At 37.2% G+C, this 56433-nt stretch carries 51 protein-coding genes and 1 tRNA gene (1 of these 52 only partly in view); 43 read left to right on the forward strand and 9 right to left on the reverse strand.

All coding sequences use genetic code 11. The features are described 5' to 3' along the window. The 9 genes from BLW74_RS06100 to BLW74_RS06140 all read left to right on the forward strand — a co-directional run. A protein-coding gene (locus BLW74_RS06100; RefSeq protein ID WP_089690525.1) for a PIG-L family deacetylase crosses the window boundary here: on the forward strand, positions 1 to 1197 show its 3' end. It extends 1305 nt beyond the left edge of the window; 1197 of the gene's 2502 nt are visible here — the last part of the coding sequence; the start codon falls outside the window, past its left edge; its stop codon occupies positions 1195 to 1197. A 100-nt stretch (positions 1198 to 1297) separates the two neighbouring features. Next, the gene (locus BLW74_RS06105) at positions 1298 to 2989 is read left to right on the forward strand and encodes a sodium:solute symporter family protein (RefSeq protein WP_089690526.1); all 1692 of its coding nucleotides are present in this window, start codon (positions 1298 to 1300) and stop codon (positions 2987 to 2989) included. A 38-nt stretch (positions 2990 to 3027) separates the two neighbouring features. Further along, complete coding sequence (locus tag BLW74_RS06110; protein WP_089690527.1) at positions 3028 to 3546, forward strand: DUF2911 domain-containing protein; 519 nt, start codon at positions 3028 to 3030, stop codon at positions 3544 to 3546. Positions 3547 to 3866: 320 nt separating this feature from the next. Then, on the forward strand, positions 3867 to 4430 hold the full coding sequence (locus tag BLW74_RS06115) for a Crp/Fnr family transcriptional regulator (RefSeq protein ID WP_089690528.1): 564 nt from the start codon (positions 3867 to 3869) through the stop codon (positions 4428 to 4430). Positions 4431 to 4502: 72 nt separating this feature from the next. Next, the gene (locus tag BLW74_RS06120; protein ID WP_228424790.1) at positions 4503 to 5081 is read left to right on the forward strand and encodes a sugar O-acetyltransferase; all 579 of its coding nucleotides are present in this window, start codon (positions 4503 to 4505) and stop codon (positions 5079 to 5081) included. Positions 5082 to 5134: 53 nt separating this feature from the next. Beyond that, entirely contained in the window at positions 5135 to 6796 is a 1662-nt protein-coding gene (locus BLW74_RS06125; protein ID WP_089690722.1) for a beta-N-acetylhexosaminidase, read from the forward strand. A 291-nt stretch (positions 6797 to 7087) separates the two neighbouring features. Then, positions 7088 to 7984, forward strand: a complete 897-nt coding sequence (locus BLW74_RS06130) for a helix-turn-helix domain-containing protein (protein ID WP_089690529.1) — start codon at positions 7088 to 7090, stop codon at positions 7982 to 7984. A 103-nt stretch (positions 7985 to 8087) separates the two neighbouring features. Then, positions 8088 to 8891 (forward strand): enoyl-CoA hydratase/isomerase family protein, encoded by an 804-nt coding sequence (locus BLW74_RS06135; RefSeq protein ID WP_089690530.1) that lies wholly within the window; start codon positions 8088 to 8090, stop codon positions 8889 to 8891. A gap of 3 nt (positions 8892 to 8894) precedes the next feature. Further along, entirely contained in the window at positions 8895 to 9461 is a 567-nt protein-coding gene (locus tag BLW74_RS06140; protein WP_089690531.1) for an NAD(P)H-dependent oxidoreductase, read from the forward strand. Between the two features lie 165 nt (positions 9462 to 9626). On the opposite strand, the gene BLW74_RS06145 is transcribed toward BLW74_RS06140, so the two are convergent. Further along, positions 9627 to 9703: transfer RNA gene (locus tag BLW74_RS06145), tRNA-Arg, on the reverse strand. Positions 9704 to 9763: 60 nt separating this feature from the next. Here BLW74_RS06145 and BLW74_RS06150 point away from each other — a divergent pair. The 3 genes from BLW74_RS06150 to BLW74_RS06160 are packed head-to-tail and all read left to right on the forward strand — an operon-like array spanning position 9764 to position 13545. Beyond that, on the forward strand, positions 9764 to 10810 hold the full coding sequence (locus BLW74_RS06150) for an ABC transporter substrate-binding protein (protein ID WP_167358377.1): 1047 nt from the start codon (positions 9764 to 9766) through the stop codon (positions 10808 to 10810). 43 nt (positions 10811 to 10853) lie between these two features. After that, complete coding sequence (gene mtgA / locus BLW74_RS06155) at positions 10854 to 11498, forward strand: monofunctional biosynthetic peptidoglycan transglycosylase (protein WP_089690532.1); 645 nt, start codon at positions 10854 to 10856, stop codon at positions 11496 to 11498. 13 nt (positions 11499 to 11511) lie between these two features. After that, a complete protein-coding gene (locus tag BLW74_RS06160) occupies positions 11512 to 13545 on the forward strand; it encodes a recombinase (protein ID WP_089690533.1) in 2034 nt (677 codons plus the stop codon). A 47-nt stretch (positions 13546 to 13592) separates the two neighbouring features. Here the strand turns inward: BLW74_RS06160 and BLW74_RS22345 are convergent, their stop codons facing one another. The 5 genes from BLW74_RS22345 to BLW74_RS06175 form a co-directional block, all read right to left on the reverse strand. After that, positions 13593 to 13760, reverse strand: a complete 168-nt coding sequence (locus tag BLW74_RS22345; RefSeq protein ID WP_157885754.1) for a hypothetical protein — start codon at positions 13758 to 13760, stop codon at positions 13593 to 13595. A gap of 108 nt (positions 13761 to 13868) precedes the next feature. Continuing rightward, on the reverse strand, positions 13869 to 14033 hold the full coding sequence (locus BLW74_RS22350; protein WP_167358378.1) for a hypothetical protein: 165 nt from the start codon (positions 14031 to 14033) through the stop codon (positions 13869 to 13871). A gap of 108 nt (positions 14034 to 14141) precedes the next feature. Next, positions 14142 to 14435, reverse strand: a complete 294-nt coding sequence (locus BLW74_RS06165) for a hypothetical protein (RefSeq protein WP_089690534.1) — start codon at positions 14433 to 14435, stop codon at positions 14142 to 14144. A 125-nt stretch (positions 14436 to 14560) separates the two neighbouring features. Further along, positions 14561 to 15640 carry a DNA replication/repair protein RecF gene (recF, locus tag BLW74_RS06170; RefSeq protein WP_089690535.1) on the reverse strand — a complete coding sequence of 360 codons (1080 nt, stop codon included), beginning with the start codon at positions 15638 to 15640 and terminating at the stop codon, positions 14561 to 14563. 3 nt (positions 15641 to 15643) lie between these two features. Then, positions 15644 to 16399, reverse strand: a complete 756-nt coding sequence (locus BLW74_RS06175) for a UbiA prenyltransferase family protein (RefSeq protein ID WP_089690536.1) — start codon at positions 16397 to 16399, stop codon at positions 15644 to 15646. A gap of 18 nt (positions 16400 to 16417) precedes the next feature. On the opposite strand from BLW74_RS06175, the gene BLW74_RS06180 reads away from it, so the two are divergent. The 21 genes from BLW74_RS06180 (at position 16418) to BLW74_RS06280 (ending at position 39332) form a co-directional block, all read left to right on the forward strand. After that, positions 16418 to 22342, forward strand: coding sequence for an alpha-2-macroglobulin family protein (locus BLW74_RS06180; RefSeq protein WP_089690537.1), 5925 nt, complete (start codon positions 16418 to 16420; stop codon positions 22340 to 22342). A 150-nt stretch (positions 22343 to 22492) separates the two neighbouring features. Then, positions 22493 to 22981 (forward strand): serine protease inhibitor ecotin, encoded by a 489-nt coding sequence (gene eco, locus BLW74_RS06185; RefSeq protein ID WP_089690538.1) that lies wholly within the window; start codon positions 22493 to 22495, stop codon positions 22979 to 22981. A gap of 472 nt (positions 22982 to 23453) precedes the next feature. Further along, positions 23454 to 24872: a TolC family protein gene (locus BLW74_RS06190; RefSeq protein WP_089690539.1), complete on the forward strand. Its 1419-nt coding sequence runs from the start codon at positions 23454 to 23456 to the stop codon at positions 24870 to 24872. An 11-nt stretch (positions 24873 to 24883) separates the two neighbouring features. Then, positions 24884 to 25840 (forward strand): HlyD family secretion protein, encoded by a 957-nt coding sequence (locus BLW74_RS06195; protein ID WP_089690727.1) that lies wholly within the window; start codon positions 24884 to 24886, stop codon positions 25838 to 25840. 67 nt (positions 25841 to 25907) lie between these two features. Beyond that, positions 25908 to 27113, forward strand: coding sequence for an ABC transporter permease (locus BLW74_RS06200; RefSeq protein ID WP_089690540.1), 1206 nt, complete (start codon positions 25908 to 25910; stop codon positions 27111 to 27113). A gap of 425 nt (positions 27114 to 27538) precedes the next feature. After that, a complete protein-coding gene (locus tag BLW74_RS06205; RefSeq protein ID WP_089690541.1) occupies positions 27539 to 27994 on the forward strand; it encodes a DUF1569 domain-containing protein in 456 nt (151 codons plus the stop codon). Between the two features lie 12 nt (positions 27995 to 28006). Beyond that, positions 28007 to 28477: a hypothetical protein gene (locus tag BLW74_RS06210; RefSeq protein WP_089690542.1), complete on the forward strand. Its 471-nt coding sequence runs from the start codon at positions 28007 to 28009 to the stop codon at positions 28475 to 28477. 63 nt (positions 28478 to 28540) lie between these two features. Then, positions 28541 to 28912, forward strand: coding sequence for a VOC family protein (locus tag BLW74_RS06215; protein ID WP_089690543.1), 372 nt, complete (start codon positions 28541 to 28543; stop codon positions 28910 to 28912). A gap of 50 nt (positions 28913 to 28962) precedes the next feature. After that, positions 28963 to 29412, forward strand: a complete 450-nt coding sequence (locus BLW74_RS06220) for a VOC family protein (RefSeq protein WP_089690544.1) — start codon at positions 28963 to 28965, stop codon at positions 29410 to 29412. 154 nt (positions 29413 to 29566) lie between these two features. Continuing rightward, positions 29567 to 29959: a DUF1398 domain-containing protein gene (locus BLW74_RS06225; RefSeq protein WP_089690545.1), complete on the forward strand. Its 393-nt coding sequence runs from the start codon at positions 29567 to 29569 to the stop codon at positions 29957 to 29959. Positions 29960 to 30069: 110 nt separating this feature from the next. Continuing rightward, positions 30070 to 30747 carry a DUF2490 domain-containing protein gene (locus BLW74_RS06230; RefSeq protein WP_089690546.1) on the forward strand — a complete coding sequence of 226 codons (678 nt, stop codon included), beginning with the start codon at positions 30070 to 30072 and terminating at the stop codon, positions 30745 to 30747. 79 nt (positions 30748 to 30826) lie between these two features. Further along, positions 30827 to 31831 carry a bestrophin family protein gene (locus BLW74_RS06235; protein ID WP_089690547.1) on the forward strand — a complete coding sequence of 335 codons (1005 nt, stop codon included), beginning with the start codon at positions 30827 to 30829 and terminating at the stop codon, positions 31829 to 31831. 128 nt (positions 31832 to 31959) lie between these two features. After that, complete coding sequence (locus tag BLW74_RS06240) at positions 31960 to 33573, forward strand: Na+/H+ antiporter (protein ID WP_089690548.1); 1614 nt, start codon at positions 31960 to 31962, stop codon at positions 33571 to 33573. 57 nt (positions 33574 to 33630) lie between these two features. Further along, positions 33631 to 34056: an SRPBCC family protein gene (locus BLW74_RS06245; RefSeq protein ID WP_089690549.1), complete on the forward strand. Its 426-nt coding sequence runs from the start codon at positions 33631 to 33633 to the stop codon at positions 34054 to 34056. A gap of 1 nt (position 34057) precedes the next feature. Then, a complete protein-coding gene (locus tag BLW74_RS06250) occupies positions 34058 to 34564 on the forward strand; it encodes a GNAT family N-acetyltransferase (RefSeq protein ID WP_089690550.1) in 507 nt (168 codons plus the stop codon). Further along, positions 34561 to 34944 carry a VOC family protein gene (locus BLW74_RS06255; protein ID WP_089690551.1) on the forward strand — a complete coding sequence of 128 codons (384 nt, stop codon included), beginning with the start codon at positions 34561 to 34563 and terminating at the stop codon, positions 34942 to 34944. Before BLW74_RS06250 ends, BLW74_RS06255 begins: the two co-directional genes overlap by 4 nt. Before the next feature lie 35 nt (positions 34945 to 34979). Further along, entirely contained in the window at positions 34980 to 36002 is a 1023-nt protein-coding gene (locus BLW74_RS06260) for a glutaminyl-peptide cyclotransferase (RefSeq protein ID WP_089690552.1), read from the forward strand. 99 nt (positions 36003 to 36101) lie between these two features. Next, complete coding sequence (locus BLW74_RS06265) at positions 36102 to 37127, forward strand: glutaminyl-peptide cyclotransferase (protein WP_394331226.1); 1026 nt, start codon at positions 36102 to 36104, stop codon at positions 37125 to 37127. Between the two features lie 162 nt (positions 37128 to 37289). After that, positions 37290 to 38252: a hypothetical protein gene (locus tag BLW74_RS06270; protein ID WP_089690556.1), complete on the forward strand. Its 963-nt coding sequence runs from the start codon at positions 37290 to 37292 to the stop codon at positions 38250 to 38252. Positions 38253 to 38280: 28 nt separating this feature from the next. Then, positions 38281 to 38895, forward strand: a complete 615-nt coding sequence (locus BLW74_RS06275; RefSeq protein WP_089690558.1) for a deoxynucleoside kinase — start codon at positions 38281 to 38283, stop codon at positions 38893 to 38895. 86 nt (positions 38896 to 38981) lie between these two features. Further along, positions 38982 to 39332 (forward strand): ArsC/Spx/MgsR family protein, encoded by a 351-nt coding sequence (locus tag BLW74_RS06280; RefSeq protein ID WP_089690560.1) that lies wholly within the window; start codon positions 38982 to 38984, stop codon positions 39330 to 39332. A gap of 53 nt (positions 39333 to 39385) precedes the next feature. Here the strand turns inward: BLW74_RS06280 and BLW74_RS06285 are convergent, their stop codons facing one another. Genes BLW74_RS06285 through BLW74_RS06295 form a run of 3 tightly spaced genes read right to left on the reverse strand, consistent with a single transcriptional unit; the run spans position 39386 to position 40931 of the window. After that, positions 39386 to 39856 (reverse strand): hypothetical protein, encoded by a 471-nt coding sequence (locus BLW74_RS06285; RefSeq protein WP_089690562.1) that lies wholly within the window; start codon positions 39854 to 39856, stop codon positions 39386 to 39388. A gap of 57 nt (positions 39857 to 39913) precedes the next feature. After that, positions 39914 to 40219 (reverse strand): DUF493 family protein, encoded by a 306-nt coding sequence (locus tag BLW74_RS06290; RefSeq protein WP_089690564.1) that lies wholly within the window; start codon positions 40217 to 40219, stop codon positions 39914 to 39916. A gap of 40 nt (positions 40220 to 40259) precedes the next feature. Continuing rightward, on the reverse strand, positions 40260 to 40931 hold the full coding sequence (locus tag BLW74_RS06295; protein WP_089690566.1) for a DUF4197 family protein: 672 nt from the start codon (positions 40929 to 40931) through the stop codon (positions 40260 to 40262). A 365-nt stretch (positions 40932 to 41296) separates the two neighbouring features. Here BLW74_RS06295 and BLW74_RS06300 point away from each other — a divergent pair, with 365 nt between their 5' ends. From BLW74_RS06300 to BLW74_RS06345, 10 genes are all read left to right on the forward strand, one after another. Continuing rightward, entirely contained in the window at positions 41297 to 44122 is a 2826-nt protein-coding gene (locus tag BLW74_RS06300; protein WP_089690567.1) for a SusC/RagA family TonB-linked outer membrane protein, read from the forward strand. Between the two features lie 10 nt (positions 44123 to 44132). After that, on the forward strand, positions 44133 to 45557 hold the full coding sequence (locus BLW74_RS06305; RefSeq protein WP_089690569.1) for a RagB/SusD family nutrient uptake outer membrane protein: 1425 nt from the start codon (positions 44133 to 44135) through the stop codon (positions 45555 to 45557). A gap of 74 nt (positions 45558 to 45631) precedes the next feature. Beyond that, on the forward strand, positions 45632 to 47023 hold the full coding sequence (locus BLW74_RS06310; RefSeq protein WP_089690571.1) for a glucoamylase family protein: 1392 nt from the start codon (positions 45632 to 45634) through the stop codon (positions 47021 to 47023). 72 nt (positions 47024 to 47095) lie between these two features. Then, positions 47096 to 47803, forward strand: a complete 708-nt coding sequence (locus BLW74_RS06315) for a carboxylesterase family protein (RefSeq protein WP_089690729.1) — start codon at positions 47096 to 47098, stop codon at positions 47801 to 47803. Beyond that, positions 47803 to 48189 (forward strand): hypothetical protein, encoded by a 387-nt coding sequence (locus tag BLW74_RS06320; RefSeq protein WP_089690574.1) that lies wholly within the window; start codon positions 47803 to 47805, stop codon positions 48187 to 48189. The genes BLW74_RS06315 and BLW74_RS06320 overlap by 1 nt, the downstream gene beginning before the upstream one ends. Positions 48190 to 48238: 49 nt before the next feature. Next, positions 48239 to 50566 carry a beta-glucosidase BglX gene (gene bglX / locus BLW74_RS06325; protein WP_089690576.1) on the forward strand — a complete coding sequence of 776 codons (2328 nt, stop codon included), beginning with the start codon at positions 48239 to 48241 and terminating at the stop codon, positions 50564 to 50566. 96 nt (positions 50567 to 50662) lie between these two features. After that, entirely contained in the window at positions 50663 to 51061 is a 399-nt protein-coding gene (locus tag BLW74_RS06330) for a hypothetical protein (protein WP_089690578.1), read from the forward strand. A gap of 119 nt (positions 51062 to 51180) precedes the next feature. After that, positions 51181 to 51588 (forward strand): hypothetical protein, encoded by a 408-nt coding sequence (locus BLW74_RS06335; RefSeq protein WP_089690580.1) that lies wholly within the window; start codon positions 51181 to 51183, stop codon positions 51586 to 51588. A gap of 269 nt (positions 51589 to 51857) precedes the next feature. Continuing rightward, positions 51858 to 53495, forward strand: coding sequence for a T9SS type A sorting domain-containing protein (locus BLW74_RS06340; RefSeq protein WP_089690582.1), 1638 nt, complete (start codon positions 51858 to 51860; stop codon positions 53493 to 53495). Continuing rightward, a partial coding sequence (locus BLW74_RS06345) for a hypothetical protein (protein ID WP_089690584.1) occupies positions 53495 to 56433 on the forward strand: 2939 nt, incomplete at its 3' end. The genes BLW74_RS06340 and BLW74_RS06345, both read left to right, overlap by 1 nt.

Genomic DNA, 56433 nt, shown 5'->3' on the forward strand with positions numbered 1-56433 from the left:
TCTGTTCCGAATGATACTTTAATTGGGTTGCCTGAGGCAGAATCGCCACTGAATGTTTTACTTGGATTAAAAATAGGTTCGGAAAAATTTAAAGTTAAACTACCTTTATCTTTCAAGAAATTAGACCCGGTCCGTGGTGATGTAGTCGAAGCGCTGCGAATTGTTCCTGCATTGGAACTGAAATTTACGCAACCTCTTTATTGGGCGAAAGACAATGAAGATTTACATTTGAGTCTAAATATTAAGGTTAATTCTGACAGACCGTACAGTAACGGGAATCTCCATGTGATATACAACGGAGAACAATTGGGTAGTACTACTGTAAGCCCGCTTAAAGGAAAAGATTTTACCGTAGATTATGTTATCCCCAAAAGTAAACTTGCCGCAATACATTCATCCCGATTGCAGTTGGATGCCCGTTTTGTTGCAGATGGAGTAACTTATAATAAAAAGCAGATAGTAATTCAGTATCCGCATTTACCCACTTTACAATATTTTTCACCTGCGGCCGTAACGGTAATGAAAGGTGATATTCAGGCGAAGATTAAAAAAGTGGGCTACATAGAAGGTGCAGGTGATTTTATTCCTGAGTTCCTGCGCATTGCAGGTATTCAGGTAGATGTTTTGAAAGACGGAGATTTTTACGGCAACCCGGATGAATCCGGAAACGGCAGCCAAAACAAACTGTCACAATATGACGCAATTGTATTGGGAGTCCGTGCCAATAATACAGAGAAAAAGCTGGGTCGCTGGATGCCTTTTTTATGGTCTTATGTAAAAGCCGGCGGTAATTTAGTAATGCAGTATAATACCAATCAGGATACTACCGTTGACAAATTGGGAATGTACAATTTTAGTATTGCCAATAAAAGGGTTACCGAAGAAAATGCTGCTGTTACGTTTTTAAATCCTAATCATAAATTACTGAATTTTCCTAACAAAATTACTGCAGATGATTTTAAAGGCTGGTTGCAGGAGCGCGGCGCCTATTTCCCTGTTCAATGGGATGCCGAATACGAACCTCTTTTTGAAATGCACGATACAGATGAAGAGCCGCTGAAAGGATCAACTTTATATGCCAAATACGGGAAGGGCAATTTTATTTATACACCGTTGTCATTTTTCAGACAGCTGCCTGCAGGAAATGTGGGGGCGGCACGTTTATTTTTTAACTTTTTATCTGCGCAGAAGAACTAATGAACAAGCCACTTAAAAATTGGAAGACCTGGTATCTGTTACTGGCAGCTGCATTGGTATTGCAGATCGTATTGTATTATTTGTTTACTAAATTCTGGGCATGAGTAGTATAGATTGGACAGTTCTCATTGTTACACTTGTTGTAGTGGTTGTTTATGGCGTATTCATCGGTCGTGGACAAAAAAGCAACGCAACTTATCTGAAAGCAGATAATAAGATGCCCTGGTACATTGTGCTGATTGGGATTATGGCTACGCAGGCCAGTGCCATTACATTTCTTTCAGCGCCGGGTCAGGCTTATACAGATGGTATGCGTTTCGTTCAGTATTATTTTGGTCTTCCTTTGGCGATGATTGTGATCTGTATCACGTTCATCCCGATTTTTCAGCGTTTAAATGTTTACACGGCCTACGAATATTTAGAAAACCGATTTGATAAAAAAACAAGGGTGCTCACTTCACTGCTTTTTCTTTTTTCCAGAGGGTTGTCCACAGGAATCAGCATTTATGCTCCGAGTATCATCTTATCAAGCGTTTTAAACTGGAATATTTATTTGACCAACATTTTAACAGGCGGTATTCTGTTGATTTACACTTACGTTGGCGGAGCAAAAGCAATCGCCCATACCCAAAAATTACAGTTTCTCATCATTCTGGGAACAATGGCTTTTGCAGGTTATTTGCTTATTCAAAACATGCCGGATGGAATCGGTTTTAACGATGCACTGTATCTGGCAGGGAAATCCGGAAAGCTCAATGTAATCACCACAGAATTTGACTGGAAAGATAAATACAATATTTGGAGCGGCTTAATTGGCGGATTCTTTCTGGCTCTTTCTTACTTTGGTACCGACCAGAGTCAGGTGGGAAGGTATATTACCGCGAAAGATAATACCAATGCAAAAATGGGATTACTGCTGAATGGGTTGGTTAAGATTCCGATGCAGTTTGCTATTCTTCTGATCGGTGCCCTGCTCTTTGCATTCTTTTCTCTAAAGCCGGCTCCTATTTATTTTAATGAACGCTCCTACCAATATTTAAAAGAATCACAGCCTGAGCAGGCTGCGGTATTTGAAAAAGAGCATCAGAATCTGCAAGTAAAATTCAATGCAGAATCAAAAGAAATCTTAAAGCTGAAAGAGACTCATTCTCCGAAGCTTAAAAAAACGATTGAGGACTTTAAAAATACACAGGCACAGGTAAAAGCGCTGCACAGCAGGGTAGAGGAAGCCATTACTAAATCAAGCTACAATGCAGAGAAAACAGATACGAATTACATCTTCCTGTATTTCGTGAAAAATACCTTGCCTGCTGGGATGATCGGTTTATTGTTCGCTGTTATCTTTCTGGCCAGCTGGGGTTCCATTTCGGCAGCGCTGAATTCCCTTGCTGCCTGCTCATTAAAAGATGTTCATTTACTATTTACAAAAGAAATTCCTGATGAAAGAACCGAATTGAGGTACAGCCGTCTGCACACTTTAGCATGGGGTATCTTCTCCATCGGTGTAGCCATGTTTGCTACGCAGATGGGCTCTCTTATTGAAGCGGTTAATGTTTTAGGCTCTCTTTTCTACGGCCCGATCCTGGGAATTTTTCTGGTTGCATTTTACTATAAAAAAATCAATGGTGCGAATGTATTTATTGCTGCTATTTTATCAGAAATTGCTGTGATTGCCGTTTATCAGTTTGATATTGTTTCTTTTCTGTGGCTTAATGTAATCGGCGCCGCGGCAGTTATTATATTTTCGACAATCATATTACTGTTTTATAAGCAGAAAGCAGTAAATTCGTAAACAAACAATAGCAAAACGAACAAACAAATAAAAATTCTATGAAAACCATCATTAAATCTGCTGCCGTACTCGCTGCGACAATGACAATCTCCCTGAATGCCTTTGCACAGGATACTAAAAAACCTGCCAGCCCTCCGGCTACGGCTACGGGAAAAATTAAAGATGCAAATATTACTATAGCCTACAGTAGTCCTTCCGTAAAAGGGCGTACAATCTGGGGCGGTTTAGAAGCTTATGATAAGGTTTGGCGTGCTGGGGCTAATGAAGCAACTACTTTCGAAACGGATAAAGACATTACCGTTCAGGGGAAAAAGCTCCCTGCAGGTAAATACAGCTTTTTCTTAATCCCTAAACAAAGCGGAACCTGGACTGCCATTTTTAATAAGGAGCCAAAACAATGGGGCGCTTATAAATACGAGCAGGCTAAAGATGCTTTACGTGTTGATGTAAAAACAAAAGCGCTACCGGCAACACAGGAAAATTTAGTTTATAAAATACATAGTAATGGTTTCACAATGGATTGGGATAAAATCTCAGTTCCGGTAGAAATCAAATAAATTTAAATACTACAGAATAAAATCCCGTTAATCCGGGATTTTTGTTTTTTATAAGAGATGTTTCAGGATGGAAAAGGAGACAGCTGTTTAAAAGCTTTCTCCGTCAGTGAATTTGCAGGTCAGAGCATCGAATCATTTTTTGAGAATTTAGAAAATGTATTTCATGTATGGGTTTGATCATTGTAATTTGTTGCTTTTATCTCTGCGTTTTTTCGAATATATTTTGATAGATAAGGGCAATAAAGATTAATAATAGTTGTATGAAATTCTAAAGCGGTATTAATTTACTACTTTAGTATGATTTAATTTAATGGATATCTATGAAGGCAATATTACAGTCGATTAAGGATTCATATTGTATAAGTGATAAAAGTCTAAAAAAACTGAGCGACAGACTTCTTCCGATAGAAATCAGAAAAAAGACGATTTTAGTAAGCCCCGAAAAAATTAATAACAATCTTTATTTTATAGAGCGTGGGGTAGCAAGATCTTTTACAATAATGGATGGTAAGGAGATTACCTCCTGGTTCAGTAAAGAAGGAGATCTTATCTATTCTACGAATAGTTTTTATGGTAAAAGAAAAGGATATGAATCCGAAAGGGTTCAGGTGCTGGAAAATTCACTGTTTTATTACATCTCTATCCCTGAAATCCATGACCTTTGTCTTTATGATAATGACATTGCAAACTGGCTGCGCGTACTGCATCAGAATGCCTTCGTGGATCTGGAGAGAAGACTCATTTCGCGGTTATACCTGTCAGCAGAAGAGCGCTATCATGATTTTTTCCTGAATAATAAAGATTTATTCAATAGAGTGAATTTAGGTCATATCGCATCGTATCTGGGAATGTCGCATGTTACACTATGTGCCCTGCGCAAATAATCTGATTTCTTTAAGTACTTAAAAAAGAACCAGGGAATAATAGACTATCTTCGTCATATAAATGTTTTACAAATGACAGAAAAAGAAAAGATGCTGAATGGAGAGCTCTATGACTGTGGAGATAAGGAACTGCTTGAACGTTGGCATATTGCGAAGCGCCTGCAAAAAGAATATAACCAGACCGATACAACTGCAAGTGAATCTCTCGATGAAATTCTGAAAAAGCTGATCGGTTCAAGAGGCAAAAATGTATGGATTGCGGCTCCATTTTTTGTGGATTACGGAGAAAATATTCACATCGGTAATAATGTTGAAATCAATATGAACTGTATTTTTCTTGATGGCAACCGTATCACCATTGGAGACAATTCAGGCATAGGCCCAGGTGTGCATATTTATACAGTTAATCATCCGGTGAGAGGGCTTGAAAGACTTTCTTATGCTAAAGGAACTGAATTTCCGTTCTGGAAATCATTTACAAAGCCTGTTACGATTGGAAATAACGTGTGGATCGGCGGCGGTTCTATTATTCTTCCCGGGGTAACTATTGGTGATCATACTACTATTGGAGCAGGAAGTGTGGTGACAAAAGATATACCGTCGAACTCTATCGCTGTTGGCAATCCATGCAGAGTAATAAAGCAGATGTAAATTTCCTTATAACGAAAACAATCTATCATAAAAATCAAAGCATCATTGATAAAATGAAGAAAATATTATTGTCCACTTTGCTTTTTTGGGGGCCACTGATGCTAAATGCTCAGCTCAGTATCATCCCCGTGCCTGCTCATGCATATATAAGATCGAATCACAAAGGATTCCATATCACCAAAGATACAAAGATTGTAGTGGCTTCTGAGTCTGATAAAAAATCTGCACTTTTCCTGAACCAGTACCTGAAGACCTCTTTTAATATTACACTGGATATTGTAAAGGAAAAGCCTGAGGATAATTATATACTCATGGAGCTCGACAAGAAAGCGAGTACCTTCGAAGATGGATATCGACTGAAAAGTTCAAATAGGGATATTTCAATAGCCGGAGTATCTCATGCCTCCGTTTTTTACGGAATGCAGACTTTATTGCAGCTGCTGCCAACCAGCAATACGCAATCGATTGTAATTCCTTCCGTTGTGATTGATGATTATCCCCGGTTTTCTTATCGTGGTATGCATCTTGATGTTAGCAGGCATTTTTTTGATATCCAATTGATCAAACAGTATATTGATTACTTAGCATTCCATAAATTGAATTATTTTCATTGGCATCTGACTGATGACCATGGCTGGAGGATAGAAATTAAAAAATATCCTAAACTGACTGAAGTGGGTAGTTGGAGAAATGGGACTATTATCGGGCTCTGGCCCGGGATTGGAAATGAAGGTATTAAGTATCAGGTATTTCAGGACAAAATCTCCATCACACCTGAAAATGCTGTTATCAAAACTGATAATGTTCGCTATGGAGGATACTATTCGCAGGAAGAGATCAAAGAAGTTATACAATATGCTGAAGATCGGTATGTTACGGTTATTCCGGAAATAGAGATGCCGGCCCACAGCATGGCTGTGCTTGCGGCCTATCCGGAACTGGGTACTGAACCCAATAAAAAATATTCGGTGGCAGAAACCTGGGGAATGATGAACAAATATAATAATGTTTTGCAGGTTTCAGAGAGAACATTCGGTTTTCTGGAAGATGTTTTAACCGAGGTGATGGAACTATTTCCTTCACGATACATACATATCGGAGGCGATGAAGCTTCAAAAGTGTGGTGGAGACAGTCTCCGGAAACGCAAAATTTCATGAAAGTGAATCAGATAAAGGATGAAGCGGGCTTACAGAGTTATTTTATTCATCGTATCGAAAAATTTGTCAATTCCAAAGGACGGATAATTATCGGATGGGACGAAATATTAGATGGAGGGCTGGCTCCCAATGCTGTTGTTATGAGCTGGCGGGGTGAGAAAGGAGGCATAGCTGCTGCCAGATCTAAACAGAAAGTTATCATGACACCGGAGGATAAGCTCTACTTTAATCACAGTCAATTTATCAAAGATGATAGTCTGACGGCCAATAAATTCCTGCCGTTAAAAGATGTATACCAATATGAGCCCGTACCAAAAGAGATCACTGCAGAGGAGCAGAAGTATATTTGGGGTGCTCAGGGAAATTTATGGTCAGAATATATCTCTAATCCTTCTAAAGTTCAGTATATGCTATTTCCGAGAATAGATGCCTTAAGTGAGGTCGTATGGTCGCCAAAGGAATCGCGAATCTATTCAGATTTTACCCGCAGGCTCAGGGATCAATTCAGGAGGTATGATAAGATGGGAATCCGTTATAGTTCTCACTACGTGAAGTAAAAAGATATGATTAACTATTTTTGAACGGTTGAAATTTGAAAATTAAAACCTAACGATAATTATAAGATACTTATATCTGTCAAACTTAATAGTAATGGATTGGCAGAGAGGATTATTATCAAAAAAAAGAGAGGCAACTATTTAATAGTTGTCTCTTTCAGTGATCAAGAGTGATGTATCTTCAAACACTTTTGTCCATGATTGGTTCGATTGTATTAAATTAGACAAGAATTGTTAATTGCATTTTAAAAATTAATTCACGTTCTAAAACTAATTTGCAACTTTGTAAATATGAAAACATTTAATGATTTATCTGAATATAACAAATATCTGAATCTCTCGGCTCCGCTTCATCCATTGATGGACAGCAGAGTCTGCAAACAGGCAATCCCCAATTTTCCAAAAACCAGCAAAGAAATTCAAGTTAATCTTTTCAAGATATCATTAAAGAAGAATTTCACCGGAGATATTAATTACGGCAACAATAAATATTACACAGAAAATGGTCTAATGCTTTTTAGCGAACCGGGACAGGTCGTTTCCTGGAACAGCCTGACTTTCTGGGATGGATATGCCTTTGTTTTTCATCCTGATCTCATCAGGCAAAATCCGGTTGCTGCCAAAATCCATCAGTATAAATATTTCAGTTATGAGATCAATGATGCCTTGTTTATGATTGCGGAGGAGGAAGAGATTATTACCTGGCTTTTTACAAAAATTCATATGGAATTGGTGGAAAACAAAGCCAATGCCAATATCAATATTATTCTGTCTCTGTTAAATGTCGTTCTTTCTTATGCAGATGTCTTTTATGAAAGACAATTTAAAAACAAAGCAACAAATAACATTTCAGTTTCTTCAAAATTAAAAAGCTTTCTTCAAAATCATTATAAAGATCTCTCCAGACCCGTTCTGAATTTTCCTACTGTCTCGTCTGTTGCCAGAGAACTTAATATGTCATCCAACTACCTTACAGACCTTATCCGTGCAGAGACCGGAAAAAGTACCATCAGCTATATTCAGGAATTTGTAATTGAGCAGGCCGAAATTTTACTTCTTCAGACAGATATGAATATCAGCGATGTGGCTTACCAGTTAGGTTTTACAAATGTTCCCTATTTCTCAAGATTTTTTAAGAAGATTAAAGGTATTTCTCCTACAGAAATCAGAAATCAGAGAAAAAGATAAGATATTCCCCGATTTGTGTTAAAAAATCCAGCATTTGTGCAATTAATTTTGACATACAAAAAAGTTATGTCTCAAAGATGTACATCAATTTAAAATTATTACTATGATTTTTACAACACAAAAAATAACAGAAAGCTATTGGAAAGTAGCCATTAATCATCCTCCGGTCAACGTATTTGACCCCGAATTTTCAGTTCAGTTAAGAGCATTAATGGATGAATTGGAAGCCAGCGAAAATTTAAAAGTAGTGGTTTTTGAAAGTGCCAATCCGGATTTCTACGTTGCTCACGCAGAATTGGTCAATATTTTTGATTTTCCGAAAGGCGAGGGAAAAACCGGGCTTTCAAAATCTTGGCCCGATGTCGCCAAGCGTCTCGAACTGGCTCCGTTTGTAAGCATAGCCTCTATTAGAGGAAGAGCAAGAGGGTTGGGAAGCGAGTTTATTCAGGCTTTCGATATGCGTTTTGCAAGCAGGGAAAAAGCCGTTTTTGCACAACCCGAGATCGGAATTGGCTCTTTTCCCGGCGGAGGTGGATTGGAGCGTCTTCATTTGTTAACAGGAAAAGCAAGAGCCTTGGAAATTATTTTGAGTGGCGATGATTATGATGCACAAACTGCCGCAGATTACGGTTGGATTAATCGGGCATTTCCGGATAATGAATTGGATGCTTTTGTAGAAAATTTAGCCAAAAGAATCGACTCATTTGATTTGAAAATCATCAAAAAAATAAAGGCAACAATGAACGAGAGGGTGATTATTCCCAAAAACGAACATATTATGGAAACACAGATAGCCTTCTTCGCATCATTAGCAGAGCCCGAAGCAAGAACCAGAATTAGAAAACTCTTAGACCAGGGATTGCAAACCTATGGCGATGTAGAACTTAATCTTGGTAAATATTTATAACTAATGAAAGCACTGGTAATCAACGGGCACATCAAATGGCCGCAAATTGCAGAAGGAAACCTTAACAGAACCATTTTTGAGAAAAGTAAAGAGGTTTTTAACCAAAATGGGTATGAGATTCTCGAAACGGTTATAGATAATGGCTACGAGATTTCTCAGGAAATCGAAAAATGGGTAAATGCCGATTTTATTCTGTTTCATTTTCCTGTCAACTGGTTTGGAATGCCCGCAAAAACAAAAGATTATATCGATAAGGTTCTGATGAGCGGCTACGGAAAAATCTATGCCGGAGACGGAAGGAATAGTGGCGGAAACTATGGAACAGGCGGTCTTCTGAAATCTAAAGGAATTATTGTTAATACCTGGAATGCTCCCGAAGAAACTTTTGGAAATGCAGGTCAGCTGCTTGAACGTTTTTCGATGGAAGAATTTACCAGACCTTTCACAGCGACACTTCAGTTTGTGGGCGTTCAGCCATTACCGACGTTCGCTTTTTATGATGTATTCAAAAATCCGAATATCGAACAGGAGCTGGTTTCTTTTGAGGAACATCTTAAGAATCATATATAAAATAATGAAGTGAACAAGCCAAAGACTTTCCGTAATTCTGTGATATTTTTCATCTAAATGATATATGAAAGAAATGGATTAAGGCAAAGGATTATGAGTAGAAATAAGTTTAAATTAAAAATAAAATGACGCCAGCTGACTTCAGTTGGCGCCTTTTGGCTTTTTTGGTGACCTCGACAGGATTCAAACCTGTAACCTTCTGAGCCGTAATCAGATGCGCTATTCAGTTGCGCCACGAGGCCTTGTGTTACCTTGTTGTTTAAAGGTTTGCAAATATAGCACTTTTTTCCGTTCTTTGAAAGATGAAACAAAGAATTTTACTTTTATTTACGGTTTTTGCGCTAACAGCTTGTAAAAGAGAATCAAAAATTTCGTCCTCAGACTGGACGATTCTCTCTTCCCGTACCCAGTTTAAGGAACATGATGGGGTTCTGGAACTGAAATCAGGAAATTTCACTTATAATTTTAAGAAGAATCAAACTCCTTTTAAGAAAATAATTCTTCTTAATGCAAGTATGGCGGGATACATTTCGGAGCTGGGAGCAGAAAATGTAATCATTGGTGTCTCAAGCCCCGAGTATATTTATTCCGCAAAAATTCAGAATCTGATTAAAGAAGGAAAAATTCAAAATGTAGGAAGCGAACAAAAGTACGATGTGGAAAAGATTATCTCTATGAAGCCGGATGCTATTTTTACCAATCATATTGCCAGTTTTGATAATACTTATGAGCTACTGAAAAACAATGGAATTCAGGTTATATTTCTGGATGAATACATGGAGCAGCGACCTTTGGAGAAAACGGCCTATATCAGGCTTTTCGGAGAGTTTTTAGGAAAAGAAAAGGAAGCAGACAGAAAATATCAGGAAATTGAGAAAAACTACAGTGATCTGAAAAAACTGGCTTCCGCTTCCAAAGAGAAACCAGTTGTCCTTGCCAACGAGATGTATGGAGACGTATGGTATCTTCCCGGCGGAAATACTTCCGTTGCTCATTACATCTCCGATGCCAATGCGAATTATATCATGAAGGATAATAAAGATGAAAAAGCCTTAACAATGAGCTTTGAAGAGGTATATGCCAAAGCAGGAGGCGTACAGTACTGGGTAAATGCAGGAAGTCACACTTCAAAAAAAGAAATGGCAGGAATGAATCCACTCTACGGAAAACTGGAAGTATTCAATAAAGGAAAGATCTATACAATAGCAGGAAAGGAAAAATTAAAAGCCAATGACTTCTTTGAAAGTGGTGTAGTAAGAGCAGATTGGGTCCTTAAAGACTATATCAAGATCTTTCATCCTGAACTTTTACCGGATTATCAGCTTACTTATATGAAAGAATTGCAGTAAATAATAGTATTTGCTTATTTTTGCCTTTCCTTGTTATTACATTATGTGGAAAAAAATTAAACAGCTTATCTTCATCATTCTTGTACTGAATGTGGTTTTTATCATCTGGGGCAGATTTTTTAATCCTCCCATTACCATTACACAGATAGGAGGGCTTTTTGAATATGGAAAACTGCACAGAGATTATATTTCCTATGACGAAATGGGAACTAATGTGAAAAAAGCAGTTATAGCCTCTGAAGATCAGAAATTCTTTGTTCATGATGGTTTCGATTATACAGCGATCGAAAAAGCGATGAAGTACAATGAGAAAGGCAAAAAAATAAGAGGTGGAAGTACCATTTCGCAGCAGACGGCAAAAAATGTGTTTCTCTGGCAGGGTAGAAGCTGGTTGAGAAAAGGGCTGGAAGCAGTTTATACCTTCATTATAGAAAAAGTTTGGGGTAAAGATATTATCCTTGAAAGGTACCTGAACTCTATCGAAATGGGCCAGGGAGTATTTGGGGTGGAAGCTGCCGCACAATATTATTTTGGAAAATCCTCCAAAGACCTAAGTGCTTCAGATGCAGCCTGGATTGCAGCTGTACTGCCTAATCCAAAGAAATATGATCCTAAAAATCCGTCTCCTTATTTGAGAAAGAAACACAATTGGATCATGAGACAGATGAGGAATGTGAGTTTGAAATAGTATCTTTGTACTAATGAAATTCTTTAATTCCAGCACAAGTTTTGAGTCAGTTCTTAAAAAATATTTTTCTTTTAAGAATGAAACCCTTTCTTTGGAACCCTTTGCAGAGTTTTTAGAGACTATTAAAGAGGCGGACTTTACAGATGTGCTCAATTTCTTCAGAAGCAATCCGAATTTTACCGGAAACTTTGCCTATTATATTCATAATATTTTTAGAGAACGTCCCTTCAATCTTTCTCTTACGGAAGCTAATATTCTCTCAGAAAACGCCTTCTTTCCGGAGCTCAAAAAAAGAATCCTGAATAAGGTTTTACCACCTGTGGAAAACGAAAAAACGGTGTGGTATATGATTGATAATGTCAGCCTGAGACCTCAGAAAGATCTGAAATACCTGCACAACCTTCCGGAAAATGAGATTAATGAATTCTTAACTTTATTGGGAGCTTCTGATTTTATAGTGAAACCCAATGTGAAAAAGGAATTGATCTTCTCTATGAATATTCTTTCCTGGCGTGTGACGGGGATGGCTATGGAAGTAGAAGTGGTGAGAATGGCTCCTCAGTACAGAAATCTGGATAATCCGTTTCTTGCTCTTCAGAATGAGCTGGAAGCCTTAGCAGATGATCTGGTAAAAGATCCTGAGCTTCAGCTTCATTCCAAAGACAGTAGATATAAGCAAATTAAAATTTATGCAGAACAATGCCAGGAATTTGTAAATATTGCTTTTAAAAATTCGGCAAAATATGGTATTTCGGGAAAGATTAACCAATCGCTTCTGAAAATCCGCCAGCAGACTGAAAGAATTTATGAAATTGTTCAGTTATTGGTGATTGATAATGATGAAGATGTTCTGATCAAATCCAAACAGCTGATCTTTAATATTCTGAATTATAAGTCTCACAAAAACAATATTTCAGATCTTATCAATGACAGTACGAGGCTTATCTCACATCTTATTACCAATCATACCGCAGAAACCGGAACACATTATATTACTTCTACCCGTAAAGAATATATGACGATGTTCTACAAAGCGAGTGGAGGTGGCATTATTGTAGGAGCGCTTTGCGTTCTGAAAATGCTTTACGGATATATTCCCGGGAGTGATTTTTCGCACGCTTTTTTATATTCCATGAATTATGCAATGGGATTTGTGATGATCTATCTGATGGGCTTTACTCTTGCTACAAAGCAGCCGGCAATGACTGCCGCTACCATGACAAAAGTACTGTCTGAAGAAGGAAATGCCCAAAGAAACAATACAGAATTTGCCCATCTGGTCTCCAAGCTGTTCAGAAGCCAGTTCATCGCCTTTGTAGGTAACGTATTGCTAGCCTTTCCGATAGCGCTTGCCATCATTTACGGGCTGGATGTTTTCTTCTCACAAAACCTTGCCGTAGAACGTTCTGATAAATTGTTAAAAGATCTTGATCCCTTTAAATCAAAAGCCATTCTGCATGCCAGTATTGCCGGATTTTATCTTTTTATTTCAGGAATTATTTCAGGAAATATCGGGAACAACTCTGTTTTTTATCAGATACCGGAAAGAATCGCAAAAAACCTGTCAATCAGAAGTTTCTTCGGAAAGAAATTTGCCAAAGGACTCTCAAAATACTACGCTAAAAACTGGCCGGGAATTGTTTCCAATTTCTGGTTCGGGGTTTTTCTGGGGGCAACAGCTCCGGTAGGAATGTTTTTCGGATTAGATCTGGACATCAGACACATTACTTTTGCAGCCGGAAACTTTGCATTAGGATTATATGGAAAAGACTTCTCCGTAGATTCTTATACATTCTGGATCTCGTTTGTTACAGTATTTTTAATTGGTTTCTTCAACTTTCTGGTAAGTTTCAGCTTGTCTATGTTCCTGGCATTCAGATCGAGAAAAATGAACTTTGGGCAGGTGAGTGAGATCTACAGGGAGATTTTCAGATACTTCACCAAACATCCGCTGAAATTCTTCCTGCCATTAAGCTCAGGGCTTGACAAAAGAGCAGATGACTTAATGAGCAGTACAATTTCCAATAAATCTGAAGAACATAAATAAAATAAAAAATGCTACCCTCGGGTAGCATTTTTATATTGTTATAGCTATTAAAGACAAATAGGAAGCAAAGGGCATTTTGTAGGCAATGTTGTCCAATAAGCACATTCGTTTTCATTGGCGCAGCTTACAGCACAGCAGATCTGTCCAACTCCTCCTCCCTGTATTGTTTTTAAAGTTTTTCTTGTCAGTTTTTTTGATGCAATTGATTTTTTCATAATATTAATTTTTTTGAATGATAAATATATCAATAAATATGGAATTATATTTAAATCATATTAAAAAAAATGCTACCTGAGGGTAACATTTTTATATACTTATAATTTTTAAAGACAGTATGGAAGTTCCGGGCATTCTGCAGGAAGCTGCTCCCAGAAAACACATTGGCTAGGATCTCCGCAGCTTACAGCACAGCAAACCATTTGTCCCGCACCTTGAGTTGCTTTTAATGTTTCTCTTGATAATTTCTTTGATTTAAGTATCTTTTTCATAGTAAAAAATGAGTTATTAATAAGTACTAAAGATACATATAAATCCGATGAATATAAAATAATTTCAATATTGGTGAATTATTTTATAGGCATTTACTCCCTTAATTCCTATAAAATCTGAAGGTCTTTAAATGCATCCGCTCCAAATTTATCCTGGAACTTTTTGAGATAAAAGCTTTTACGCATCTTAAAATCATGCTTCAGCAAAGCAGACTCAATTTTAATCATGATGCACTCATTTTCTATATTGACACTTCTTATTTCCCTGAAAAGGCTCTCATCTAGATATTCTTCAAGGAAATCTTTAATATCAAAAGCTACCAGTTTATGTTCAAAACCATACATTCTGGCAAAAGATTTTACCAGCTCAGAGGATTGATATTCACGTTTTTTCTTCTTCATAATTGGGTGACAGGTTTCAGGATGCGTGATGTGGTGTTTTTAAGATTCAGGATGGTGTTTGGAAGGATAAGTTAAGATAAAAAATACTATAATATCTGAAAAAGGTTTAAAATATTCTTTAAAAATTAAACCTCAAAAATGATGCTTTCCTCATTAATTTTCTTCACTACATTTTCAGTACGCTCTCTGTGAGTATCCGTAATAAAAATCTGTCCGAAACTTTCTTTATTGACAAGTTCAATCAACTGTGAAACTCTGGTATCGTCAAGTTTATCAAAAATATCATCAAGCAGTAGAATAGGAGTCTTTTTGGTGAGTTCTTTTACAAGACTCATTTGGGCCAGCTTTAAAGAGATCAGGAAAGATTTCTGCTGTCCCTGGGAACCGATTTTCTTAATTAACACATGATCCATTTCAAAAAGAAGATCATCCTTATGAATTCCTTTTGAAGTGTAAGTCAGCATCCGGTCTTTTTCAAGGCTTTCTTTTAAAAGATTTTCAAAAGTATCTTCTAATAAATGAGATTCGTAAATTACTGACACAGTTTCCTTTCCGCCTGAAATGATCTGATAAAAATTCTGAACAATAGGATTGAGCTGCTCCACAAAATCTTTTCTTTTCCTAAAAATTTTTGTACCGAATCGAATGATCGGATCATCATAAATTTCCAGTGAATCTTTGTCCCACGTTCTGTTTTTGGCAAAAAACTTCAACAAGGCATTGCGCTGCTGAATGGTCTTCTGATACTGAATCAGATCATAAAGATATTCTGAATCTGTTTGAGAAATCATAGCATCCAGGAACTTACGCCTGCTTTCCCCGGAGTCAGAAATAAGATTGGAATCATAAGGCGAAATCATAACACTTGGAAGATAGCCGATATGATCTGCAAGCCTGTCATAGCTTTTGTCATTTTTCTTGATCACTTTTTTAGCTTCCTTGGGCTGAGTGATTCTGATGATATCTTCACTGTCATCATTCTCAATCTCAGCATCAATGGAAAAAAAATCTTCCTCCTGTTTTATATTATTAAGATCGGTATTTCCTAAAAAGCTTTTTCCAACTGATAAATAATGCAGGGCATCCAGTATATTGGTTTTTCCTACACCATTATTACCCACAAAGCAGTTGATCTGCGGGGAAAATTCAAATTTTTTCTCAGAGTGGTTTTTAAAATTGTAAAGGGAAAGCTTCTTGATAATCATTCGTCAAAAATACTCCATTATTAGTAAAAATAAAAAAGGAAGTGCGGAACAAGTTTCCACCCCAAATGAGTAATAAGCGTCATCTCTTTTATTATCAGAGAAATAGATGAGAATATAAGTTACAATGCCTGTCATAAAAAAAGCAATGGCATATGACCAGTCAAGATAAAAGATTCCGATGATATTGCTGATGAATACAAGGACGTACGCAATATATTTGGTATTGTCTACCCCTATCAGCAAAGGAAAGGTCTTTACCGTATCGCTGTTCATATCCCGGATATCAAAAGGAAGAACGAGAGCGGTAATAAAGAAAAAACTGATCAGAAAAATAGGTATACTGAATTCCGGAAGTGTAAGCCAGCAGTTCACCAACGCCCATACCAGGCCCACATAGAACACTTTTAGCAACGGGATTTTCCGGATGTATACATCAAGGAAGAAGCTGTTATAAAGCAATCCCAATACTACAATAATAAACCATTTCAAAAGTCTTATCTCATTATGATTATGGATGATTAAAAAAGCACAGATGATTCCGGCGACAGCATTCAGAACCACTATTTTTAAAAAGTGCTTGGTGTATTGGTATTTAGTATACAGATAACCACTGAAATACGTAATGAAAATAAGTGCAAAAGTGGGGAAACGGAATGTGTTTTGCTCTTTCATGAAAAATACTGCAAAAAGAGTTCCCATCAGGGAGACATAAACCTGGCTGTCTATAACCGTTTTTTTCAGTACTTTTAAAATGTTCATTTATCAAAATTAATATATATGAAAAGATTTTCCAAGATTTTTCTGCTTTTGCTTATAATGCTGAGCTTTTCAAAGGTATCCGCACAGAAATATTATGATACCCAATGGAAAAAAGTGGCCGAAAACAGTGCAAAAGGAGCGTATAAATCTAATCTTCCCATTATTGCAGACCTACAAAAACATGCCATGAAAGAAAATAATGCCTTCGAGCTGATCCGTTCTCTGAAAGCGGAATTCAGTATTGTAAACCAAACGGTGGATGATGATCAGAATGATGCCGCTTCTCAGTTTTTTAAGAAACTTAAAGATGCAGAAGGTAAAATAAACGGAGAAGGAAAACTGGTATACAAAGTTCTGCTGAATGGCTTTTTCATGGATTACTACAACCAGAATGCATGGAAGATAAACGGAAGAACCAATATCAATTCCCAGGACGTTTCACAGATTGAAACCTGGAGTAAACTTGATTTCAAAAACTATTTAACAAAAAGTTATCAGGAACTTGATCAGGAAAAACCTGAAATGAAAAAGATTTCTCTGGAAAAGTACAAGAATATCTTTTCAGAAACGGGAGATATAGCTTATTTCCCGACATTATCAGATTGGTATGGCGTGAAGAAAATAGAATTCTTATCAGAAAACAATATTTTCACCAAAAATGAACTGACAGTTAACCGCACAGCGATCAATGCCATTTATGATGAACTGATTGCACAGAATAACGGTAATGCAAAACTGTATTTTATGAAGGAGAAAATTATAGAAAACTGTAGTTTCAATCATTGTAAAGACAAACTCCAGCAGCTTCAGAACCTTTTGAAATCTGATGTGCAGGGAGATTATAAAGTAATGATCATGGGAGAAATTATGGATGAGCTTGTAACTCAGAAGAAGCCTAAAGAAGCTCTTGCCATAGCAGCACAGGCTAAAAGCGAATATCCAAAATCCCTTTTCCTTGAAAATATTAAAAGTAAGGAAGCTCAGATTATCAATCCATTTCTGAATCTTAAATACGAAGCTCAGACTCAGAACAATCTTCCTATTCACTTTGTAGCAGAATATCAGAATGTATCCGAATTTACCCTGAATATTTATGAAGTGAAAGACGATTTTACCTCACTGCTTCAGTATGTTCGGAACTCTTATTCCAATACCTTCGGGAAACTGAAAAAAAATCTGGTAAGGAAAGAAACTTTCCAGCTTCCGGATCCTAAGGATTATCAGAATCATAAAACTTCTTTGGAGGTGAAACCACTTCCTTCAGGAGTGTATGTGGCAGAATTTACAGTTGCAGGAGCAGATACGAAAGATACAGACTCCAGACAGAACTTCTACTTTTTGGTTTCAGGAAACAGGATTATTTATCAGTCCAAAACAGACAGAAATTCTCTTTCTGACGAGCTCAAACTGGTAAACAGTGAAAATGGCAGACCTTTATCCAATGAAGGCCTGAGATTTTATGAATTTGTTTCTAATAATATGCTAAATAAGATAGAAGGAACAACCAATGCCAACGGGGTTTTTAAATTTCCTGCGACAGAAAGCAAAGAATATTACAGAACTTTCCTGATTCAGCAGCCCAAAACGAATGATTTTCAGATCATGCAGATGTACGGAAACACAGAACCTGTTGAAGAGTACAATCCTAATAAACAAACCCGTTCCACGGCTCAGATTTTCATTGACAGAGGCATCTACCGTCCCGGACAGACTGTTTATTTCAAGGTAATCAATACCCGCATGAATAAAGAGGTTGAATCTGTTCTTCCAGGATTAAAGCAAAAAATTACCTTATTAAACACCAATAGTGAAGAGGTTTCTTCGCAGGAATTGACCACCAATGAATTTGGTTCTTATCATGGAAGTTTCATTCTTCCGAAAGGAAAATTAAATGGAAACTTTTATCTGAGAATAGATGGAGAAAGCCAGGGGTATAAAAATTTCAGAGTAGAAGAATACAAAAGACCAAAGTTTGAAGTAACCTTTGATCCCGTAAAAGAAGAATATAAATACGGACAGACTATTGATTTAAAAGGGAAAGCTGTTATGTTTTCCGGTGTTCCGCTGAGCAATACGACAGTGAACTACGAGATCAAAAAACAGAATATCAGATGGAGATATTTCAGCTGGTATCCTCAGAATGATGATAACGAAAACTCTGTTCTGGGAGAAGCTAAAACGAATGAAAAAGGAGAGTTTGTAATTCATTTAGAACTGAAGAAAGACGAAAAGCTGGAAGGAATTCAGATTGATAATTATGCCATCAATGCTTCTGTTACAGATATCAACGGAGAAACGCAGACAGCCAACACACAGCTGAAAGTGGCTTCAGTTTCTCACTATATTCAGGCAGAAAATATCAGCAATACTTTTACAGATGAAAATGTAAAACTGAAGGTGGAAACCAAGAATTACAACGATCAGAACCTTAAAAAGCCATATCAGGTTAAGTTGTCAAAGCTGACAGCTCCGGACAGGATTTTCAGAGATAATTTCAAGTCTGATATTCAGAATCTGCCTAAATATTCAAAAGAAGAATTCATTAGCAAATTCCCACACGATCTTTTTGATAAAAATGATGAGATCAAAAACTGGAAAACGGAAAAAATATTGATTGAAAGACAGCAGCAGCCATCTGCAGATAATGCTCAGCTTGACCTTGGAAAAATGGAAACCGGAGATTATGAACTTGAACTTTTTAATATTGAAGGAAAAGATACCATCAAAACTTCACAGTATTTCAGTGTTTGGGATAAAACAGCGTTAAAATCAACTCAAAAAACATTTCTTACAGTTATTGCTCCAAAAGAAGAATTATCACGAGGAGAAAAAGCAAAAGTTTATGTTTACTCAGCAGTTCCTGATGCTTTGGTAAATGTTTTTGTACAGGACGGATCTGGAAAAACGGTTTCGGAAGTTCATCAGATGAAAAAAGGAATTTTAGAATATACTGCTGAAATTCCTAAAGATAAAAGCGTATCAGATCTGAACCTTCAGTTTCAGCTGGTAGCATTTAATGACGTGAATACAGAATCTGTTTCCTTAAAAATAAAAGACACAGAAAAACCTTTAAAAATTGAAACAGTCACCTTCAGAGATAAACTTGAGCCTAATGTTAAAGAAAAGTGGACGGTAAAAGTAACCGGAAATGACAAAGAAAAGATCAACGCAGAGGTATTAGCCAATATGTATGATATGTCTCTGGATCAGTTTGCCGTAAATAATTATAGTTGGAGAAAACTGTACACGCCATTTGTAATAGTGACTTCTTATGACATTAGAAATTATCTGCAGCAGCAAAGCTATCAGAAGAGACTAAGATATTTCCAGGACAAATTAATAACAGTTCCTCAGTTCAACTGGTTGGATGGAAGATGGGGTGTAGGAAATGATACTGATGGTGATGGCATAAGCGACAGCAAAGATGCTTGTCCTACTGTTACCGGAGTGGTTGAATATAGTGGTTGCCCTAAACCTAAGAATGTATTAGCCAGAGAAGTTACAAGTTATAGAAAAATGAATGCTCAGATGGCATTGCCGGCTTCTCCCATAGCGAAAGAAGAAGCAATGGGATCTAATGCAGATGGAGTTATAGATCAGGATGATGCCGTAAAAGAGCTGGAAAAAGTAGCCGTTCGCCAAAATCTGAACGAAACTGCTTTCTTCTATCCGGATCTGAAAACCGATGCAGAAGGAAATGTAAACTTTGAGTTCACCTCTCCGGAAGCACTGACAAAATGGAAACTGATGTTCCTGGCACACACCAAAGACGCAAGAGCCGCCACCTTGGAAAAAGAAGTCGTAACCCAGAAAGAATTCTCGGTAACACCCAACTATCCAAGATTCCTGAGAGAAGGAGATGAACTGAATCTTCAGTCGAAATTATCTAACCTTACCGCTAAAAAACTGAGCGGTTCTGCTGAATTACAGATTTTGGATGCCTTTACCAATGAAAATATTTCTTCAAAATTCGGAATCACTTCAGGAGTACAGAACTTTAATCTGAATGAAAACGGAAGCAGTGCATTGGCATGGAAATTAAAAGTTCCGGAAAATGTTTCTTCCATTATTTTTAAAGTGGTTGCCAAAGCAGGATCATATTCTGACGGTGAACAACAGGCAGTTGCCGTGTTACCTAACAGAATGATGGTGACAGATGCCGTTCCGGTTTTTGTGAAAGAAGGCGAAACCAAAACATTTGTGCTGGATAACCTTAAAAATAACACCTCCGCCACAGCCTCCAATGTTTCGAATACACTGGAGCTGACTACCAATCCGATCTGGGAAATCATGTTTGCCCTTCCAAGTCTGAAAAATGATCAGAACAATTCGGCGGATGTAATCTTTAACAAATGGTTTGCTGATGTGCTGGCTTCGGAAATATTCAAAGCCAATCCGAAAATGAAAACAGTTTTTGAAGAATATCAGAGCAAAGGATTATTGAATTCAAATCTTGAAAAAAATCAGGAACTGAAACAATTGCTGCTGGAAGAAACTCCTTGGGTGCTGGAAAGTAAAAATGAAGGTGAGCAGATGCAGAAGCTGGCATTATTATTTGATGTGAATACAATGAAAAACGCGGTTAATCAGGATTGGGATGATTTTAAAAAGCTGCAGAATCCGGATGGAGGATTCTCGTGGTATCCCGGCTATCCAAGCTCTTACGGAACATCACTGTATATCCTTAAAAATCTTGGGAAAATCAACTCATGGTTAAAGGATAATGTGAAAGATTATCAAACTGCCGATCAAAAAATACTTGTAGCTAAATTGATTCAGTATGTAGACAATGAGGTTTCCAAATATTATGATGTGAAAAAAGGTAATGTGTGGACCAACTGGGCAATAGATTATCTTGATACCAGAAACTACTGGGAACAGCAATATCCATTGAAAGGAAAAGGTGCCACCCTGAAAACATTGGTAAAACAAAAAGCGAAGACTGCAAAAATCACAGACTTTACATTCTTCGGACTTCACCGTGCCGCTTTACTGATGAACGATTACGGACTGAAAGATGTATCTGCCAAGCTGATGACCTACCTTAAAGAGACTTCTACAGATACCAAAACGCAGGGCGTTTACTGGAAGCAAAATCTGAATGATTGGGGATGGTTCGGCTCAAAAGTAGTCAGCCATGCCGGAGCACTGGAAGCATTCAATAAATTAAGATCTAACGACCAAAACTTTATTGAAGAGGTGAAAATCTGGCTGGTAACCCAAAAAGAAGTCAACTCGTGGGGAAGCTCAAGAGGAACTGCAGAAGTCATCTTTACCATTTTGAATTCAGGAAAATCATGGACAGGTGCAGAAAGCGACAAAGCGACCATTATCTGGGGCGGAAAAGAAGTGGCTCCACAGACACAGGCTTCAGGTTATGTGAAATCCACTTTGAAACCACAAGCTGTAGATAACAGCTTAGCAACAGTAACGGTTACCAAACCTGGTCCGGGAATTGTGCAGGGAGGACTGTTCTGGCAGTACTATGAAGACCTTGATAAAATCAAATCTTCTGAAAACTATATTTCTGTAACAAAGGAGCTTTATAAAAAAGTGAAAACCGTAAATGGAGAGGAGCTCCAGAGAATTTCTGCGGAAACCCCATTGAAAGTGGGAGACAAAGTAACGGTAAGAATGATTTTGAATACAGACAGAGCCATGGAATTCATTCATATCAAAGATATGCGTGCAGCAGGATTTGAACCTGTAGATACACTTTCAGGATATCAATGGAAAAATAACCTAGGCTATTATCAGTCTACCAAAGATGCCTCCACCAATTTCTATATTCAATATATGCCGAAAGGGAAATATGTCTTTGAATACGATGTGGTAGCCAATGCATCCGGAAAATTCTCGAACGGAATTACCACCATGCAGAATTACTACGCCCCACATATGAATGCCCATACAAAAGGAAGTAACGTATTAATTTCAGAATAATTAATAGATATAAAAACTGCAGTAATTATAACTGCAGTTTTTTTTTGAAAGATTCGATAAAATAGAACTAATTCTAAAATTTAAACATTTGTTTAAATTTGGAATACTTTTTGGAATTAGAGTAATATCAATTAAAAAAATTATTAAAAGATGAAATTTTCTAAAACTTTAATCACAGGATTAGTATTAATGGCTGGAGTAAATGCTTTTGCGCAAAAGAAAGCAGAAAAGTTTGAAAAACTACAGATTGAAATGTTCCCAAAAGCAAAAGAAGGATATAAGCAGGTATATATTCAGCTTCCCGTTGCTAAAAACGAAAACGATTTAAAAGTTGAGCTTTTTGTAGGCGCTGAAAAAATGTTAGACTGTAACAATTATTTCCTGATGGGAGAAATGAAAACTCAGGATCTGCAGGGATGGGGATACAATTATTATGAAGTAGAATCGAAAGGTGAAACAGGAGGTACGCTAATGGCTTGTCCGGATAAAAAACTGACGAAAAAATTTGTGACGCTAAAACCTGAAATCGTAAGATACAACAGTAAACTTCCTTTGGTATTCTATGTACCGAAAGACATCGAAGTACGTTACAGAATTTTACGTCCTGATGCTAATATGAAAAAAGCAGTTCAAAGATAAATAAGCTTATTATCTATTATACTGACAAACAGAAGCTCCTTACAGTATTGTGAGGAGTTTTTGTTTTATCCCAAGCATAAAAGATGGCTTTCCGCTATCCTTACGAAATGGAACTCTTTCGTGAACGAATTTAAAATGATTTTACGATCCGGTGATCTTTGCGTTATATTTTCAAAGCCTTTCAACAGTGAGAACAAATAAAAAAACTAGCTAAACACACTTTCCGTAACAGTCCATTATCCCCTTGATTACTCAGAAAATTTACCGTCACAAGATATCGGAAAAAGTAGAGTTAAAAATTTTTTCAATTTTTTTTATGTTTTAATGAACATTTAAACACTTTGGGCAAAACTTTATTTTATAAGCCTTTAAACTTAAACATATTTTAAACTTACTTTAAATTCACTACTTTGTAGAATTATCTTTAAGTGTTTTACCTTTTTTTGCATTATATTTGTTGTAAACATAAACCATGAAAAACAATTTATTGATTTTTACGTTTAGTTTTTTTGCTTTCCCCGCTTTTGGCTGGGCACAGTCTGCGCCGGATTTTAAAGAACTTCTGGATAGTGCTATGGTTCGGGACTCGAACCTTAAAATGCAGATTACCCAAAACAAACTTACCGATCTTGACGAACATAAACTGAAAGATATCTTTCTTCCAACACTTGAACTGAGCGGTCAGGCAGGTTATATCAACGGAACAGCAAGACTTACGTCACCGGAATTCAATCTCGCTCCCTTTATCAATATTCCGGAAGGGACTTTTAACAATAATTTTAATGTATCCGGATTTTCGGGAATTGCCAAGGCAGATGCCAAAATGCTGCTTTACTCGGGGGGAAAGGTCAAATACATGAAAAAAGCGGTAGAAGAAAAGAAAAAGTCTGAAGATATTCTCCTGGAGAAAACAAAAGACGAAGTTATTGCCACTATTTCTAAAGCATATGATCAGCTGGCTTTAATTCATCAGTCTAAAAAAGTGCTTGATGAAAGTAAAAAAAGGCTGGATATTAACAGGAAGACCGCAGATAAAGCGCTTGGCTATGGTTTGATTACTCCTTATGATCATAAGAAGATTGAACTGGCTCAGGCCACTTTAGACGCCAAAATGGTAGAATATGAAGGCAAAAAAGAGCTTCTTCTTACCCAGCTTTATATTTTAACCGGAATTCAGAGAGAAAGACTCAGAATGATTGAACCTGTTTTATCTCCCGTTGAATTGCTGGCCGCAGAAAAAGGAATAGAGCAGAGAGCAGAAATCCGTGCACTGGATCATGGCATCAGTGCAGCAGATTATAAGATAAAAGCCGAAAGAACCTGGATGATTCCTAAAGTACAGCTGATGGCTTCCGCCTACTATATCGGATTGTACGGAAACAGAATAAAATCTTCAGAAAATGTAATTCCTGCAGTTCCGATATTGGGCTACGAAGGAAAAAAACTGGATTGGAGACCTAACAATATCAACGTGTTTCCATTAATTACAGCCGGAGTAGGCTTTAAATGGGAAATTTTCGATGGTAAGGAAGGAAAACATGCTGAAGAAACCGCTAAAGTAGGGAAAGAAGTACTTCAAAACCAGAAAGAAGATGCCCTGAAAAAACTGACGCTGAATCTGGCTAACAATCAAACCAATTACGACATTGCTTCCGCACAGATCACATTGAAAGCCAAAGAAAAAGAGCTCGCAAAAAATGCATTGGTGCAGGCAGAAAAAGAATTCAGATACGGAATGAGCAAATCTTCACAGCTCATTGACGCAGAAAGTGATCTTGAAGCTGCAGAGCTGGAATATCAGAATGCCATTTTCAACCAGAGAAGAGCAGGAATAGAGCTGATGAGGTCTACCCAGGAGCTGGATATTACCAAATTTTATTTAATCCCGTAATAATTTAAATGATGCATAAAAATATATCTATACTCTTTGCTGCTCTGTTTTTGCTGGCGAGCTGTGAAAAAAAGAATGAAAAAATTAAAGATCCTGAAGGAAAAACGAAAAAAGACGTCATTTCATTTGCTCCTAAAGTTACCGGAAGGATTCTGAAAATATATGTCTCTGAAGGGCAGACCGTGAAAAAAGGAGATACCTTGGCTCAGCTTGATGTACCCGAAGTTTCTGCAAAAATTGCACAGGCTCAAGGCGCGGTAAATGCAGCTTCAGCCCAGGAACAGATGGCCAAAAACGGAGCTACAGCCGATCAGCTGAGACAGCTTCAGGCCAAATACAAAGGATTGAAAGAGCAGTATGAATTTGCCCAGAAATCTTATAAAAGAGCCAACAATATGTTCCGGGACAGCTTAATGTCTCCACAGGCTCATGATGAAATCTATGCCAAATTACAAGGAGCGAAGGCCCAGTATGATGCGGTGGTAGCAGAACTGGATGACGTTAAGAGAGGTACCCGTGTGGAAAAAGTAGAAATGGCGGCAGGGCAGGCTTCACAGGCCAAAGGTGCTTTACAGGAAGCCAATGTAGCCTATTCTGAAAGATATATTATTGCTACCAATGACATGGAAATTGAAACCATCAGCTTAAATACTGGAGAATTGGCCACCGCTGGTTTTGCATTGTTTAACGGATATATTCCGGAAAGTACCTATTTCAGATTTACCATTCCGGAAAGTGCAATCTCAAAATATAAAAAAGGGCAGGAGGTGACCATGCAGGTGGTGTATAACAAAGAAAATCTGACAGGAAATATCGTCTACATCAAACAGCTCACAAAATATGCAGATATAACCACTGCCTATCCCGACTACCAGCTGCAGGATGCAATCTATGAGATTAAAGTAAAACCTAAAGATATGAACAGGGCTAAAAATATTTTAGTCAATGCTAATGTAATTCTGAAATAAATTGAAAAGAACATCAGAATAATTTATTGATTTTTCATTTTGTTCTTCCACCTATAAAAATATACAGATGAAAGAATTTTTCCGTCTTTTAAAACGTGAGTTCAAACTTTTTATCGGCAATTCTACCTTAAGGACGGTGTTCTTTTTGGCACCGGTGTTCTATGCAACCTTGCTGGGGTTTGTCTACAAAAGCGGAAAAGTTGAAAATACCCCCGTACTGGTAATTGACAGGGATAATACCCCTTTGTCTAACCAGCTAACGGAAATGCTGGACGATAATAAAAGCATCAAAATTATCAGATATCCGCAGGAACCTCTGAGCATCAAAGATGAGGTAATCAGACACGAAGCCGCAGCAGTTGTTATTATTCCCTCAAGATTTGAAGGGGATATGCTTCAGAAAAAATATCCCGAACTGAATGTTTATATCAACACAGGAAACGTCTTAACAGCTAATTTCGCGTCTAAAGCTCTTCAGCTTACCATAGGAACGTTTTCCGCGGGAGCTTCAATTAAAGCGCTTCAGAAAGCTGGCATGCCTGCAGCAAAAGCAGCTACCCAATATGAACCTTTCAAAGCCAATTACATCACCCTCTTCAATACTACCGGAAACTATCTCATCTTTATGTGGCCAGCAATGCTGGCGGTCGTATTACAGCAGGTAATCCTATTAGCAATGGCAGTAAGTTTTGCTGCCGAATTCGAAAGAGGATCCTTTGTGAAGGAATATCTGAAAATGAAAAAATGGGCTTTCCCAACCATGCTGATAAAAGTGATCCCGATCTGGGTATTTTCAATTCTTATTGTAGGTATTTACTACTTTATGCACATGATCTTCAGGGTTCCGATGCCGGAAGGTATTCTTAATTTCATTCTTCTCACCGCTGTTTTTGTGGGATCAGTTTCATTTTTGGGAGTGTTCATCAGTATTCTGATTCCGGATGCTTTGAAGGCTACGCAGATCCTTATGGTAATTGCATCACCTGCTTTTATTATCAGTGGTTTTACATGGCCTTTGAATGCAATGCCCGCTTTTGTTCAGTTTATTGCCAATATTATTCCGTTAACTCCATTTTTACAGGCATTCAAAATCTTATTGATTCAAAAAGGTTCGGTGGAACTTACTTTCCCTTATCTGAAGCATTTAAGTATTCTTTTGGTTATTTATGCCATTATAGGGTGGATCGCATTAAAAATCAAACTTTGGTTTATTTTCAGGAAATCTGCACCACAGGAAACTGCGGTTGAGAATACTTCTGAGGAGATTGAGTAGTTTTTTTGTTTCTAGTTGCTGGTTAATCTGTTGCTGGTTTTCTATTGCTAGTTAAACTGTTGCTGGTTTCTTGTTGCTTGTTTTTGTTGCTAGCTTTTGATTGATCAGGTGCTTGCTGTTAATTGTATCGGTTATGAGTATTTACCTTAAAAACATCAAGAAATAATTAAAAAAACAAAATAACCTGTATTAACCAAACTCCACATTTTCACACTCCAAAGTCCCGCAATCCCAAAACCCGCCCTGTAGCTTATCTACTTAAAATCCTCAACATTTATCCCTACGCTTAATCACAAACTAGCAACAAGCAACTCGTAACCAGAACCCACAACTCGCAACTCGCACCACACCCCTCAATTTTTTCGCCCAACAATAAAATCAAACGAAAAAACTGATATATTTGTCTGCAGTAAAATAGAAATTATATGGAAAATGTATTTGACGCAAAAGATGCTCAAAACTATATTGATAGGATCAACAGACTGGTGGAAGATACTCATGGTTTGTGGGGAAAAATGACGGTAGACCAAATGCTGGCACACTGCTGTATTACCTATGAAATGATCTATGAACCGGAAAAGCACAAAAAGCCGGGATCTATTGCAAAATTTATATTAAAAACTTTCGTTAAACCTAAGGTAGTGGGAGAAAAAGCCTATCCCAGAGATTCTCCTACCGCTCCACAGTTTTTGATCACTACCAGAAAGAATTTTCATGAAGAAAAAACAAGGCTGATCGGGTTTATTCAAAAGACACAGCAGCTGGGGGCAGATGCTTTCGATGGTAAAGAGTCTTTTTCCTTCGGAAAGCTGAATGCTCAGGAATGGAACAATATGTTTGCTAAACATTTGAACCACCATCTGGCACAATTTGGCGTTTAAAAATCACACAATATGAAAAAACTTTTATTACTCCTCATTCTGTTGGCTAATTTTGCATTGGGGCAGATGCCGGATATCTCAAATACCTGGCTGAACAACAGCAAACCCTACATAGGAACTATTGGAAGTAAAGGACAGGAGCTGAAACTGAAAATCAATATTTCTGAACAGAATAAAAAGAATGATCAGGAATATTTCGTTTCGGGATATTCTCTTGTAGATACCAATTATTCAAAATTTGAAGGCAAGATTACCATTTCAAAATACAAAGATTCCAAAAAACAGGGAACGGTGTTTGGAGAATATGAACTGGCCGAAGAGAATAAAGGAAAACATTCCGGAATTTTCAAAGGAAAGTTCATATACAATTTCAAATGGAACAGAAAAACAGAAAAAATAGAGGGTCAGTCCATTGAGCTTACGGGAGACTGGAAAAGCTATGACGGAACCATAGACCTTAAGACCCATTTAAAAAACCAATAACTCAATACCCTCGCTGAAATCCAAAACCTTATCCCGAATTCACACCTTAAAAATACTGACATTATGCAATTAGGCGCTTTTTCAATCAGCTTAAGTGTAAAAGATCTTCAGAAATCCAGAGACTTTTATGAAAAGCTAGGCTTTACAATCATGGGAGGTGCTCCGGAAAGCAACTATCTGATCATGAAAAACGGATCTACACTGATAGGGCTTTTTCAGGCCATGTTTGACGGAAACATGCTTACCTTCAATCCGGGATGGGACGAAAATGCACAGAATCTGGAATCCTTTGATGATGTGCGCGAAATTCAGAGAAGATTAAAGGAAAGTGGAATAGAAATCGGTAAAGAAGCCGATGAAACTACTTCCGGTCCTGAACATATTTACCTTAAAGATCCTGACGGCAATATGATTCTTATAGATCAGCACAGATAAAACTCATAAAAATACAAAGACAAATTAAAATTTAAAAAAACAAGACAATTATGGCAACAGTAAACGTTTACCTTACATTCAACGGAAATTGTAAAGAAGCATTTGATTTCTATAAATCTGTTTTCGGAGGAGAATATCCATACATCGGAACATTTGGCGAAATGCCTCCAATGGAAGGAAAAGAGACCCCTGCAGAAGACAAAGACAAGATTATGCACGTATCTCTTCCAATCTCTAAAGAAACCATTTTAATGGGAAGCGATACAGGAGGGGAGTGGTCTTCCAACTTCAAGGCGGGAAATAACTTCTCTATTTCTGTAAATGCAGAATCTAAAGAAGAAGCAGACAAACTATTCGGAGGCCTTTCGGCAGGGGGACAGGTAACAATGCCAATGGCAGATACTTTTTGGGGAGCTTATTTCGGAATGTTTACAGATAAATTCGGAATCAACTGGATGGTAAACTATGATGATCCCGCTAAAATGCAGCAGCATCCATAAAATTCATATTTTGTATTCGAAATATAGGTATAACTTACCGGCAATCAAACTGCCGGTTTTTTATTTGGTCTATATTTGCACTCCAAAAATAAAGGAAACATCAGCTTTCATCAATTGAAGGAGTATTCTTTAACCATTAAAAAAACATAAAAAAATGAAATTTACAATCGAAAACATTAAAGCGGAACACCAAAAAGTAAAAAGCGGAGCCGATTTTCCTCAGTATATTCAGGACATAAAAGCACTTGGGGTTTCTCATTATAAAGCATACGTATCAGACGGCAATACCGAATATTTTAATAATGAGAATGAATCTGTTCGGACAGGGCCTAAATATGATGCTCTCAGAATTTCGGATCATGTAAACCTTGAATATTTTAAAGAAAGACTGAAGCTCCATCAGCAGGGAGGTACAGATTACATGACTTTCTGTAGGGACTGCGCAGAAAACGGAATTAAAGGCTGGACGATGGATCTTCATATAATGACTTGCACCTATTTTGATCAAAATGATACGGATCTCCTGACAGAAAGGGTTCCGGGATAGAACGTAATTTCATCCGGTGTCGTGTGCAGCCGTATATAAAATATTGCTTGCTATTATTGATTTAAAATATTAATTTTGTTAAAAACGATAGATAATAGTAATTAATAAACATGAGAAAGGTTTTCACGAAGTTGGCATTCACGATATTAGGGTTAGGATCTGTTTTGACATTTGGCCAGAAAAATGATCTGGGAGCCTGGTATATGTATTTTGGAAATAATAAGATCAGTAAGAAACTGAACTGGCATAATGAAATTCAGTACCGTAATTTTGATGCACTCGGAGATCTTGAGCAGTTACTGATCCGTACAGGGATTGGGTATGATCTTACAGAAAATAATAACAATGTTTTATTGGGGTACGGTTTTATTCTCAGTCAGCCCTATGTAAATGGAGAGAAAAAAGAAAATATAGAACACAGAATTTTCCAGCAGTATATTACCAAGCAGAGATTTGGACGGTTCTATCTTCAGCACCGCTACCGTTTGGAAGAACGTTTTCTGGAAGATGATTTCAGAATGAGATTCCGTTACATGCTGGGGCTGAATATTCCGATTACTCAGAAGGAGATGCTTCCGAAAACGCTCTATGCATCTGTATATAATGAGATTTTTCTGCACTTCAACAGTCCGGTTTTCGACAGAAACAGAGTATACGGAGCCTTAGGATATGTCATTAATAAAAATATGAGGATTGAAGCCGGTTATATGAACCAAATTCAGGAGAACAGAAACCGCGGACAAATTCAGATTGGTTTTTACAACAATATTCCATTTACTAAAAACTGATCAGAACCGCTGCTGAATGCCCTGAGGAAAACCATTATTTGAAAATTTAAAAATAATAACACCACAAAAATAAACACCTATGCATTCAGGAAAAAGATTTGGAGCCCGTGAGTTCATTATCTGGACCAGACGCAGCATTTATGCTCTTGTCGTATTATCAGCTATTCCAACAGTATTGTACTTTCTGGGATGGAAATTTCTTTCCGTTCCGTGGCAGCCCATTGCCATCATGGGAACAGCAGTAGCCTTTATTGTGGGATTTAAGAACAATGCCAGTTACAGCAGGCTCTGGGAAGCCAGACAGATCTATGGAGCAATTATCAACGACAGCCGCAGTTTCGGCTATATTCTGAGAGATGCACTGCTTTCTAAAGATCAGCGTAAAGTAAAAGAAATGTTTCTTCGTCATTATGCATGGCTTACGGCCCTGAGATTTCAGCTTCGTGAACCTAGAGCATGGGAAAACATGGGAACAGAGCAGTTTGATGAATATGCTAAAAAGTATGACATCCCTGAAAGACTTTCCAAACTGGATGAAGAATTAAAAAAGTATCTTTCTGAACCGGAACTTCAATATATTGTAAGCAAAAAGAACCGGGCTACACAACTGATGGCCAAGCAGAGCAAAGCCTTGTCCGAAGCTTATGAAAAAGGAGAAATCAATGATTTTCAATGGACCCAGATCAATCAGCAACTGGTGAAATTTACGGATAATCAGGGAAAGGCAGAAAGAATAAAGAACTTTCCCTATCCAAGAAACTTTTCATCCATTACAACCTATCTTTTGCTGTTATTCATTGTTTTCGTTCCTTTCGGATTACTGAAAGAACTGGATAAATTAGGAGACGGTACCCCAGTAGAAGGGTGGACCTTATGGTTTAATATTCCGTTTTCTTTACTGGTGACCTGGTGCTTTCATACCTTAGACAGCGTGGGAGAAGCTTCTGTAAACCCTTTTGAAGGAAGTCCCAATGATGTTCCGATCACCCAGATCAGCCGTACCATAGAAATTGATATGAGAGATATGCTGGATGAATCTGATCTTCCGCCAGCCATCACGCCAAAGAATAATATTGTGCTTTAATACAGCCGGTTTTTGTACTTTTTGTAAAATCGAAAGGAATTACACTTAGAATGAAAAATATAAATAAACCTACAAGATCATGAAAAGATCTTCCAAATAAAAATAACACTTAAAAAAACGTACTTAAAATGATTCACAGCTATGTTATAATATCAATTGCAGTACTGCTGTCTGTGATGATATTGGTAATGATCGGCCAGAAGTTGAAAGTAGCATATCCTATCTTCCTTGTTATTGCTGGACTGCTGATTAGCTTTGTGCCGGGAATGCCGCGTATTGAAATAGAACCCGACTTGGTCTTCCTTATTTTCTTGCCGCCTATTTTGTTTGAAGCCGCCTGGTTTACTTCATGGCAGGATTTTCACAAATGGAGAAAGCAGATTTTTTCCATGGCTTTCGGGCTTGTGTTCCTAACCTCGATAGTGGTAGCCTATCTTTCGTCTTCAATCATTCCCGGACTTACCGTAGCCATGGGCTTTTTGCTGGGAGGAGTAAATTCTCCGCCAGATGCGGTAGCTGCCACCTCGGTCTTGAAACATATGAAAATTCCTAAAAAGATCACCAATATTCTGGAAGGAGAAAGCTTGATTAATGATGCATCCAGTTTGATTGTCTTTAAATTTGCTCTTGCAGCCGTTATTTCAGGACAGTTTATCTGGAGAGATGCTGTTCAGGATTTCTTTACCATGGCCATCGGAGGAATTGCCGTGGGAGTGGCGGTCGGATTTCTTTTTGGAGCATTGCTGAAGGTTATTCCTACCAATTCCAATATTGATACCATCATCACGCTGATTGTTCCTTATATTATGTATGTGGGAGCAGAACATTTTCATTTTTCAGGAGTACTGGCCGTAGTTGCCGGAGGTTTGCTGATGTCGTACAATTCCCATTGTTATCTAAGTCATACCTCAAGGATACAGTCCGGAAACGTATGGAGTGTTCTTATATTCCTGATGAATACCATCATCTTTATCCTGATTGGCCTTGAACTTCCCATTGTAGTGGAAGGAATGCAGGAATATACCATTTCAGAAGGGATCTTCTACAGTGTAGTAATTGGTGGAGCAATTATCGGAACAAGAATTTTGTACAGTTATGCATTAATGTATTTCCCAAGGGTTTGTTCAAAAGAATTACGCTTAAAAGTTCCTAAGCCGGATTGGAGAGAGCCGTTCATTATCAGCTTTGCCGCAATGAGAGGAGTGGTTTCGCTGGCCGCAGCATTGTCTATTCCTGCTTTCTTACCCAATGGGGAAGCATTTCCGCACAGAAATATTATTTTGTTTGTCACTTTCGTTATCATATTGATTACTCTTGTGGGGCAAGGTCTATTGCTGAGTCCTATTCTTAAATTATTGAATATTCAGGATGCCGGAAGTGAATTGCCGGAAGAAAAACAGGAAGTCATCCTTATGCGAAAGTTGAAAGAAACGGCACTGCACAAGCTGGATAATGACTTTTCTGAATTAGCCGTATCCAACAGCCTGGTTCGTCATCAAAAGCACAAATTGGAAAATGAAATGATGCTCATGGCAGATAAAGCCCAGTGTATGGCTTCTACTGGAGATTACGTATCGGCAATCAATGAAAATAAAGATGTTCTGCGGCAGATCATTCAGGCACAGAGGAACGAGCTGCACAGGATGAAAAGAGAAAAAATATTTGATGATCATGTGATGAGAACCATTGAAATGCAGCTGGATTTTGATGAAGCGAAGATCACCGGTTTTTCCCATGGATAAGTAATGTGTAAATAGTAGGGACAAATTGTGTACTTTTATCATATTAAAACCCATAATATGACTACACCCATCACAGTTCAGTACACCATCAATGCTCCGGCTGACAAAGTATGGAAAGCATTAACCGATAAAAATGAAATGAAATCCTGGTATTTTGATATCCAGGATTTCGTATTGAAAACAGGTGAGGAGTTTAATTTCTATGAACCTGGAGGTGCCGGCAAATACCATCATCACGGTAAAATTGTAGAGATAATACCCGGTGAAAGATTGAAACATACATGGTCTTATCCTGATTTTTCAGAGCTGAAAACCATTGTAACCTGGGAATTACTACCTGTAAATGGATCAACTTTGGTAAAGCTTACGCACGATGATATTGAAAATTTTAAAGACCTGGGAGAAGGCTTTTCAAGAGAAAATTTTACAAAAGGCTGGAATACCATTTTGGGACAAAGTCTAAAAGAATATTTAGAGAAATAAGATGATCACATTACAGACCTTTACAATATATGATGCTCCGCAGCTGATTTCAAAAATAAAAGATCAACGAATGCTTCTTCAGTTTGCAGGTCCCGCATACCATTTTCCGCTGACAGAAGAACAGCTGGAAAAAGATTTGTCTGATGAAAAAAGAACCCTGTTTAAAATTGCAGATCAAACACAAAACATAATTGGTCATGCTCAGATTTTTTTGAAAGAAAAAACCTTCCTGTTAGGGAGAATTCTGATCTGGGATGAGAATAACAGAGGCAAAGGATACGGTAAGAAAGTGATCAGTGAACTGCTGAAATATGGGTTTGCCCATTTTGATAAAGAAACGGCAGAGCTCAATGTATACGACTGGAATATTGGAGCTATTGAATGCTACAGAAAAGCAGGCTTTGCTTTTGATCCCGATGTTAAAAGCGAAGCAAAGATTGATCAGGAAACATGGATTTCGCTCAATATGAAAATCCATAAAAATACGTTTGAATTACAGAAATCATGACACATTTTACTGCACTTCGTCCCGTTCTCTGGACAGAAAACCTTGATGAAAGCATTGGCTTTTATATGCAGGTACTGGGATTTACGCTCATGAGCAGAAATGATGACTGGCAGTGGGCTTCCCTTAGAAAAGATGAGATATACATAATGCTTTCTCAGCCTAACGAACATGAAAAGCCTTCTTCAATAGGATTTTCTGGTTCATTTTATTTCAATGTAAATAAAGTGGATGATCTGTGGGAAGAACTTACAACAAAAGCTAAAATCTGCTATGAAATTGAAACTTTTGAATGGGGAATGAGAGAATTTGCCATCTATGATAACAACGGATATATATTACAATTCGGTGAACCCGCAGATAATATTGGCAATACGGAATAAAATTTGCTATTTTTGGAGAAATATTTAGAAATTCAATGAAAAAAAGTATAATAGCGGGTTTCGCAGCGATTTTATTATTAGCGTCTTGTAACAAGGATAAAGAGATTCTTAATACATTAAACACTTATAATACTTCAATGGAGGCAAAGGGATACCATTTCGGGGATAAGCTGGAGCTTCCGAAAGAGGTAACAGAAAATGCAGAAAGCGTGACTATCAGCTTTGGAGATAAAGAAACAACGAACTTAACCATTGACCCGAAATTTTTTACTTTGGGTGACAATGCCGTTACATTCAATATTAAAACAAAAGGAGGTGAAGTCCTGAATCAGGATGCTACCATCAATGTATTTGCAAAGAACCCTGAAAAAAATCTTCCGTACCAGATTGTAGCAGAATACCCTCATGATCCCAAAAACTTCGTACAGGGATTCCAGATTGAAGGAAATACCATCTATGAAAGCGACGGGCAAAACGGATCTTCCCAGATTCTGAAATATACGCTTGGAACAACAACGCCGCTTGCCTCTACAAAACAGGCTCAGGAAGACTTTTCGGAAGGAAGTACCATTGTGGGCGATAAAGTTTATCAGCTGACATGGCAGAGCAAAAAAGGATATATCTATGATAAAAGCTCTTTAAAACTCTTGTCAGAATTTGCCTATCCTAACGTATTGGGAGAAGGCTGGGGACTTACTTATGACGGTAAAAACCTGATCGCTTCAGACGGAAGTAAGCTTTTATATTTCCTTGATGCAAATGACCCTTCGAAACTAGTCAAATATATCGCAGTAGCAGGAAGTTCTCAGGCTTATGACCAATTGAACGAACTTGAATTCCACAACGGATTTATCTATGCTAACGTATGGCAGAAACCCATTATTCTAAAAATCAACCCTGCAAACGGAGAAGTTGTAGGAACTTTTGATTTCACAGAAATTGCCAAACAAAATACCAAAGGGAGTGATGACGTACTGAACGGAATTGCTTTTAAAGGAGATAATATGCTGGTAACCGGTAAGAACTGGCCGAAAATTTATGAAGTTCAGATCAAATAACCTGATTGATCAATAAAGTATAAGTAGCGTTCCCAAAAGAACGCTATTTTATTTGTAAGGAGAAAAATTTACTATTTTTGGTGTATGATTACCAACTTTATCAGGAAAAAAATCAATACTGGTTTTGCTGCTGTTCTTGTATTGGCTTCCTGCAGTAACAACGAGAAAATGCTGGATTCTCTGGCAGATTATAATAATGCAAAGGAAGAAAAAGGCTATCATTTCGGAGACAAAATTGAACTGCCAAAAGAAATTACAGACCATACGGAAAGCATAGCAATAAGCCTGGGAGATAAAGAAACCGCCGATTTAACAATTGATCCGAAGTTTTTTACCCTGGGAGACAACAATATAGTCTTTACCATCAAAACAAAAGGGGGCGAAGTCCTGAACCAGGATGCAACCATCAATGTCTTCTCTAAAATTACCGAGCAGGAAATACCTTATAAAATCATTGCCGATTATCCTCACGATCCTAAGAACTTTATCGAAGGGTTTGTAGTGGAAGGCAGTACGGTGTATGAAAGTGACGGCATGAATAATGCGTCACAGTTGATAAAATATACTTTAGGATCATCTGTTCCCCGGATTGTCGCAAAGCAGCCCGCTGAGATCTTTGCTGAAGGCTGTACTATTGTGGGAGACAAAATTTATCAGCTTACTTACCGGAACAAAATTGGTTTTATTTACGATAAAAATACATTAAAAAAAATAGCTGAATTCCCTTTGCCCAATATCATCGGAGAAGGATGGGGACTTACTTATGACGGAAAGAATCTGATTGCAACTGACGGTACCAAGAATCTCTACTATCTGGATATTGATCAACCGTCAAAAGTAGTAAAAACAGTCTGTGTGGCCGGAAGTAAAACGATTTATGACCAGCTTAATGAGCTTGAATATCACAACGGTTTTATTTATGCGAATGTTTGGCATAAACCTGTCATTCTGAAAATTAACCCTAAGACCGGAGATGTTACAGGAAAACTTGATTTTACCAGGCTTACGAAAGAAAATAACCAGGGAAACAGTGAACATGTTTTGAATGGAATAGCCTTTAAGGGTGAAAATATGCTGGTAACAGGAAAAAACTGGCCGAAAATCTATGAAGTTTCATTTCAATAAGGTGATAAAAGATTCTTAACAAGATAAAATGGGGAAAACACAGTTTTATTTTAATAGCAAGATGGTCTCTTTTTTGATGACTACCAAAGAAGATTTTACTGGACTTGATTCTCTTTTGAATGAAATTATTTTTCAGTATCTTGACCCCATTAAAAAAGCAGAGTGAAGTTTTTAAAGATACTATTTTTTCTCCTTTTCTGTACAGCTTCAGCGCAGAATATTATTCCTTTGGATACCTTGAAACTCAAAGAAGCTAAAGATATGCTTGCGGATGACTATGGAAGTCTGTATATCTATAAAAATAAAGATTTTAGTTTTACCAAATATGATTCTTTAGGAAAGCAGATCGGAAAAATGATGCTTACCGTTCCTTACAAGGTGCAGAACGTTCAGAACCCGCTTAATGTTCCTTTGTTCTCTGAAAATGCGCAGGAAATGAAGTTTATAGATCAGAATATGAATGAAATTCAAAGGCTTGATTTTAAACAGAAATTTGGTTTCATCAGAATGGCTTATGCCGAAGATCTCCAGCAGTTGTGGCTTTTGGACGACAGTACAAAACGTCTGATCCAGTACAATTTCAGAAATGATACCACCATCAATTCATATCCTTTCGACATCAGTTTTGAAGATCTTATGGATATGCTGGTGTACGAGAGTAAAGTGTATATCTTAACAAGAAAGCATGTCAGAATTTACAGCCTGAAATTTGAAAAACTGTTTGAAGCCCCCCTGGAGAACGGAAAGCGCTTCAGAAGAGAGAATGATGCCATTCTTGTCGTTGCCAGTAATTTCATTTCACAATATGTTCCTGAAAAAGGGATGACCACTATTTTTGAAGATCAGGATGCACAAATTGTGGATAAAAACATCCTCTCTTATTTTGCAATCAAAGGGAACAAACTCTATCTTTACAGCCTTGAAAAAGTAAAAAAAGCCAGACAGCAGAAACAACTCGAAGCTCAGCCGGATTCTCTACAGCAGCCTACAGAAATACCCGTAGAAAAAACTGAAGAAAAGCCAAAAGAGACCACAGCAGAGAAGCCTTCAGACAATACATTACAGAAATTGATTGAAGAGGTTTCCGAAGTTCAGACTGACGGCCTGGAAAAACTTATCAATTAATCAGTAAATACAAGGAAAAAGAATATTTATGCATATTGCAGTTACAGGAAACATCGGAGCTGGGAAAACAACCTTAACAACGATGCTTTCCAAGCATTACGGATGGGATGCACAATTTGAAGACGTAGATCATAACCCTTATCTGGAAGATTTTTATTCGGATATGAGCAAATGGAGCTTTGCATTGCAGGTGTATTTCCTGGGAAGCAGATTCCGTCAGGTAAAGGAAATCAGGGAAAGCGGTAAAAATATTATTCAGGATCGTACCATTTATGAAGATGCCCATATTTTTGCAGAAAACCTGAATGATATGAATCTTCTTTCAGACCGGGACTTCAATAATTACTCTTCAGTTTTCAATCTGATGAAATCTTTTGTTTCCGCTCCGGATTTGTTGATTTACCTAAAATCAGACGTTCCCAATCTGGTAAAAAAAATCTACAAAAGAGGCCGTGAATATGAAGCATCGATCAGCATCGAATACCTTTCAAAGCTGAATCAGAAGTATGAAAAATGGATCTCCAACTATACGGAAGGTAAACTTCTGATTGTGGAAGTAGATGATCTTGATTTTGTAGAAAAGCCGGAAGATTTCGGGTTTATTCTGGAAAAAATAGAGGCAGAGCTTCATGGACTGTTTTAACATATTTTTATCAGTGCATTAAGAGAGACTCCGGCTAATTCTTTTTAAATTTGTTTAAAGGGTTTAATTATTTTCAATAAAAGATCATGGTAGTTAAAGTTTTACATAACGGAAATTGTTCAAAGTCAAATGCTGTATTAGAGTATCTTGACGAAAACGGAGTGCCTTTTGAGATCATAAATATTATTGAGGATCCCTTAAGCATTCTTGAGCTCAGAACTGTGCTGAAAAAACTCAATCAGAGTGTTTTTCATATCATTCGTAAAACCGATAAGCTCTACCTTGAGAACTATGCAGATAAGAACTATTCAGAAGAGGAATGGCTGAAAATTCTCTCTGAAAATCCATCCCTGATACAAAGGCCTATATTGGTAAAAGGTTCTGTAGCAATGTTGGGAAGGCCTATTGAAAATGTAAAATTCTTTATTGAAAAGTAAGGAATTCATCCTATAAAAATCCGCTCTTTATCTGTAAAGAGCGGATTTTAATTTTATCTGTTTTTCGTTTTATCAGATGATATAATTGCCTTGTATAAAGCTTCCAGTTCTTTCGGAGGATAACCGGAATCAAAAGTGGCAGAAGTATATTCTGTTCCATGGGAGGTGATGATGATAGTGCTGGCCAATGCGCGGTCAGAAGACCTTCCTGTAGTAGGGGACTGAAGACCTGATATCTTGGATAAGTCAATAGCCTCAGCCAATTTGTGCACTGTGCTCCATTCGGCAGGAGATATTTTAGAGCTTACAGTCTCTTCATTGGTATTGATTGTTTTTGCAGAAGGTGTAAAGACCAGTTTTTTGCTGAATCCTCTTGTTACTTCTGTTAATTGAATCTGTTCAATCTTTTGTTTTTGAACTGCATTGACAGCACCTGTTGTATGTTCACTGTTATTTTTATGAATACAGCTTGTTGTAGTTGTTGCGGTTAAAATAAGAGTCAATAAGATCAGTTGGATATTCATGTGCTTTGGTTTATTTTAAATAAAAAACCGCTTCAACATGAAACGGTTTTTGCTCTTTTACAATAGAATAACGCCTTCTATTTTGGCTACTTCTTTATAAATAGTTACTACCTGATCTGCATCTAAAACAAATGCATTGATGTTGCAGGCCGTGTATTTTCCATTTTTACTTTCGCGGTTTCCCAGTGTAAACTTAATACCATCAAAAACTTTATAAATTTCAGTAAGTTTCGATTGATCCGTAGGAATAATGAATTTAAATAAATAATCCTCCGGAAAATCATGATGACCTTCCAGTTTATCCTTCAGAGATTTGTAAAAATCTTCGGGATTTGCGTGTTGATTTCCTTGTAATATATCCATCTGCAATTATTAATATAATATAAATATAACGAAATTTCTCCTATTTTCCAAATGGCCCAAGAAGGGATTTAGAGTTCTTATTTTCGTAATCTTCAATGATATTGAACAGTCCGTTTACAAGCTGTTCGGAGGCAAGCTGGCTCAGTCCTCCTGAATTAACGGTGTTCTTGTTCCCTCCTAACAGACTGCCCAGAAAATTACTTCCTGATAATGCCGTATTGATGGTTTTTACAATTCCATATTCATTCAGCTTTTCATCTACTTTCGGAGAAATGGCGGCAATAAGCTGCTGTGATGTTTTTTCTTTCAGAACCTGTGTTGCCGTAGTTCCCTGCATGATTCTTGTAACATCCTGAGCATTAAGACTGTTTACGGCGCCTTCTAAAATCGGTTTTGACGTATTTACTGTGTAAGCTGCCGCCTGCGCAATATAATCTCTTTCTTTGGCCACCAATGTCGGAGCAACTTTTTCAAGCATTGAGTTAATATCTCTCAATTCTTTCGGAAGCGCCTTATCTACCATATTATTCTGAAGGAAAGCTTCTTTATTTCCATAAATACCCATTCCTTTATCAATACCATTCAGCAGAATTCTTTTAATAATAGAAAGCCCCATATCCGAGGTGGCCAGCGTTGTGCAAGACTGTACACTGGTGGTAATAACAGCGCCGGTCCCTATTATAAGAGCGGCTGCAATGATATATTTTTTCATTGATCTTTTTACTTGATTACTATCTAAAAGCTTTTTGTCAAAAACTGCACCAAAGGTAATTACTATTCTCTATTTAACAAAATATTACATCCACAGTAAGATTTGGTGATTTTTTTTGATATGGATGTTAATTTAACATTAATGAAATAACGGCTAATTGCTATTTATTTTGAATATAAAATTATAATATTTGAATATTTATCATCTTCCCTGTAATAAAACAGGGGAATGCATAAATGTTTAAGATAATTTAACATTGTTCGATATTTTTTATATTTTTGGCTAATGTCTTTTTTTGAGATTTTAAATAACTCCACTATTTAGAGACATAAAAATTGAATTTATTTGAATAAAATTGAAACTATATGAAACAAAGTAATTTAAAGTACTCATGTCTCATTGCTGTTCTGTACTTCGGTATGAATACCAATGCGCAGACTGCTAGAAAAGATACGACTGCCAAAGAGCAGAAGATCGAAGAAGTGGTCCTGATCGGATATGGGGCTCAGAAAAAAGAAAACGTTACCGGAAGTATCGGAATGGTTTCTGCAAAAGATCTGGCGGACAAACCGAACGCCAACCCGGTAAGTTCGATACAGGGTAAACTTGCAGGGGTAAATATTACAAATACAGGTACACCTGGAGGTTCTCCAAGGGTAGATATCAGAGGTGTTGGTTCATTAACCGGGAATACTGTTTTTATTGTAGATGGTATGATCACAACTGATATTTCTTTCCTTAATCCTCAGGATATTGAATCTATGAGTGTATTGAAAGATCCATCAAGTTTAGCTATTTTTGGAGCTCAGGCTGCTAATGGTGCGGTGATCATAAAGACTAAGACCGGAAAAGGAAAACCTGTTTTTAACATAAATTCATATTTAGGATTTAAAAAGGTGACCAACATTCCTAAAATGGTTAATTCGGATCAGTACATTGAGCTTTACAATGAGAAGCTGATGAATGATAACGGGAATCTTACCGGGGCAATTTCCAGAGCTAATTTTCCTGCAGATACTAACTGGTATAATGAGATTTTCCGTACCAGTATCATCAATTCTAATGATTTTTCTGCAACCGGAAGCATAGGAAAGCTTAATTATTATGGTAGCGTAGGATATCTTCAGGATGAAGGTAACCTTGCAGCAGGCCAGGGGATTAATTCAGGAAGCGGTTTTAACAGATTTAATACAAAATTAAACCTTAGCTATAAAATTACAGATAATATTACCATTGGAGATAACTTCAGCTTTTCCAAAATGCGTACTGATGTAGCACAAAATCCTTTATTGGATGCCTATAATGCTCCGCCTATATTTTCTGTTATAAATCCTGCTACAGGAGATTACCAGTTTTTCAATGGATATTCTATACCTAACCCAAGAGCGAAACTGGATTTATACCGTTCCCAGGTTAGACAGGAAAGATTGCTAAATAATATCTGGGGAGAACTAAAATTCTTAAAAGATTTTACTTTCAGAATCAGCTATTCTAGTGATCGTTATAATCCTAGCCAATACGAATATACCCCAACATTGGGCTATGTGCCTGTTGCTAGCCAGGTGAAATCTACATTGATTACAAGGAATTTTAGGAACAATAATTATGTCTGGGATAATACTATCAACTGGAAGAAGAAATTTGGTAATCATAATTTTGATGTGCTTGCTGGTTTTTCAAGAACGAGAACTACCTTATCGCAAGATTATTGGTCTGCAAGAAGTGTTAATTATGACGGAACAAATGGTTCTTTAAATATCGCAACCGGAACAGACCTCGTTCATGTGGAGGGGGTAGATAGGGATGACGCTGTTGTTTCCGGAGTTTTTCAGGATCAGCAAAGAATTGAATCTTTCTTTGGAAGAATTAACTATGATTATAAAGGAAAATATTTGATAAATGCATCAATACGTAGAGATGCCAGTTCACAGATTAATGTTGATAGATCTAAAACCTTTCCGGCAATCAGCGCAGGTTGGGTAATCTCTAAAGAAGACTTTATGAGTGAGCAGAATGTTTTCAATTTATTAAAACTGAGAGCAAGTTACGGTGAATTAGGAAATCCTAATGTAGGAAGAGGATATACAGCCAATACAACTATTATAGGTGGTGGAGCATATTATGGAAATACAGGGTATCCTGCGCAGACTATCGATAAATTTATTGATCCAAATATTGGTTGGGAAACAACAACGGGTAAAGATGTAGGATTAGAAATGGCTTTATTCAGTAATAAGCTTAAAATTGATGCGGCTTATTACGATAAAGTTTCTAAAAATGTAGTGTATGGTGTAAACCAGGGAACCGTATCAGGAGCAAGTAACTGGAACAATTTTGTAACGAATGCTTACTCTTTTAAAAATAGAGGTTTCGAAGTTTCTGTTAATTATAATACTAAACTCAGTGAAAATGTTACCTTTGGAATATATGGTAATTTCACGTCACTTAAAAATGAAATCACATCCGTATATGGTGGGTCTTATTTAGAAACAGGAGCCAGTTTATTCGGAAATTCTATCGTTAGATTACAGAATGGTCAACCAGTAGGTTCTTACTATGGGTATCAGGTGGCTGGCGTTTTCCAGACCGATGCAGAAGCAGCCGCTTCAGGACAGCCGGGAGCAAAAGCAGGCTGGTTCAAATTTACAGATCAGGATGGTAACGGTATCATCGACTCTAGAGATAAAACTTTCTTAGGAAGCCCTATTCCTAAAGGAACTTATGGTTTTGGAGTTAATTTTAATGTATATGATTTTGATATCGCAGTTGATTTCCAGGGGGTATTCGGTAACAAAATATACAACTATAACCGTGAACAGCGTTTTGGAAACGAAACATGGGATTTAGATATGTATAATAACAGATGGCATGGAGCAGGTACTTCTAATACCAACGCAATGATTACCTCTAACCAGTCTATTATTTTACCAAACAGTTTCTATGTAGAAAGCGGCAGCTATATCAGATTAAGAAATGTTCAGATTGGATATAACTTACCAAAAACATTTGCAAAAGCTCTTTCAATCACGAAATTAAGATTATATGTAAGTGCACAGAATCCATGGACAAGCTTTAAATATCATGGTTTCTCTCCAGAGATTACAAATACCGACAGAGTACAGATGGGAATTGATAATAATATCTACCCAATCTCTGCTATTTATACATTCGGTATGAACTTAACATTTTAATTAAAAAATCATGAAAAAAATATTTTTAACAATCTCTTTGGTTTCACTAATGGTAAGTTGTAACAACGATTTTGTGGACATTAAAGATGAAGGGCAGACTAACGTAGCAGATTTCTTTACAACGCAGGATGATGCAATGCAGGCAACAAATGCTATTTACAGCTTTTTAAGAAGTTGGGAAAATTCAGGTTTCCCAGCTCAATATGTTTTTGGAGTAACAGGTGATGATGTAGAAAAAGGTTCTAACCCGGGAGATGCTTCTTTTATCAATGCGTATGACAACTTTACTTTTACCATAAGTGATGAAGGAGTTAGAGCATATTGGATTGGACAGTGGCAGGCTGTAAACAGAGCTAACCAGGTTATTACCAATGTTCCGAAAATAAATATGGATACCACGCTTAGAAATAGATTGGTAGCTGAAGCCAGAATGCTGAGAGCTTATTTTTATTTTAATTTGGTAAGAATTTACGGAGGGGTTCCAATATACGACGGATTACCTGCAGACGGAAACTATTTAAAGGCCAGAAATTCTTCTGCGGAAGTTTACAGTTTTATTGTATCGGATCTCCTTGCTGCTTCTGAAGTATTACCGCAGACCTATTCCGCTGCAGATCGTGGAAGAGTAACAAAAGGTGCGGCTTTGGGACTACTTTCAAAAGTGTATCTATATATGAAAGATTACCAAAAAGCTTATGATACTTCAAACCAGGTTATTGGTATGGGGTATTCATTAGATCCGGATTTCAATCATTTATTCAGACCAGCCGGAGAATTTGGGTCAGAATCTGTTTTTGAAGTGAACTGTGATTGTGCTCCGGGATTTGGAGGTAGTCAGTATGCAGAGGTTCAGGGAGTTCGGAATCAGTTTGGATGGGGCTTCTTTACACCTACTCAGGAATTGGAAAATGCATTTGAACCAGGAGATATCAGAAAAGAATTGAGTATTCTAAGAGAAGGAGAAACTACCCTTGAAGGAGATTTGATTAAGAAAGGGGATCCTCAGGCAGGTAATATGTGGAACCAAAAAGTATATGTGCCGTCATCTTTAAATAATAATGCATGTGGATACGGTTCTATTCAGAATATAAGAATTTTAAGATTTGCAGATATTCTTTTAATTAATGCAGAATCAGCCAATGAATTAGGAAATACAGCCGCTGCCATTGCTGGGGTTAATAAAGTAAGAAACAGAGCTCAGCTTGGAAATACTACAGCTTCCAGTCAGGGGGCTCTTAGAACTGCAATCTGGCAGGAGAGAAGAGTGGAGCTGGCTATGGAAATGGATAGATTCCCGGATTTAGTGAGAACAGGTCAGGCTGCTACCTATTTAGGACCAAAAGGATTTAAAACAGGGAAAAATGAACTTTTCCCAATTCCTTTGGATGCCATGAATCAAAGTAACGGACTTTTCGTTCAGAACCCTGGCTATTAAAATAAACCACAAACATTAGAGGAGAATGAAAGTTCTCCTCTTCTTTTAGTTAGAAACCCTATAAAAGAGAATTCATGAAAAGGAACCTATTATCAATTGCCGTAACCTCTTTATTCTTCATGTATTCCTGCAAAAATGCTCCGCAAGCAAAACAAGAAGTGGGAAAAGTTGAAGCTGTAAAAAGTACGATTACTGATGAACAGCTGATGGACAGGGTACAGAAAGATGCCCTTAAGTATTTCTGGGACTATGCTGAACCTAATTCAATGTTGGGCAGAGAGCGTTACCATGAAGACAATATTTATCCTGATAATGACAAGCACGTTGTTACTACAGGTGGCTCAGGATTTGGGCTGGCAACTATTCTGGTAGGAGTAGAAAGAGGATTTGTTCCGAGAAAAGAAGCCGTAAAAAGGCTTACTCATATCATGGATTTTCTTGCAAAGGCAGACCGTCACAAAGGTGCCTGGTCACACTGGATCAACGGTGAAACCGGAAAAACAGTTCCCTTTGGTAAAAAAGATAATGGCGGGGATCTTGTAGAAACCGCATTCCTTACTTCGGGAATACTGATGGTCCGTGAATATTTTAAAAACGGAACTCCGGAAGAAAAATCCCTGGCAGCAAAATGTGATGAGCTATGGAAAGGAATCCAGTGGAACTGGTACACCAAAGGAGGTCAGAAGGTTCTGTACTGGCACTGGTCACCCGAATACCAGTGGGAAATGAACTTTCCTCTTGAAGGATATAATGAATGCCTGATTACCTATATTCTGGCAGCATCTTCACCTACCTATTCCATTGATGCAGAAACGTATTACAAAGGCTGGACAAGAAACGGAACCTATCTCACAGACAAAACAAAATACGGGTTACCTCTGTATGTAAAACACAATTATGCAGAAGAATATGGCGGACCGCTTTTCTGGGCGCAATATTCATACATCGGACTTGATCCTACAGGTTTATCCGATAAACTGGTGAAAAACTATTTCGATATCAATAAAAACCAAACCCTTATTGACTACAAATACTGTGTTGAAAATCCAAAACAATGGAAAGGATACGGTCCCCACTATTGGGGGCTTACAGCCGGATATACCAGAAATGAGGACGGAAGCACAGGATATACCGCTCATATGCCAAGCAATGATAACGGAGTCATAACGCCTACGGCGGCATTGAGCAGCTTCCCATATACACCAAAAGAATCAATGGCTTTCCTTAGATTCCTGTATACTCAAACACCGGAATTTATAGGGTCAGCTGGACCTTATGATGCCACTTCTATTAATTATAACAATTGGTTTACTCCTAGATATCTGGCTATTGATCAGGGAACGATAGCTCCGATGATTGAGAATTACAGATCAGGATTCCTTTGGAAACTGTTTATGAATGCTCCGGAAATTCAGCAGGGATTGAAAAAACTAAGCTTCCAGTCAACAAAATATGGCATAAAATAGGTCAATAGAAATGAGGCCTGGCTTTGATAAAAAAGATTACAACTATTGGCTTATTCCAAAACTCAATACGATATGAAATTTAAATTAAATTATATTCCTCTTGTACTGCTGGCGTTTTCATTACAAATTAACGCACAGGAAATAAAAGCAGAATTGAATAAAGAAATTAAAAGACAGGAAAAAATGTCTTATATTCTGGACTACCCTCAGAATACAAAAGGAAACGTACCTTTGATTGTATTTCTTCATGGTTCAGGAGAACGCGGAACCAATCTGGATATGGTAAAAGCACACAGCCCCTTTACCTATAAAAACCTGATCAAAGAACCCGTAGCTATTCTGGCACCTCAATGCCCGGAAGGAATGTGGTGGGATACTGTTACCGTTTACAATCTTATTCAGGAAATTCAGAAAAAATATAAAATTGATGCGTCCCGTATTTATCTTACAGGACTTTCTATGGGAGGATGGGGAACATTGAAGCTGGCCATGGAACATCCGGAAATGTTTGCCGCTGTTGCTTCAGTTTGTGCACCAACAGATCAGATGATGACTGCCAATATTCAGCAGTTTAAGGATTTGAATATGAAAATATTTCATGGCGGAATGGATGATATTGTACTGCCTGCCAATGCTTTCAATTTTTATCAGAAGCTGCACCCGGTAAATCCAACCGCAGAACTGGTGATTTTTCCAAATGATAATCACAATTCTTGGGATTCCACTTATTCAAATCCTGCATTATATGAATGGATGCTGTCTAAAAAGAAAGGGAAATAATGGAATTAATTTTTATTGGATTAAATGAATCTGATGATGATAGTCTACTGGAAGAAAATTTATTTTTTGAAAAATGTACAGCAGAAAATCTTTTGTTTGAAAATAAAGTGATCAATGATCAGAATTTTTTTAATGTATTGAATTTTATTTTTCAAACAGAAGTAAAACTGGAGAACGTTAAAAGTTCAGGCAATAGAAAATTAATTAATTTATCCCAATATAAAGGGCAACATCTCCATCCGGATGATCTCGAAAAAAAATATTTTGAATGGCTTGATATTTCTCAAAATGATAATACCATGAATGAATATGGAAGTTTAATTTGCGTTTTGGGATATCTGGAATCGAATAAAAAAAAGAACGAATTATACTTGATTGTAGAATAGTTTAAGGTTAAAACTAAAAAATAAAACAATAATTTAAGAAGATAGATTTATGAAAAAGTTAATTGTAATTGCCACTTTAGCATTAGCTCCTGTGTTTTCGGCGCAGGAAATGGTAGATAAGTCCGTTCAGTCTTACCAAACAGCACAGTATCAGGCCAAAAAGAAAGCTTTTGTAGACAATCTTTTATCTAAAATGACATTGGATGAAAAGATAGGTCAGCTGAATTTACCAAGCTCCGGAGACTTTACCACAGGTCTGGCTAAAAGTTCAGATATCGGGAAAAAAGTGGAGCAAGGTCTCGTAGGCGGACTATTCAATATAAAAGGAGCTGACAAAATCAGAGCCGTTCAAAAAGTAGCGGTGGAAAACAGCCGTCTGAAAATTCCTTTGATTTTCGGAATGGATGTCATTCATGGTTATGAAACTACATTCCCGATACCATTAGGGTTAGCCGCTTCATGGGATATGAACCTTGTTCAGCAGTCAGCAAGAGTAGCTGCTAAAGAAGCGTCTTCTGACGGGATTAACTGGACTTTTTCGCCGATGGTAGATATTTCCCGCGAACCAAGATGGGGAAGAGTTTCCGAAGGTTCCGGTGAAGACCCGTATCTGGGAAGTGAAATCGCAAAAAATATGGTGTATGGATACCAGGGGAAAGATTTATCTGTTGGAAACACCATTTTAGCCTGTGTAAAGCATTTTGCGCTATATGGAGCAGGCGAAGCCGGAAGAGATTACAACACAGTTGATATGAGCCACGTAAGAATGTTCAACGAATATTTTCCACCTTACAAAGCAGCTGTGGATGCCGGTGTAGCTTCTGTAATGGCTTCCTTCAACGAAGTGGACGGTGTGCCTGCAACCGGAAACAGATGGCTTCAGACAGAAGTTCTAAGAAATAAATGGAACTTTAAAGGTTTTGTAGTAACCGACTATACAGGAATCAACGAAATGGTAGACCACGGTATGGGAGATCTTCAGCAGGTTTCTGCATTGGCTCTAAAAGCAGGTGTTGATATGGACATGGTAGGTGAAGGTTTTTTAACTACATTAAAAAAATCTCTATCTGAAGGAAAAGTAACACAGGCTGAAATTGATCTGGCAGCCAGAAGAATTCTTGAAGCCAAATATGACCTAGGACTGTTTACAGACCCATACAAATATGGTGATGCCAAGCTGGCAGCTAAAGAAGTTTTCAGCATGGAAAACAGAAATATAGCAAGAAATGCAGCCGCCCAGTCGATGGTTTTGATGAAAAATGACAATCAGGTGCTTCCTTTGAAAAAATCGGGAACTGTTGCAGTAATCGGACCGTTGGTGAACAATTCATTAAACATGGCCGGAACGTGGAGTGTTGCTGCAAAGCATGATAAGGCTGTAAACCTGATGCAGGGGCTTCAGGCCAATTACGGTAAAGAAGTAAAGTTTATTTCTGCTAAAGGTGCCAATATTGATTATGATGCCAAATTAGAAGATATTTACGCAGCTCACGGGAAGAAAACAGATAGAGACAGCCGCTCTAAAGAACAGCTGCTGAAAGAAGCTGTGGATGTTGCCAACAAAGCAGACGTTATTGTTCTGGCCATCGGAGAATCTGCAGAAATGAGCGGAGAATCTTCTTCAAGAACCGAGATTACCATCCCTCAGTCTCAGATTGATCTTTTGAATGAATTAAAGAAAACCGGAAAGCCCATTGCTGTGGTCCTTTTCACAGGCCGCCCATTAGCTTTAACCAATATGAAAGATACACCTGATGCCATTCTTAATGCTTGGTTTGCAGGCTCTGAAGCAGGAAATGCTATTGCAGATGTTCTTTTCGGAAAAGTAAACCCGTCAGGAAAACTTCCGATGACTTTCCCAAGAAGCTTAGGACAAGTTCCAATTTACTATAATGCTAAAAATACTGGTCGTCCTTTAAGCCAGGAATTAACAGATAAATGTGAATACCAGAGATTCCGGTCCAACTATATGGATGAGTGTAATACGCCATTGTATCCGTTTGGATTTGGTTTAAGCTATACAAAATTCGGGTATTCTGATGTTACTGTCTCTAACGCTAACCCGAAAGGAAATCAGACGGTTCAGGCATCTGTTACGGTTACTAACAATGGTAATTATGACGGAGCAGAAGTGGTTCAGCTGTATATCAGAGATTTGGTGGGAAGCATCACAAGACCGGTAAAAGAGCTGAAAGGTTTCCAGAAAGTATTTCTGAAAAAAGGAGAATCTAAGAAAGTTACTTTTGATATCACTCCAGAAACACTTAAATTCTACAACGGAGATTTGAAATATGATTGGGAATCAGGAGAGTTTGATGTAATGATTGGTACCAGCTCTGCAGAAGTGAAACATTCTAAGATCAATTGGACTAAGTAATAAAAAAGAAATTTATTCACAGAAATGTGTGTTATGGTTTATTTGGCATGATTTTTAATAATAACACGATAACTATTATTATATAAAAAAATCAATATGAAAAAAACAATTTTCCTTAGCGCAATGTTCCTGGGTTCTTTAGTATTCGCACAGCAGACACATGTTGTAGGAGGTGACAGAGATGCACATGGCTGTATTAGTTCAGCAGGTTATACCTATTCCCAAATCAAAAAGGATTGTGTAAGAACTTTCGAACAGAAGATTAAGTTAACTGAAGTATCTCCACAAGGAAGTTCTACTTCAATGGCTGCAGTTATTTTCAGCAAAGACATGAAAAAAGCTGAGGTCTTTGTTAAAGATGCCGATTCAGGAAGTATCATCCTAACCAGAGCAGCAGGTAAAGCTAAAGCCTGGAAAAAAGATGGCTATGTATTGGTTCCTTTCAAAAAAAACGGATATCAGCTTAAAAAAGATAACATCGTGATCTATCAGTAAGATCAGATTTTGAATTGAAAACCACTCGGAAGAGTGGTTTTTTTGTAAATTACAGAGAGAGGAACTCATGTCACATTTTTGTGATATCTTTAACCAGTCAGAAAACAAAAATTTAAACTATGAAAAAAACTATTTTATTCAGTGCAATGCTCCTTAGTGCATGTATTTTTGCTCAAAAATCACCTGTCTTAGGAGGCGACAGAGATGTTCACGGCTGTATTGGTTCGGCAGGATATACCTACTCACAGCTTAAAAATAATTGTATAAAAACCTTTAGTCAGAAAATTAAACTTAAAGAAGTAAGCACCGATAAAAGCTATACTTCAACAACTGCAGTGATTTTCAACAAAAGCATGACAAAAGCTGAGGTATTTATTCCGGACGGAGCTGCAAAAAGTATCATTCTGGACAGACAGGGAAAAGAAAAACTCTGGAAAAGCGGCGCTCACGTGAAAGACAGCTATATTTTAACACCTTACAAAAAAAGCTACCAGATCAAGAAGAATGATGAAGTCATTTATCAGTAAAGTAAAACCAAAAATAACAGACCACTCGCAAGAGTGGTTTTTTTATATCAATAATTAAAATCAATTTGGTTTAATACGACATGTTTTGTCGCTGTGTATAGATATTTTTACATCACAAAAGGACAAACATTAGTGCTTCATAAAGAGAATTTAATCATTAATAGTATGATTTAAAGCATACCACACAAAAATGATTTCCATGTCTTAAAAAGTGTTAAATTCGCGCAGTTTTAAATAAACCGATTAATAACTCAAAAAAACAACAAAGTGTGAGAAAACTTTATCTCAGCGCGCTAATCTTATGCGCAGGTTTGAGCATATTCGCTCAGGAAGTGGTGTGGCAAAAAGATATCAAATCCTCAACACAGGATTTTCTAAGTCAGGTTACCACGACAATTGACCAGCAATATTTAATCACAGGAAGCTCTATTCAGAGCAATAAGCTGCAGGCAGAAAGCCGTAAACAGAATAACGGTTATGATTTTCATTTGATTAAACTCAATCAGCAGGGAGAAGAAGTCTGGGAAAAATACTTTTCAGGACAAAATCATGATTATCTGTCTGCTACTGTTACCACTCAGGATGGCGGATTTATTTTGGCAGGAACTTCTTATTCCGGAAAAGGACTGGATAAAAAAGAAGATTCCAAAGGAGGATCCGATATCTGGCTGATCAGGATCAATGAATTTGGTGATGAACTCTGGCAGAAAACATTGGGGAGTTCTTCCGATGAAGAAGCAAGAGCTGTGATTCAAACAACAGATTTAGGGTTCTTTGTGGCAGGCAATGTTACAACCCTTCGACAAGCTCAGGATTTAAAAGGTTACGGTTCCAAAGATGTTTTAATTACAAAACTGGATAAAGACGGAAAAGAACTTTCACAGCTTATTTTAGGAGGAAAAGGTTTAGACGAAGTGGAAAAGATGATCCCCACAAAAGATGGCGGAGCATTACTGGGTATTTATTCCAGGAGTTCCGAGGTTCGTGTTTCGGGATCTGCCAGCACTCAGGCGGGTAACCAAAGATCTGCCTCTTCAACAGCCATCAGCCAGACACCAAAAGCCAGCAGCAATTATGGCGAAGGCGACTACTGGATCGTGAAGCTCGATAAAACCGGAAAAGTAGAATGGGAAAAGAATTTTGGAGGCAAAGGAGATGATCATATCAGAACCCTGGCTTTAACTTCAAATGGATTCATTATTGGCGGAGAATCAAGATCAGAAAGATCGGGAAATAAAACGGTCGGCATTGAAGAAGGAACCGATCTATGGCTGATTGCTTTAAACGAAAGAGGTGATGAGCAGTGGCAGAAATCCTACAATTTCAAAAACCGTGATATTCTGATGGGAATGAGTGTGGTAAGCGGGAGGCTGGAAGATGGAAGCGAGAACTCTAAAGGTATTTTGCTGGGAGGTTATACCCAGGCTGAAGGAAGAATCCAAACCGATGATGAAACCTTCTGGATGCTATATCTAGATCAAAACGGAAATGAGCAGTGGAGAAAACATGTTAAAGGAGAATCCAGAAAGAAGGAAGAAAGACTTTCTGATTTAAAATTGAACAAAGACGGATCAATTGTTCTGGCCGGAACCAGCGCAGAAGAGCTTGGAAAAGAAAACTGGAAGATTGTAAAGCTGGGCGACAGACAGGTTGATCAGTTAATTGAAAAATACGATATCAAGATCTATCCGAATCCAGTATCAGACTATGCGTATGTAGAAATTGGTTTTGACTTTAAAGAAGCGGATATTCTATTGTATGATATGTCCGGAAGACAGCTTCAAAGTATTAAAACAAAGAATAAAGTGACCAAGATTAATACCCAGGCTTTGGTTCAGGGTGCTTACCTGGTGACGATAAAAACGGATACTAATAAAACGGCGAATGCTAAATTAATTAAAAAATAATGAAGAAGATAAAGCATAAAATACTATGGGGGCTTACATTATTGGCTCCTTTTTATAATGCACAAACAATTCCGAATCTTACTGTTCCTCAGGTTCCAATAGTTAAATCCTCTCAAACCTACGATATGGAAAGGTTTGGGAATATTCCTGTAAGCTTAAATACAGGAAACCTATCCTATGATGTCAATTTATTTAATTACGGAAATATTTATAACGAAAATGGATTTAACATTGATCTGAAATATCAAGGGACAGGATTCATGCCTTCAAAACAATCAAATTATGTAGGGCTGGACTGGTCATTGCTTTTTGGTGGAAGTATAAGTAGAGAAGTGAGAGGTGTTGCAGATGATCTGGCTTCAGATTGGCCGCTTTCCCCAGCTAATAACCTTCTGGGGTACTTGGAAGGAGTAAAAAACTGCCAAAAGCTTAATGAAGATATTTATGATCAAAATTATTCCATGCTGTCTATGGGAAATGGAGGGAAGGGTATCAAGTGTGGGGGAAATTCATATGAATTGGAGCCAGATAAATTTAATTTTAATTTTATGGGGATCAATGGATATTTCTTTATTGGAAATAGTGGTCAACCTATTATCGTTTCAGAGATTCCAAATCTGAAAATAGATATTTCGGCTCTGGAATCTAAACAATATAAATATCCGCTACACAGTGATCGTTGTATAACTAAACCAACAATCGTGACAATTACAGACGGTCAGGGTATAAAATATTATTTTGGTGGAGAATATGACAATCTTGAAGTTTCTTATGACCTCTCACCAACTCCAAAAGATGCACCATACACTATTACATCCTGGAATTTATATAAAATAGAATATCCTAATTCCAAAGTACTTGAAATTAAATATCTCCCTTCGAATAAACAATTTGGTGAAGGAGGGTTTTGTACTGAAGGAACAGGTAGCATAGCGGGAAGTGTTCAGGAGCCCTTTTTGTTGATGTTTGATCATCATCACATTTATAAATACCATTTTAATAAAACAAATTATAATTATAATACGAGTAGTGGAAATTTACTTTTTGATGGTACTATTTATTGGGGAAATGGTACTAGTACAACTGATGAAGCAACAAAAAGTTTTGCAGCAACTAAAAAAAGTATACCCAGTTCAATTCTATTAGATGGTAAAGAAATTGTAAAATTTAGCTTTGAAAGATATGATGCTTACTCAACAATCACAATCCCTTCTTTGAAATTAAAGAATATTTCTTTTTACAATTACGGAGGAGTAAAGATAAAAGAAATCGAACTGAATTATTATAGGCATAAAAATTATTTCTTTTTAGAAAAAATTAAACTTTTTAGAAAAGCACAACAATCTCAAGACTTTTTACAGGAATATAGTTTCGATTATTATAGAAAAGATGATCTTCCTGTTGAAAATATTGGTACTATCGATTATTGGGGATATTGGAATAATAAACCCAAACCAAGGCCTGTTCCTGACTTTACAGTAAATAAAAATACAGGTGACTTTACCTTTATGAATGGATCATGGGATGCAACGCCAGAATTATGTTCTGTAAGTCTATTAAAATCTGTTATTTACCCAACTAAAGGGAAGAGCGAATTTATTTATGAACCCCAAAAATACAGTGAAAAATTAGACAGAAATTATAATTCTCAATTCAAAAATGTTTTGATTCAATCCGATGGAATTGTAGGAGGAGGACGTATTGCAAAGATTATTAATTATTCTAACGATGGAGCTCTGACAGGTACTAAAGAGTACAAATATATAAGTAATTATTCTCCTACTGGCTTAAATTCTAAGTCAAGCGGAATATTGTCCAATTATTATAGAAATTATATTTATATCAAAAGTCAAAATGGGTATAGTACAACAGAAAACCTGGAAGTATACTCAGACAATCTTATTGAGACTACGATGAACTCCTCTCCTGTTTTGTATTCTGAAGTGACAGAAATAGAAAACAATAAAGGATATACGAAATATTATTTCACAGATTTAAAAACTCATCCTGACAGTCAGATTTTTAAAGAAGTGGATAATGATGTAGAGCCAGGTATGACATTTAGCCCCGCTAATATAGGAAATATCAATCTACCTTACAGATCAAATAATTACAAAAGAAGTAAACTATATAAACAGGAATTCTATGATCAGAGTTTTGTTAAAATAAAAACTTCAACCACTGAATTTGATGATGTTACAGAAACACGACCGGGTAATTATACTGTCCAGGTAACTGATCGATTCAGAACCAAATACTTTTTTAAACAATTTGGAGGACAATTCTCCCCGAAAAAAATCGAATTGGAAGATATTCTTAATGGATCAAGTATAAAAACTACTACTGAAATTTCATATAAAGCAGGGTATTTCTGTAACCCAATAAGAAAAAAAATTATTGACCCGTCGGGTGATGTTTTTGAAACAAAATATCAATATCTTGATGATATTATCCATGGTGCACCAAATAATCCCGGGAACTTTGTTCCTCCTTATGCATTTATTGTCAATCTTTTTTCTAAGAATATTTCTGGTGTTCCATTAGTTATTTCGAATTATAAAAATAATACCTTTTTAAACAGAACTCAAACTCTTTTTGAGTTTAATAATGCTAATGATATGTATAGTATACTTCCAAAAAAAGTACTGTATTATTCAGAAGAAAAGAATATTGCACAACATCCTACCATTAGTTTACCTGATACTAATTATGGTTCTGTTGAAGTAACTTATGATAAATACGATACTAAGGGAAACCTTCAGCAATACACCACAAAAGATGGTATTTCAACGGTTATCATTTGGGGCTACAACCAAACACAGCCTATTGCTAAAATTGAAGGTGCAAAACTAACAGATATTCAGCAATCACTAATTGATTCAATCGTCAGTGCTTCCAATACCGATGCATCAGCTTTAGCTAACAATGACGAAACATC

This window comes from Chryseobacterium culicis, assembly GCF_900108365.1.
GTDB lineage: Bacteria > Bacteroidota > Bacteroidia > Flavobacteriales > Weeksellaceae > Chryseobacterium > Chryseobacterium culicis.

What these genes read in the sequence shown, in the direction of transcription:
- BLW74_RS06105 (WP_089690526.1), top strand. Translation starts at nt 1,298, where the DNA reads ATGAGTAGTATAGATTGGACAGTTCTCATTGTTACACTTGTTGTAGTG.
- BLW74_RS06110 (WP_089690527.1), top strand. Translation starts at nt 3,028, where the DNA reads ATGAAAACCATCATTAAATCTGCTGCCGTACTCGCTGCGACAATGACA.
- BLW74_RS06115 (WP_089690528.1), top strand. Translation starts at nt 3,867, where the DNA reads ATGAAGGCAATATTACAGTCGATTAAGGATTCATATTGTATAAGTGAT.
- BLW74_RS06120 (WP_228424790.1), top strand. Translation starts at nt 4,503, where the DNA reads ATGACAGAAAAAGAAAAGATGCTGAATGGAGAGCTCTATGACTGTGGA.
- BLW74_RS06125 (WP_089690722.1), top strand. Translation starts at nt 5,135, where the DNA reads ATGAAGAAAATATTATTGTCCACTTTGCTTTTTTGGGGGCCACTGATG.
- BLW74_RS06130 (WP_089690529.1), top strand. Translation starts at nt 7,088, where the DNA reads ATGAAAACATTTAATGATTTATCTGAATATAACAAATATCTGAATCTC.
- BLW74_RS06135 (WP_089690530.1), top strand. Translation starts at nt 8,088, where the DNA reads ATGATTTTTACAACACAAAAAATAACAGAAAGCTATTGGAAAGTAGCC.
- BLW74_RS06140 (WP_089690531.1), top strand. Translation starts at nt 8,895, where the DNA reads ATGAAAGCACTGGTAATCAACGGGCACATCAAATGGCCGCAAATTGCA.
- BLW74_RS06150 (WP_167358377.1), top strand. Translation starts at nt 9,764, where the DNA reads ATGAAACAAAGAATTTTACTTTTATTTACGGTTTTTGCGCTAACAGCT.
- mtgA (WP_089690532.1), top strand. Translation starts at nt 10,854, where the DNA reads ATGTGGAAAAAAATTAAACAGCTTATCTTCATCATTCTTGTACTGAAT.
- BLW74_RS06160 (WP_089690533.1), top strand. Translation starts at nt 11,512, where the DNA reads ATGAAATTCTTTAATTCCAGCACAAGTTTTGAGTCAGTTCTTAAAAAA.
- BLW74_RS22345 (WP_157885754.1), bottom strand. Translation starts at nt 13,760, where the DNA reads ATGAAAAAATCAATTGCATCAAAAAAACTGACAAGAAAAACTTTAAAA.
- BLW74_RS22350 (WP_167358378.1), bottom strand. Translation starts at nt 14,033, where the DNA reads ATGAAAAAGATACTTAAATCAAAGAAATTATCAAGAGAAACATTAAAA.
- BLW74_RS06165 (WP_089690534.1), bottom strand. Translation starts at nt 14,435, where the DNA reads ATGAAGAAGAAAAAACGTGAATATCAATCCTCTGAGCTGGTAAAATCT.
- recF (WP_089690535.1), bottom strand. Translation starts at nt 15,640, where the DNA reads ATGATTATCAAGAAGCTTTCCCTTTACAATTTTAAAAACCACTCTGAG.
- BLW74_RS06175 (WP_089690536.1), bottom strand. Translation starts at nt 16,399, where the DNA reads ATGAACATTTTAAAAGTACTGAAAAAAACGGTTATAGACAGCCAGGTT.
- BLW74_RS06180 (WP_089690537.1), top strand. Translation starts at nt 16,418, where the DNA reads ATGAAAAGATTTTCCAAGATTTTTCTGCTTTTGCTTATAATGCTGAGC.
- eco (WP_089690538.1), top strand. Translation starts at nt 22,493, where the DNA reads ATGAAATTTTCTAAAACTTTAATCACAGGATTAGTATTAATGGCTGGA.
- BLW74_RS06190 (WP_089690539.1), top strand. Translation starts at nt 23,454, where the DNA reads ATGAAAAACAATTTATTGATTTTTACGTTTAGTTTTTTTGCTTTCCCC.
- BLW74_RS06195 (WP_089690727.1), top strand. Translation starts at nt 24,884, where the DNA reads ATGCATAAAAATATATCTATACTCTTTGCTGCTCTGTTTTTGCTGGCG.
- BLW74_RS06200 (WP_089690540.1), top strand. Translation starts at nt 25,908, where the DNA reads ATGAAAGAATTTTTCCGTCTTTTAAAACGTGAGTTCAAACTTTTTATC.
- BLW74_RS06205 (WP_089690541.1), top strand. Translation starts at nt 27,539, where the DNA reads ATGGAAAATGTATTTGACGCAAAAGATGCTCAAAACTATATTGATAGG.
- BLW74_RS06210 (WP_089690542.1), top strand. Translation starts at nt 28,007, where the DNA reads ATGAAAAAACTTTTATTACTCCTCATTCTGTTGGCTAATTTTGCATTG.
- BLW74_RS06215 (WP_089690543.1), top strand. Translation starts at nt 28,541, where the DNA reads ATGCAATTAGGCGCTTTTTCAATCAGCTTAAGTGTAAAAGATCTTCAG.
- BLW74_RS06220 (WP_089690544.1), top strand. Translation starts at nt 28,963, where the DNA reads ATGGCAACAGTAAACGTTTACCTTACATTCAACGGAAATTGTAAAGAA.
- BLW74_RS06225 (WP_089690545.1), top strand. Translation starts at nt 29,567, where the DNA reads ATGAAATTTACAATCGAAAACATTAAAGCGGAACACCAAAAAGTAAAA.
- BLW74_RS06230 (WP_089690546.1), top strand. Translation starts at nt 30,070, where the DNA reads ATGAGAAAGGTTTTCACGAAGTTGGCATTCACGATATTAGGGTTAGGA.
- BLW74_RS06235 (WP_089690547.1), top strand. Translation starts at nt 30,827, where the DNA reads ATGCATTCAGGAAAAAGATTTGGAGCCCGTGAGTTCATTATCTGGACC.
- BLW74_RS06240 (WP_089690548.1), top strand. Translation starts at nt 31,960, where the DNA reads ATGATTCACAGCTATGTTATAATATCAATTGCAGTACTGCTGTCTGTG.
- BLW74_RS06245 (WP_089690549.1), top strand. Translation starts at nt 33,631, where the DNA reads ATGACTACACCCATCACAGTTCAGTACACCATCAATGCTCCGGCTGAC.
- BLW74_RS06250 (WP_089690550.1), top strand. Translation starts at nt 34,058, where the DNA reads ATGATCACATTACAGACCTTTACAATATATGATGCTCCGCAGCTGATT.
- BLW74_RS06255 (WP_089690551.1), top strand. Translation starts at nt 34,561, where the DNA reads ATGACACATTTTACTGCACTTCGTCCCGTTCTCTGGACAGAAAACCTT.
- BLW74_RS06260 (WP_089690552.1), top strand. Translation starts at nt 34,980, where the DNA reads ATGAAAAAAAGTATAATAGCGGGTTTCGCAGCGATTTTATTATTAGCG.
- BLW74_RS06275 (WP_089690558.1), top strand. Translation starts at nt 38,281, where the DNA reads ATGCATATTGCAGTTACAGGAAACATCGGAGCTGGGAAAACAACCTTA.
- BLW74_RS06280 (WP_089690560.1), top strand. Translation starts at nt 38,982, where the DNA reads ATGGTAGTTAAAGTTTTACATAACGGAAATTGTTCAAAGTCAAATGCT.
- BLW74_RS06285 (WP_089690562.1), bottom strand. Translation starts at nt 39,856, where the DNA reads ATGAATATCCAACTGATCTTATTGACTCTTATTTTAACCGCAACAACT.
- BLW74_RS06290 (WP_089690564.1), bottom strand. Translation starts at nt 40,219, where the DNA reads ATGGATATATTACAAGGAAATCAACACGCAAATCCCGAAGATTTTTAC.
- BLW74_RS06295 (WP_089690566.1), bottom strand. Translation starts at nt 40,931, where the DNA reads ATGAAAAAATATATCATTGCAGCCGCTCTTATAATAGGGACCGGCGCT.
- BLW74_RS06300 (WP_089690567.1), top strand. Translation starts at nt 41,297, where the DNA reads ATGAAACAAAGTAATTTAAAGTACTCATGTCTCATTGCTGTTCTGTAC.
- BLW74_RS06305 (WP_089690569.1), top strand. Translation starts at nt 44,133, where the DNA reads ATGAAAAAAATATTTTTAACAATCTCTTTGGTTTCACTAATGGTAAGT.
- BLW74_RS06310 (WP_089690571.1), top strand. Translation starts at nt 45,632, where the DNA reads ATGAAAAGGAACCTATTATCAATTGCCGTAACCTCTTTATTCTTCATG.
- BLW74_RS06315 (WP_089690729.1), top strand. Translation starts at nt 47,096, where the DNA reads ATGAAATTTAAATTAAATTATATTCCTCTTGTACTGCTGGCGTTTTCA.
- BLW74_RS06320 (WP_089690574.1), top strand. Translation starts at nt 47,803, where the DNA reads ATGGAATTAATTTTTATTGGATTAAATGAATCTGATGATGATAGTCTA.
- bglX (WP_089690576.1), top strand. Translation starts at nt 48,239, where the DNA reads ATGAAAAAGTTAATTGTAATTGCCACTTTAGCATTAGCTCCTGTGTTT.
- BLW74_RS06330 (WP_089690578.1), top strand. Translation starts at nt 50,663, where the DNA reads ATGAAAAAAACAATTTTCCTTAGCGCAATGTTCCTGGGTTCTTTAGTA.
- BLW74_RS06335 (WP_089690580.1), top strand. Translation starts at nt 51,181, where the DNA reads ATGAAAAAAACTATTTTATTCAGTGCAATGCTCCTTAGTGCATGTATT.